Annotated in this window: 41 protein-coding genes and 2 pseudogenes (1 of these 43 running past the window's edge); 29 read left to right on the top strand and 14 right to left on the bottom strand. The window is 41.4% G+C overall.

Translation table 11 applies throughout. The features are described from left to right. From FW759_RS09070 to FW759_RS09055, 4 genes are all read right to left on the bottom strand, one after another. Positions 1-1868, bottom strand: partial view of an esterase/lipase family protein gene (locus FW759_RS09070; RefSeq protein WP_446442789.1) — the 5' portion only. Its footprint begins 598 nt before the window's first position; only the first 1868 of its 2466 coding nucleotides appear in the window; its start codon is at positions 1866-1868; its stop codon lies off the left edge, out of view. Between the two features lie 324 nt (positions 1869-2192). Continuing rightward, positions 2193-3362: a tetratricopeptide repeat protein gene (locus tag FW759_RS09065; protein WP_446442788.1), complete on the bottom strand. Its 1170-nt coding sequence runs from the start codon at positions 3360-3362 to the stop codon at positions 2193-2195. 224 nt (positions 3363-3586) lie between these two features. Further along, the gene (gene coq7 / locus FW759_RS09060; protein ID WP_446442787.1) at positions 3587-4231 is read right to left on the bottom strand and encodes a 2-polyprenyl-3-methyl-6-methoxy-1,4-benzoquinone monooxygenase; all 645 of its coding nucleotides are present in this window, start codon (positions 4229-4231) and stop codon (positions 3587-3589) included. Between the two features lie 258 nt (positions 4232-4489). Beyond that, complete coding sequence (locus FW759_RS09055) at positions 4490-5821, bottom strand: MFS transporter (protein WP_446442786.1); 1332 nt, start codon at positions 5819-5821, stop codon at positions 4490-4492. 442 nt (positions 5822-6263) lie between these two features. On the opposite strand from FW759_RS09055, the gene FW759_RS09050 reads away from it, so the two are divergent. Beyond that, positions 6264-9788 carry a BamA/TamA family outer membrane protein gene (locus FW759_RS09050; protein WP_446442785.1) on the top strand — a complete coding sequence of 1175 codons (3525 nt, stop codon included), beginning with the start codon at positions 6264-6266 and terminating at the stop codon, positions 9786-9788. 69 nt (positions 9789-9857) lie between these two features. Next, positions 9858-14852: a translocation/assembly module TamB domain-containing protein gene (locus FW759_RS09045; RefSeq protein WP_446442784.1), complete on the top strand. Its 4995-nt coding sequence runs from the start codon at positions 9858-9860 to the stop codon at positions 14850-14852. A gap of 110 nt (positions 14853-14962) precedes the next feature. Here FW759_RS09045 and hemP read toward each other — a convergent pair whose 3' ends face one another. Continuing rightward, the gene (gene hemP, locus FW759_RS09040) at positions 14963-15121 is read right to left on the bottom strand and encodes a hemin uptake protein HemP (protein ID WP_227672156.1); all 159 of its coding nucleotides are present in this window, start codon (positions 15119-15121) and stop codon (positions 14963-14965) included. Between the two features lie 307 nt (positions 15122-15428). On the opposite strand from hemP, the gene FW759_RS09035 reads away from it, so the two are divergent. The 20 genes and pseudogenes from FW759_RS09035 (at position 15429) to FW759_RS08940 (ending at position 38563) form a co-directional block, all read left to right on the top strand. Beyond that, the gene (locus FW759_RS09035; RefSeq protein WP_446442783.1) at positions 15429-16526 is read left to right on the top strand and encodes an NUDIX domain-containing protein; all 1098 of its coding nucleotides are present in this window, start codon (positions 15429-15431) and stop codon (positions 16524-16526) included. Positions 16527-16979: 453 nt separating this feature from the next. Beyond that, a complete protein-coding gene (locus FW759_RS09030; protein ID WP_446442782.1) occupies positions 16980-18140 on the top strand; it encodes a lipocalin family protein in 1161 nt (386 codons plus the stop codon). 331 nt (positions 18141-18471) lie between these two features. After that, positions 18472-19917 carry a glyceraldehyde-3-phosphate dehydrogenase gene (locus FW759_RS09025; RefSeq protein WP_446442781.1) on the top strand — a complete coding sequence of 482 codons (1446 nt, stop codon included), beginning with the start codon at positions 18472-18474 and terminating at the stop codon, positions 19915-19917. A 311-nt stretch (positions 19918-20228) separates the two neighbouring features. Beyond that, positions 20229-21434: an Obg family GTPase CgtA gene (cgtA, locus tag FW759_RS09020; protein WP_446442780.1), complete on the top strand. Its 1206-nt coding sequence runs from the start codon at positions 20229-20231 to the stop codon at positions 21432-21434. Positions 21435-21512: 78 nt separating this feature from the next. Continuing rightward, positions 21513-22685 carry a glutamate 5-kinase gene (proB, locus tag FW759_RS09015; protein ID WP_062844140.1) on the top strand — a complete coding sequence of 391 codons (1173 nt, stop codon included), beginning with the start codon at positions 21513-21515 and terminating at the stop codon, positions 22683-22685. A 254-nt stretch (positions 22686-22939) separates the two neighbouring features. After that, the gene (gene hemE / locus FW759_RS09010) at positions 22940-24076 is read left to right on the top strand and encodes a uroporphyrinogen decarboxylase (protein WP_446442779.1); all 1137 of its coding nucleotides are present in this window, start codon (positions 22940-22942) and stop codon (positions 24074-24076) included. 129 nt (positions 24077-24205) lie between these two features. Continuing rightward, positions 24206-25273: an N-acetyl-gamma-glutamyl-phosphate reductase gene (argC, locus tag FW759_RS09005; protein WP_446442778.1), complete on the top strand. Its 1068-nt coding sequence runs from the start codon at positions 24206-24208 to the stop codon at positions 25271-25273. 204 nt (positions 25274-25477) lie between these two features. Continuing rightward, positions 25478-26242: a hypothetical protein gene (locus FW759_RS09000; RefSeq protein ID WP_443529366.1), complete on the top strand. Its 765-nt coding sequence runs from the start codon at positions 25478-25480 to the stop codon at positions 26240-26242. A gap of 261 nt (positions 26243-26503) precedes the next feature. Beyond that, complete coding sequence (locus FW759_RS08995; RefSeq protein ID WP_062845859.1) at positions 26504-26899, top strand: ATP-dependent Clp protease adaptor ClpS; 396 nt, start codon at positions 26504-26506, stop codon at positions 26897-26899. Between the two features lie 730 nt (positions 26900-27629). Beyond that, positions 27630-27755 (top strand): annotated as a pseudogene (locus tag FW759_RS08990) (Clp protease N-terminal domain-containing protein); the annotation flags it as partial. A gap of 396 nt (positions 27756-28151) precedes the next feature. Next, positions 28152-30179: pseudogene (locus FW759_RS08985) on the top strand (AAA family ATPase); the annotation flags it as partial. A 163-nt stretch (positions 30180-30342) separates the two neighbouring features. After that, the gene (locus FW759_RS08980; RefSeq protein WP_095568843.1) at positions 30343-31080 is read left to right on the top strand and encodes a uracil-DNA glycosylase; all 738 of its coding nucleotides are present in this window, start codon (positions 30343-30345) and stop codon (positions 31078-31080) included. Continuing rightward, entirely contained in the window at positions 31081-31650 is a 570-nt protein-coding gene (tadA, locus tag FW759_RS08975) for a tRNA adenosine(34) deaminase TadA (protein WP_099046691.1), read from the top strand. Between the two features lie 190 nt (positions 31651-31840). Then, positions 31841-32584 carry a (d)CMP kinase gene (gene cmk / locus FW759_RS08970; protein ID WP_443530406.1) on the top strand — a complete coding sequence of 248 codons (744 nt, stop codon included), beginning with the start codon at positions 31841-31843 and terminating at the stop codon, positions 32582-32584. Positions 32585-32878: 294 nt separating this feature from the next. Then, positions 32879-34567 (top strand): 30S ribosomal protein S1, encoded by a 1689-nt coding sequence (rpsA, locus tag FW759_RS08965; protein ID WP_062844147.1) that lies wholly within the window; start codon positions 32879-32881, stop codon positions 34565-34567. 343 nt (positions 34568-34910) lie between these two features. Further along, positions 34911-35216, top strand: coding sequence for an integration host factor subunit beta (locus tag FW759_RS08960; RefSeq protein WP_062844148.1), 306 nt, complete (start codon positions 34911-34913; stop codon positions 35214-35216). A 113-nt stretch (positions 35217-35329) separates the two neighbouring features. Further along, positions 35330-35737 carry a lipopolysaccharide assembly protein LapA domain-containing protein gene (locus FW759_RS08955; protein WP_062844149.1) on the top strand — a complete coding sequence of 136 codons (408 nt, stop codon included), beginning with the start codon at positions 35330-35332 and terminating at the stop codon, positions 35735-35737. A 74-nt stretch (positions 35738-35811) separates the two neighbouring features. Continuing rightward, the gene (gene pyrF, locus FW759_RS08950) at positions 35812-36510 is read left to right on the top strand and encodes an orotidine-5'-phosphate decarboxylase (protein ID WP_446442777.1); all 699 of its coding nucleotides are present in this window, start codon (positions 35812-35814) and stop codon (positions 36508-36510) included. A gap of 268 nt (positions 36511-36778) precedes the next feature. Then, the gene (locus FW759_RS08945) at positions 36779-37576 is read left to right on the top strand and encodes a metallophosphoesterase (RefSeq protein ID WP_095568838.1); all 798 of its coding nucleotides are present in this window, start codon (positions 36779-36781) and stop codon (positions 37574-37576) included. A 150-nt stretch (positions 37577-37726) separates the two neighbouring features. Next, on the top strand, positions 37727-38563 hold the full coding sequence (locus FW759_RS08940) for a histidine phosphatase family protein (protein ID WP_446442776.1): 837 nt from the start codon (positions 37727-37729) through the stop codon (positions 38561-38563). Positions 38564-38705: 142 nt separating this feature from the next. Here FW759_RS08940 and rpsT read toward each other — a convergent pair whose 3' ends face one another. After that, complete coding sequence (gene rpsT, locus FW759_RS08935; protein WP_010200097.1) at positions 38706-38972, bottom strand: 30S ribosomal protein S20; 267 nt, start codon at positions 38970-38972, stop codon at positions 38706-38708. A 612-nt stretch (positions 38973-39584) separates the two neighbouring features. On the opposite strand from rpsT, the gene FW759_RS08930 reads away from it, so the two are divergent. From FW759_RS08930 to FW759_RS08910, 5 genes are all read left to right on the top strand, one after another. Then, positions 39585-40286: an NAD-dependent epimerase/dehydratase family protein gene (locus FW759_RS08930; protein ID WP_446442775.1), complete on the top strand. Its 702-nt coding sequence runs from the start codon at positions 39585-39587 to the stop codon at positions 40284-40286. Positions 40287-40425: 139 nt separating this feature from the next. Then, entirely contained in the window at positions 40426-40941 is a 516-nt protein-coding gene (gene rraA / locus FW759_RS08925; RefSeq protein ID WP_446442885.1) for a ribonuclease E activity regulator RraA, read from the top strand. 305 nt (positions 40942-41246) lie between these two features. After that, positions 41247-44951: a transcription-repair coupling factor gene (gene mfd / locus FW759_RS08920; protein ID WP_446442774.1), complete on the top strand. Its 3705-nt coding sequence runs from the start codon at positions 41247-41249 to the stop codon at positions 44949-44951. 187 nt (positions 44952-45138) lie between these two features. Further along, entirely contained in the window at positions 45139-45570 is a 432-nt protein-coding gene (locus FW759_RS08915) for an HIT domain-containing protein (protein WP_446442773.1), read from the top strand. A gap of 306 nt (positions 45571-45876) precedes the next feature. After that, entirely contained in the window at positions 45877-47298 is a 1422-nt protein-coding gene (locus FW759_RS08910) for an adenylate/guanylate cyclase domain-containing protein (RefSeq protein ID WP_446442772.1), read from the top strand. A 103-nt stretch (positions 47299-47401) separates the two neighbouring features. On the opposite strand, the gene fdx is transcribed toward FW759_RS08910, so the two are convergent. From fdx to FW759_RS08870, 8 genes are all read right to left on the bottom strand, one after another. Beyond that, positions 47402-47740, bottom strand: a complete 339-nt coding sequence (gene fdx / locus FW759_RS08905; protein WP_062844157.1) for an ISC system 2Fe-2S type ferredoxin — start codon at positions 47738-47740, stop codon at positions 47402-47404. 86 nt (positions 47741-47826) lie between these two features. Next, the gene (gene hscA / locus FW759_RS08900) at positions 47827-49707 is read right to left on the bottom strand and encodes a Fe-S protein assembly chaperone HscA (RefSeq protein ID WP_446442771.1); all 1881 of its coding nucleotides are present in this window, start codon (positions 49705-49707) and stop codon (positions 47827-47829) included. A gap of 291 nt (positions 49708-49998) precedes the next feature. Next, complete coding sequence (gene hscB, locus FW759_RS08895) at positions 49999-50580, bottom strand: Fe-S protein assembly co-chaperone HscB (protein ID WP_446442770.1); 582 nt, start codon at positions 50578-50580, stop codon at positions 49999-50001. A gap of 63 nt (positions 50581-50643) precedes the next feature. Beyond that, the gene (gene iscA / locus FW759_RS08890) at positions 50644-50964 is read right to left on the bottom strand and encodes an iron-sulfur cluster assembly protein IscA (RefSeq protein ID WP_021814983.1); all 321 of its coding nucleotides are present in this window, start codon (positions 50962-50964) and stop codon (positions 50644-50646) included. Positions 50965-51181: 217 nt separating this feature from the next. Continuing rightward, entirely contained in the window at positions 51182-51583 is a 402-nt protein-coding gene (iscU, locus tag FW759_RS08885; RefSeq protein ID WP_353671164.1) for a Fe-S cluster assembly scaffold IscU, read from the bottom strand. Positions 51584-51768: 185 nt separating this feature from the next. Further along, the gene (locus tag FW759_RS08880) at positions 51769-52995 is read right to left on the bottom strand and encodes an IscS subfamily cysteine desulfurase (protein WP_353671165.1); all 1227 of its coding nucleotides are present in this window, start codon (positions 52993-52995) and stop codon (positions 51769-51771) included. Beyond that, the gene (locus tag FW759_RS08875) at positions 52992-53501 is read right to left on the bottom strand and encodes an Rrf2 family transcriptional regulator (RefSeq protein ID WP_062844161.1); all 510 of its coding nucleotides are present in this window, start codon (positions 53499-53501) and stop codon (positions 52992-52994) included. Before FW759_RS08875 ends, FW759_RS08880 begins: the two co-directional genes overlap by 4 nt. A gap of 443 nt (positions 53502-53944) precedes the next feature. Then, the gene (locus FW759_RS08870; RefSeq protein WP_443530384.1) at positions 53945-54589 is read right to left on the bottom strand and encodes a hypothetical protein; all 645 of its coding nucleotides are present in this window, start codon (positions 54587-54589) and stop codon (positions 53945-53947) included. Between the two features lie 494 nt (positions 54590-55083). On the opposite strand from FW759_RS08870, the gene FW759_RS08865 reads away from it, so the two are divergent. Both FW759_RS08865 and FW759_RS08860 read left to right on the top strand, forming a co-directional pair. Next, positions 55084-55356, top strand: a complete 273-nt coding sequence (locus FW759_RS08865; RefSeq protein ID WP_045445077.1) for an HU family DNA-binding protein — start codon at positions 55084-55086, stop codon at positions 55354-55356. A gap of 399 nt (positions 55357-55755) precedes the next feature. Then, on the top strand, positions 55756-57630 hold the full coding sequence (locus tag FW759_RS08860) for a SurA N-terminal domain-containing protein (RefSeq protein ID WP_446442769.1): 1875 nt from the start codon (positions 55756-55758) through the stop codon (positions 57628-57630). The last annotated feature ends 41 nt before the right edge of the window (positions 57631-57671 follow it).

The following is a 57671-nucleotide window of genomic DNA, read 5'->3' as shown; positions in this document are numbered from 1 at the left end:
GGCGCGGATAAAAAGACGGCTGTGTCCACTTGCGGTAATGCTTTAAGCTCAAACCGCTCTTGTAGCTTGTTTTCTGTAAAGGACGCTTTGAGAGCATCGCGAATTCTACGTTTTTCGCTACCAGACAGTAGGTTTTCGTCATCCAATTTATCTAAGTTATTGGCCAAGTTGTCATCGGAGAGCATCATACGAGCGATAAGAGCACCCATACTATGACTGATGATGACGCTATTTTCGCTAGCACGATTTTGGCCTTTAGGGTCAGTTTGCTGATAAGTAGTTTCAATCAAACGCTGAATTTGATAACGATTTTCCAAAATAGGTAGATTGGTTGGATAAAATATCTGCCAAACTTGGTAGTTATCACGCAGTTTGTCATCATTCAGAATATCGTTGGTCAGGTTCACCCATGTCGCCGGACTAGAGGCCAAGCCATGTAGCATAATCAAGACACGCTTATCAGGATCATAAGGCTCAAGCATGAAGAGTTTAGGCAGCCTTTCTTCGGGTTGACGCGTTATCAAGTTTAAATAGCCAACGCCATCTAGCTGATTTTCTGACAGCCACAAGCCATAGCCAGCAGAGAAGTTAGCCGCTAGAGGATAGTCATTGTTTAAAAGATTAACGCTTTCGCTTCGGTACGGGTTATATAAGTGTATATCAAGCTTGCGACTGCTCAACACCTCCAGCACGCTATCACCACTTGGCTGAATCAATCCAGTTAATAATAAGTGTCCTGTAGGATAGATGCGTGTGCTTGGGTCAGCGTTGTCTACGCTGTTATCACTCTTTTCATTCGCCAATCGACCTGATAATGAAGATACCAATAATTGACGGATCGTCGTGGTATAGCGATCGTCTAATGACGCCACTAAGCTGATACCCAATCCTGGACGCTTGCTAATGGAGTTAAGGCCTGAGAGGCGTAGCTCATAAGTGGATACTAGGTCTGCTAAAGCAGAGGTTTGCTTGTGTGCATTCTGTAGATAGTTATTTTCGTTTGGCAAATAGATACCAAGATCATAGTCATCAACTTGCACTTTCATGACTTTGACTTGATCAACCGTCTTTCCTTTTAGCGGAGAAGGATTGGCGATAGCGGCTTGTTTATCATCAATAAGATTGGTGGCGGTTGTTGGTAGGTAGTCTACCTTAACATCACCCATTCGCTTCTCTGAGCCGTTGGTCGATCGATAAAGCTGGGTAATAACATCGTTACTGGCAGCGTTATAGATATCTTGGGTTTGAATGTCGATATCACTTGGAATACGGTTTGGCGTATAGGCATTCTTTTCTTGGTCAGCGCCTTCAAAGTCATGTGCCAAACTGTCATAAAACAAATAGGTATAACTTGACTTAATGGCGTCAAATAGACGAGCTTGATAATCGACCACACAGCGACTGGTATTTTGTTCTTGGGTCTTAGTATCCGCTTCGCTCAAAGGGGCATTGGCATAATAGGGGTCGAGTGGCGGACGAGCAAGCGCATTGCGACAATCCTGAGAGTCAGCAAGCTGACGTGCTTTTGCATAATGTAATTCTGCAAAAATCGCTAGGGCAGAGCGGTAGTGTTGATTTAGAATACTATCGGTAAGCTGAGTCAAGCATAAGTCAAATTGCTGCATACAGGCTTGTTCATTAAGACCTGCTGATAATAATGCTGAGGCTGTGTCACTGCTTAGGTTTTTACCTGTGACGATATTGCCGCGCTGTGCGGTGATGGTCTTCGCTGATGTTTGTTTATTCACTGACACCGTGCTACAGGCAGGCAAAAGCGCAACCACGGCTATCAAAGCGACTGACGTGATGGTTAAAGGCTGCTTATTAGTGTGCGCCACCATATTTTTGATAGAGCGAACGAAAGTCATAGGTCAGTCCAATAAACGTCAGTCATGAGGATGCGATTACTTCACAAGATAATGATAAGAATGAGTGTAGCGTAACTTCTAGAATTAAACTATTTTATTTAAGCTTGATAACTTAATTCTATTTTTTAGAGTAGACAGTCAAATTATTGTTATTATTTGAATTTAGATAATCAAATATAATATGTATAGAAATAAAGGAATAAGTAAAGAAAATATAGACGAAAGGGGATTTTACAGTCATAAAAAAGCACCATCGTTTTATATCAACTTACTATCGACATAAAATAATGGCGCTCAATATCAAGCCTAGATTATATAGGGTTATCAGACATTTGGTTTAACATTGATGTCAGGAGCAGGAATATCCCAAATATAGAACTTACCTTCCTCTACCAGCTTAATTTGTTGAGGAATGATGGTATTGTTTGGATTTTCTCCAGCAAGACGACGCAAACGCTGCAATGCATTATCACGACGATCACTTAGTACATCTGACTGTGCCAAGCTTTGCTCTGCTTCTGTGTACCCCAAAGACACCGCTTTATCCAGATATTTTTGACCTTCTTTGAATCCACCGCCTTCTGACAACATCATGCCGTATAAAAAGTTAGCTTCACCACTATCAGGTTGAATTTTGATAGCGCGATCAACATATTTTCCGCCACGTATGGTGTAATCCGAGCCTAAATCTAGGTTACGTCCCATACCGTTTAGTTTGGCAGCACGAAGCAAGACATCGTAAGAAGCATTTGGCGATTGGGCATAAGGCTCGATCCATTCAGTCAATACTTTAATTTTTTCACGAGTATTATAGCGCTGGGTGCGATTAGGAAAGTTTGGTGGGTAATGACGCGCATTGGGTGATGCTTCTGCAATGAAAGCATCAAGCAGACTCACATCTAGTTTATCTGTACCAAGACCCTTTTGTTGAGGAATCAGTACAGTAGTGACAAAGCTGACGTCAGACAGTTGTACTTGTGGTGTTGGAATATTAGGAAGCTGACCGCCACGAAGGTCAATACCCGCTGCGACCATTGGACTTGGCGTGTATACGCGAGTAGTAGTATTACCTGTCAATTCAGAGTCGGCAACTCCTGCAGCCGTCGCTGGTCTTGGTGTAGTGCCGCTACTCATTGGTGCATTATTTTGTTGGACAGTATTTTGTTGATTACTATTTTGCTGAGCAGTATTCAGCGGCATGGTAGTAGCTACAGCGTCCATTGATGTGTCTGGTTGAGGGGCTGTTTGTGTGTTAGGTGCCGTAGCACTGACAGTAGCGTTGGGCCGTGCAAGACGAATGACTCGTTTGCTTGAGTCCATAGCACTAGGTACAGAGGTACTGGTCGCAGACGCAGCAGCGGTATCCGTTTCAGCAGCATTAACAGGTGCTGATAGCATCATTGCACAAGCAGCCGCTAGTGCTGTCAAGGTAGCAAGCTTAGGTGACTTGGCTGGCAAGCGGCTAGATAGAGTCGATTGGTGGTTGGCTTTCATAAAAATCGTTACCTTAATTATTCATGGTTGAGCAAATGGATGGCAATTGGGTTATGTCTGTGAGGCAAAATCGTACAAATTTTTAATACCCTACCAAATTAGACTCAACGCTATCAGTAGTAGGATTGTTAATGGTGAGAATTAACCAAGTTGGGGTTTATCGCTAACACTATACATCACTAATCGTGCTTACTATATTAACGACGATAAAAGCTATCTGAACGTTACAAATGATAAGCAGTGGCTTTCATGCGATTCGCCATCCAGCGCATGGTCTGACGAACGGGTGGTGATAATGCTGCACCGCCACTTGTCAGTGCTAACTCACGATGGTGCAACTCTTCAAGGTCCATCTGGGCCAGTATCTCTTTTGAGCGCTGATCGTGTTCAGGCAACTGCTTGATATGATCTTGCAGGTGTTCACTCACTTGTGCTTCCGTTTCAGCGACAAACCCCAAACTGAACTCATTAGAGATGGCGCCTGCCACCGCTCCAAGACCAAAGGACATGCCATACCATAATGGCGTAAAGACACTGGGATGACTGCCCAATTCATTTAGACGAGTCTCACACCAAACCAGATGATCGACTTCTTCTTCGGCTGAGTGTTGCATGGCTTGTTTGACGCCTTCGTCTTTAGCAGTAAACGCTTGCCCATGATATAGCCCTTGCGCACAGACTTCGCCTGTATGATTGATACGCATCAAACCTGCGACATGGCGTGCTTCTGTGATCGTAAGCTCAGGAATATCATCACTGCTTACAGGTAACGGACGGGTACTAGGATTGGAATTGGGCACGACAGCTCGTAATGCCTTGTCGACCCCAAGTAATAAATGATCGATTTTGGATAAGGGACGCGGGGCCATAATTCACTCCTGATGGCTTAAAGTACTGTAAGGCTTAAGGTAGTATAAATACATTCTATCGATAAGGTGTCACCAATAAAATAGAATTATCTGCTTCTTTTTTGGGATGATTCTAATCATGATGGCATGTTTTTTACTATAGCAAATAATCCAAATTATCAGCACAAATATTAGTGCCTTCACAATTTACTCATGCAACAGAAATGATGCTTATTTGTATGTCTCAGGGATACAAGCTTTTCATCTCTCACTTTAATATTATAAGCTGACCACATCATTTGTTTGAATAACGGCATCTTTGATGTGTTTGTTGAGCTTGACATACAAAAACGCACCAAAGGCAATGTTCAGTAAGCCTGTCACTAAGAAGAGCTGTGGTAATGTTAAGCCCAAGGCGTTCAAAATAACAATCGCAAAAATGGCTGAGGTCACCATAAAGATGGCATTAAATATGTTATTTGCACCTACAATACGAGCACGATGGCTTTTAGGGGCATATGCTTGCATAGAAGCATATAAAGGTACGATATACAAACCACCACTAAACCCTAAAAAGAACAGGTCTGCAAACACACGCCAGCTACCATTGAGTCCAAATAAATCGCGAATACTGAGTAAAGCGCTATTATTAACATCAATATTCAGGCTTGAAAGCGAAAAATACAAATCAATGGCGAAAATACTGAGACCTGCAATGCCAAAAGGCAGTAGACGTAGACTGACCTGATTTTTGGTCAATGATTTACACAATAGTGAACCAATTGAAACGCCGACAGAAAACAGGGTTAATAAGAAAATAACCACTGACTCATCGCCTTGCAAAATGACCTTGCTAAACTCTGGGGTTTGCGTCAAAAATGTGGCTCCATAAAACCAAAACCAGCTATTACCAAGGATGACAAAGAATAAAAAAGGCAATGAGTATAAGTAGCGAATCGTTGATAAGCTGGTGGTGATGATGTTCCAGTTGATGTTTAGATTGGGCTGCATCGCAGGCATAGTAGGAATATATCGCGCAGCCAAATAACCCAGAACAGCGACAATCAATACAGTGACGCTAATCCAGTATAGCGATTGTGATAGCTGAGTTAACACACCCGCGATAATCATGCCCAAAAGAATGGCAAGCGATGTACCCATTTGAAACAGCCCATTGGCGCCAACTAACTCATCTTCTTTCATCGCTTGTGGCAAATAGGCGTACTTAATTGGTCCAAAAAAAGTCGAATGTGTACCCATTAAAAACAGCGCCACAAATAACAGCGCATACCACTCAAAAACGAAGCCAACCGCAGCAATTGCCATAATCACTAATTCCAACAATTTAATAAATTGCGTGAGTTTTGACTTTTCGAACTTATCGGCAATTTGTCCCGCCAGTGCTGAAAATAAAAAATAGGGCAAAATAAATAACATAGCGGCCAAGTTATTTAAAATGCTTACTTCCATTCCTAACTGACTAGCAGCGGTATAGGTCAGAACCAGTATGAGTGCTTGTTTAAAAATGTTGTCATTAAACGCGCCCAAAAATTGGGTAAAAAACATAGCGTTAAAACGGCGATGCTTAAACAGTTGAAACTGATTTGCCATGGAGGTTCCTGCAGATAGGTCGCGGCTGATTGAGTGAAAAAACGTCAAACATAATTTTTGAGATAAAGTTAATTGTCAATATTATCAAAAACTTATTTGAATGTAGCATAGGTTTTGTCAATATTAGGAAGTATAATAGCAAGGCTTTAGAAAAAATACATGCAGCCTATGCTATGATTTCATAATTAACTAAGTTATGATTTGTAAATTTCGCATCGTTGCATTATAAAGTGTGAGTGATGCTAAAGGTTCACTATTACCCAATTTTAACTCTTAGTAAGTACAAAACAAGACTAAAGTCTGTCTTTTAGGCTATCATTATCCAAGTTAGGTAAGATAGTCACCATCATTTTCATCAACTGCTTGACGTTTATCCACCGGTAAGACTTGGCGATTATTATCGCTAATAATATTGTGCCGCGTGAGGTGATAGGAACCGAACATGAAACATCAGCCTTCAACGCCATCGCGCAACGTATCAATCATGCAGCGTGTTACTGTCAACACACAGGATGATATTAGCAACCACAGCCATCAAGAGAATTTTCAAAAGACGATGAACGATACGCATAATAATGTCCCACGTATTTATTTTAGACGTTCCGCACTTTTTACAGCATTAGCAACCAGCCTAGTCGGTTTTGGAATTGTGCCTATAGCATTTGCTGATACCACAGATAGTACAACAATTGATAATCAATCTATTACTGATCAAGCCATGGCTGATAAAGCATCCAGCTTAGTAGAAGGCAACACTGAGCAAGAGGATGATCAGCTTAATATGGCTTTAGATGCATTACGCCTAAAGAAGGCAGTAGAACAAGGCATCATCGAGCAATCTGTATTGGATGATTACGCCGAACAAAGTCTCGGTGCCAAAAAATCAGATTCAAAAACTGAAACCACGCAAAACCCAAATACTCAGTCTCCAAACACGTCTAACTCTCAGACGAATATGAATTATGCAGAAAATGTGGATAGCAATCTTGATCTGTCTGACAATGCCAATGACGATTTAGCACAACAAGCCGCAACGATACAACAACAGGGTTATCAGATGATGACACCTGAGCAGATTGATCGTGAGCTGGCTGCGATGGATCTACAAAATACACAAGACGTTGATGATATAAACAATAGTAATAGCCTTAACAATAACAGCAATACTATCAGCAGCAATGACAGTGATTTTGATGGACCAATTGCAACGTTGGCAGATACTACTCCACCAATTGGCTTAGATGCGGAACTGGATGCGAACAGTCTGCCCATACCTAATAACCTCGATACGTTAGGTCGAAATGAGACAGCAGCTGAGCAAGCCGAAACGTCTGAGGTTATGTCACGCCCGATCGATGTAAGCGATGCTGTCAGTAGTAGAGATGAGGAAGGAACGAGTGAAGGTATCGTTGCAGCAGGTGGTGTCACTGGTGCAGAGAGCACCTCATCATCAGATATTATAAATCCTGATGATTACTTGCCAGATTATCAAACAGAAGATCAGGCGATTAGCCAAAGCATCGAGCAAGCGGACAAACCCAAGCCTTTAGCTCGTAACAGAGGAAATATCGTCAAACGCCTTTATAACCGTTTGTTTAATAGTGGTGCCATAACATTACCACACGTAGACACCACGATTTATATGAGTCAAGCAGCGCCTGATGGTACGGTGGATAACACATCGAAAGTAGTCAAGGCAGATAATGATATTCAGCCTATGAAAAACATCAAAGCAGCGCTTGATGATACAACAGTACAATCAGTGGTCGACTTTACAGCCGCCTTGCCTCGGTTACGTGAAACAGCGTTAGATGCTGCCAAAGCTGTTGGATATTATGATGTTACCTTGCGTTTACGCCAGCCCAATGCCGATACGATAGATGTCATTATCGATGAATTGGGCGAACCTGTGCGCGTGGATAGTCGCATTGTTGAGATTCGCGGTGAAGGCCGTGAACAAAAAGAGTTTATTGAGTTTGAAAAAGAGCTGCCCCCACAAGAAGGCGATATTTTTAATCATCGTGTGTATCAAAACAGCAAAGCTGCGCTTGAGTCGCTGAGCAATACCTATGGGTATTTTGATCAATATTGGTTAAACAAGTCTGTCGATATTATCTTGCCTGATAATACAGCAGATATCTCTTTAATCTACAATACTGGCGATCGTTATGAGTTTGATGATGTGGTGTTCTTTACCTATGATGCAGAAACGAACACGCTGACTCAAGATCCAGATAAGCTACCTGTCGAATTGTCATTATTACAGCAGCTGTTTGAATTCAAGCCTGGCGATCCGTTTTATCGTCCAGATGTGACTAAGTTCAGCAACGATTTGTCAGCCACACGTTACTTTAATACGGTCAACGTCGAATCAATACTGCCGCCAAATGAACGCAGTGAAGCCAGCACATTGGCATTTAGCAATGCGCCAAACACCGATAATGAAGCACTAGATGGTGATATCAATAGTGATGGGACAACAAGCGCTGTCGCTATAAATGCTGATAATACCAATGGTACAGAAACCTTAGCAGCAGCCAATAATTCGCGTAATATCAGTCAAGACAATGCCAGCACTTCTGTTGATTCGGATGAGGTTGGCACAGCAAGCCAAAGCGATACTAGTGCCAACAGTGGCGATACAGTGAACCCAGCTGATATTGCTACCCTCGAGTTTGAGGCGGATGAAGAAACACTAGACAAACTGCAAGCCATTAGACGAAAAGCAGAACGCTTGAGCAACTTACCAGATGATCGTGTATTAGATGAAAAAGATCAAGAAGCGCAGAATCTGTTAGGCAAAATCAGTGATTCAATCAGTAATGTGGCTCAAAAAATATTCCCTGATGAAAAAAGTATTCTTGCAGATGAAAATTTTGTGCCACCAACACTAGCAGGACGCAAAACCCCGCAAGATGTTTTAGAAAGCAAAAAAGTACCGCTGTATGTTTTCGTATCTTCCAGTAAGCCTCGGGATGCTCAAGTTGGTCTTGGTTATGGCACAGATACAGGCGTACGAGCAACGGCAAAAATAGATTACAACTTATTGAACCGTCAAGGTTATCAGGCGGGAGCAGAAACTGAAGTCTCAAGAATTAATAAAAATATAGGCGTTTACGCCAGTCGACCTTGGAAGCATCCACTCAATGACAAGTTGGAAGGACGCCTCACGTATGAAGAAGAGGTAATCGATCAAGGCGAAGGTAACTTTGATCTATCTACTCGCACACTAAAAGCAGCATTGAACCGCAATATCCGTCGTGAAGAAGGCTGGAATAGTAGCTACTCTGTGCGCTATCGTTTGGATGAGCTTGAAACAGGCGTTGATGATACTAAGTTGGACGATCTTCCCATACGTTTTACTTCTTCTAGCCCTAAGCAAAAAGCATTGCTATTTGGCTATGGTATTAATAAAACCAGTGTTGATAATGCGACCAATCCAACGCGTGGTATACGCCAGTATTACTCACTTGAAGCTGGAACAGAGAGCGCCTTTAGTGATACTGATTTGGCAATCGCGCGTGCAGGGGTCAGTGGTATTTATAGCTTTGGCGAAGACAAAAAGCATCAGGTACTAGGTAGTCTAAACACAGGCTACATTTGGGCGGATGATTTTTATGATGTGCCTTATAAACTTCGCTTCTTTGCAGGTGGCGATCAGAGTATCCGAGGCTACGACTATGAAAGTTTATCTCCGATTGATAAAGGCTATCTAACGGGGGGACAGATTCTCGCAGTGGGTAGTGCAGAGTACAATTATGAATTCAGACCTGGCTTTCGTGGTGCATTTTTCACTGATGTAGGTAATGCCTATGATAAGAATTTTGATACTGAGACAAAAGTTGGTGTTGGTGTTGGGGTTCGCTGGGCATCACCCATTGGCGTGGTCAGAGTCGATGTGGCAGCTGGGGTGACAGAAGATAGCATCCCAGTCAGGCTGCATTTCTTTATTGGCTCGCCCTTATAATTGGATTTAGTGGTTTTTTTATTTATCGTGCCAATTGCTGGTAATCATTCTTTAACGTAGTTGAGTGTCATGCTGACAAATAATACCCCGCCTAATAACTCACCAGATGAAGATCCAGCACAGCGCGATGCTCGTGCAGTCAAACGTTGGTATCCGCTGTCTTTTTTACTCAAGCTACTGGTGCTGATCTTAATCGTATTAGTGATTATGTTTGCGGTCTTCTTCTATGCGGTAGGCACCGATTCAGGTACCAAATTTGTATTAGACAAAATCAGTGCCGAGACAGGAATCAAGTTTAAGTACGGGCGCGGTAACTTACGTGATGGTATTTGGATTACGGACATCGATATCGACGCGACTGAAGATCTTGAAATACTGATCGATAAAGCCTATGTCAAGATTGGTTGGCGTGCTGTGTTTGCCAAAGAAGTGCATTTGCGTGATGCAGACATACAAACCATTGAGATTCTCAATAATAAGCCGCCAACAGGCGAGCCGTTCGACTATAAGACCTTGCAGTTGCCAGTGAACTTGCGTTTTGATCAAGCTAACATTAAAAAAGTTATCTATAAGCAAGTGACTAAAGACCCCATTATTGTTCATGATATTGCTGCCCGTGATTTGACATGGGTGGGTAGTAAGGTGACGGTTGGACGTGGTGATTTACGCTATGGCGATATAGTTAAAATCAGTGCATTGCAAGGTGATATTGATTTACAAGGTGATTATCCGCTGGACTTGAGTGCCATTGCAGAAGTCAGTGCCTTAGAAAAAGCCTATATCGACCCGCTCAATATTACGGCAACAGGAACGCTAAAACGTACAGTCGGTAAAGTACGTAGCCGCTATAATGATAGTGATGTTAGCGGTAATTTTGTTGTGCAAGGACTGGATACTGATTCGCCGTTTCAGGCAAAATTGCAGTGGGATGATATTTTAATTCCCTATGCCGAAGATCAGAACATTCGTCTAAAAAATGGTAGAGCAACTGCAACAGGGGTTGTCTCAGAAATACGCTTGCGAATCAATACTGAGCTAACAGCAAAAGACATTCCGTCTGGTCACTATCAAGGTCGCGGTATTATCGCAAACAGTCAGTTACGTATTGATCGCTTGGATGCTGAAGTTCCTGCTGGTCATTTGATATTGCAGGGTATTTTAGATTGGCAGAACAGCTTTGATGCAAAACTGCGAGCGACTGGTAGCAATTTCGATATTCGTAAAGCCATTCCGAATGAATATGCTGACTTTAAAGCGTATGCACCGCAAAAGCTTAACGGTAGACTATCATTGCATTATCAGCTTCAGAATACCTCTGGTAATACACAGATTGATGCAGATTTGCGTCAACGAGATGGTGAGCACCTTAATGCCAATATAGTCGCTGGTAAGACATCAGCGAAATCTAAACAAGCTGCGCCTTGGTACATTGATGCAAGATGGGAGAACCTCATCCGTCGAAATGTGCCCAATATCGGCAACATTGACAGTCCAAGCGGACAAGCAAATGTCATTGTTCAGGGGTCACGACTCTCCGTCGATGGCAAGGCAGTTATCAATGAATTGAACGCTGCACCCAAAGGAAACTATGATGTTCGCCTGCGTAAAGCTGGGGATGTTATTGATATCAACCGTCTTAACTATACAGGTATAGTGGGCGATTTATCAGGTACTGGACAAATTCAGCTGGCAAACAAACGCCGTCCATTATCATGGCAAGTTGATGCGCGTACTAATGGCCTATTGCCCAAACAGTATCGCAGTGATTTACCGCTTGAGCGTTTGACTGGTAACATCAGTGCGCGTGGTCGTCTATTGAATATTACTAAAGGCGGCGTAAGTGGTCAGCGCCATATTGTTACTTTAAACAATACGGATTTGCAGGCACAGCTTGATGCCACGCAAGATAGCCGTACTATTGGCATAACAGGTGGCGGTGATGCCAGTGTCGATATCGTTAATGGTGAGCTATCTGTCTTTGATGCAAGATTTAATGGACAGATTGATACGGCAGATGTACCGAAAGGACGCCTTGTTATCGATGTGGCAGGTACACCAAATCTTATCAGCATCCGCAAAGTCAATTACAATGGTGAAGCAGGGTCTGTGAATGCCAAAGGCGTTATCGATTTGCGCAAAAATATTGGCTGGACCATTGATGGACGCTTCGATCAGTTTAACTTGGGCTATTTCTTACCTAATAACCCAGCAATCATTACGGGTGATCTAAAAACCAGTGGTGAATGGCAAACTGCGCCCAAAAACAAAGCAAATGCGGTGGGCAAGTTGCAGCGCTTTGCAGTCAATTTCGATGGCATACTAGATGCAGAGCAACTACCAGCAGGCAAGTTGACCATTGATGCTAGCGGTGATGCGCAATTGATTCGTATCAAACGTCTGCGTCATGTGGGCGCAGCAGGCAGTATTGATGCCAAAGGCACCGTAGATGTGCGTCAAGGTATTGCTTGGGATATTGATGCGGTAATGGATCGCTTTAACCTAGGATATTTCTTAAAAGACACGCCAAGTCTTATCACGGGTACCATTAATACTGACGGTCGTTGGAGTGATACGCAGCAAACCATCAATGTTGATCAGATTGATCTTAGAGGTATGCTAAAAGGCCAGACGCTGAGTGCCAAAGGCAGCTTAGCAGCAAAAATGCGTCTGCCAAAAGACTTAGCAAGCTATTTCAAACGTCTTCAAACACAAGACGCCCAAGCACAATATAGACAAGTCAATGCCTTGATTGATAGTTTAAATGCTGACAATCTAGTACTGCGCTGGGGTGATAATTACATTACAGCAAATGGTAATGCCAAGCAGTTACAGGCAAAAATCAATATTACCAGTTTGCATCAGCTTTCAGATAAGCTGACAGGTAAAGTCACAGGCGGTGCGACTTTAGCGCAGCCAGCAGGACAGGCGTTACCAACCATCTATATTGATTTGGTAGGTGAGCGTCTTGCACTGCCAGGTTTTGTCTTACGTCAAGGACGCGTGCGCGGCAAGCTGGTCAACTTGGCAAATAGTCCAAGCCAATTGATTATCACGGCTGAAGGTTTAGATGCGGCTGGTCAAAGCTTTAAGCGCCTCAATGTTAACTTCAATGGTACTGAGCAGGCACATGTCGTCGATCTTGGCGTTGCCAATGAGCAACTTGATATCAATTCAAGGCTTAAGGGCGGTTTTGATCGTAATAACCTTAGCTGGTCTGGTGTGATTGGTCGAGGCCGTATCAAGTCCAAATACGCAACCTTAAACCAGTTACAGCCAGCACAACTGATTGCGAATTTACCTAATAACCAGAACGGTAAAAACAATGACCTAAAAGTGCAGCTGGCAGCCCATTGTTGGCAAGCTTCTGACCAAACGGGTAAGCTGTGCTTACGCGAAAACTTAGTGGCATCGCCAGATAAAGGTGAAGTCAATGTCGCTTTGCAAAATCTAGATACGTCATTGTTCTCTGTCTTTTTACCTAATGATATCGATTGGCAAGCCAAGATCAACGGTAAGGCTATTGTCGGCTGGCAAAAGGGTCGTCCGCCAACCATCAATACGACATTATACTCGGATAATGGCAAAATCGGCTTAATCCAAGATGGTGATAGCACACCTGTCTCCTTACCTTACAAGCGTGTGTCACTTATTGCTTTATCAGTCCCCGAGGGTATCAAGCTACGTACTGACATCAATACGGGCCGCGGTGCTCGCGGCTACGCTGAAGTCGTGGTTGACCCCTATAAAGCGCCTAAGCCAATCTCTGGTGCACTGGTGCTAAATGAGCTTAACTTAGCGATATTTAAACCTTTCTTACCAGGTATGCGAGTACTTGAGGGCAATATCACGATGGCAGGTGGGCTTGGCGGTACATTAGATACACCGCAGTTTTACGGTGATGTAAAGCTTGCTAATGGTCGTATCGCGATGCTCGATTTGCCAGTGAATTTGACTAATATAAATACTGAGGCCAAAATTCGCGGCACACAGGCAACCATTGATGGCTCGTTTAAAAGTGGTACTGGTAATGGCACCTTAACAGGCACAGTTAATTGGCAACAAAAACTACAAGCCAAATTGAGTGTCGTTGGAGAGCGTTTGGTAATCACGCAGCCACCGTTACTGGTCGCTGAGATTAATCCTGATATCGATATTATCGTACGTCCAACTGATCGTTATGTCGATATTAAAGGCGCTGTCACTGTGCCTTCAGCGACTATTCGTCCACCAGAAGCCAGTGAAGATATCATTACACAAACCGAAGATGCCGTTGTACTTGATCGTCGTTTGATTGGTAATATTAATGACGTATTGGCTGTCTCAAAACCTTGGTCCATCAATGCTGATGTTGGTGTTGATTTGGGCGATGACATCAACTTCCGTGGTTTTGGTGCCGTTATTCCATTGGCAGGCGCGATTAATATCACTCAATCTGGTACGGGTGTCATGCGTGCAAGGGGTGTGGTGCAAGTATCACGTCGTACTAGTGTTGGTATCTTTGGTCAGAATTTAGACCTTAACTATGGCCAAGTACGCTTCAATGGCGATGTCATGAAGCCAAATCTTAGTATTGAAGCCGTTAAAGAGATCAGTGGTAAGACTGTGGGTGTACGTGTCAAAGGCAGTACTGAAAGTCCAAATATTGTTGTCTTTAATAATGCAGGTTTAACCCAGCAGCAAGCGATGAATGCGCTAGTAACCGGTCGAATTGATAATAGAAGCGCCACACAGATCAGTGAGCAAGGATTTAAGTCGCAAGTTACCAACAATTTGGCAGCCGCTGGATTGAATTTTGGTTTGGGTGGTACGCGTAACTTAACCAATCAAATTGGACAAGCTTTTGGTTTCCAAAGCCTGACAGTCGATGCCTCAGGTAGCAGTGAGGATACCAATGTCAACGTAACAGGTTATGTGTCTCCCGATCTATATATTCGCTATGGTGTCGGTGTGTTCAATGCACAAAATAGCCTGTCGGTTCGTTACCAGCTGACTCGTCGTATCTATGTCGAAGCGACTTCAGCGGTAGAAAACGTAGTCGATGTGGTGTATAGCTGGCAGTTTTAGAGTCTGGGTTTAAAAGACTGTAATGATGACGATATAATTTAGAACCAACAAAAAACGCCTTTTAATGAAGGCGTTTTTTTATAATTAATCCGACGTTGAAACCAATAAATTTATTTGGTTAAAATAAGGCGGTTGTTGCGTGTTAGGCGCAAACGATACTCTTCACCTTCATGCTCGATTCTTACTTCTTTAGTTAAGGCAAAAAGGTGTTGTGATTGTAGCGTTGGTAGACGGTTTTCACGGCAATTTAAATAACGAGAGATGACCATACTCATGGCAAATTCCTTTTGATAAAAAGTGGCTGAATAAATTAATAGCTGAATAAATCAATAATAGTGTGACTGCCTTTTAACGATAATAATTATCATTTACATTCGGTTATTTTGCAAGTCAATTTATAAAATAAAATGCAGTTATTATGTAAACTTATCTTAACCGATACACATAAAGTATTTTTATCAAGCATTTTTTATAAAAATAATTATCATAATCAATAGTTTAACGACTAAAGAAACAGTTTTTACTTAGCTTAGTCAGAAAGCGCAAAAGTCACGATAACAGTAGAAATGGAATACTATGTCAAGTAAAGCAAATAAAAACCGAGAAAGTCAAAAAGCCATCGTAAACGTAGCAGTGGCAGTCATTCATCACAAAGACCAGTATTTACTAGGATTTAGAGATGCAGCTCAACACCAAGGCAACCGTTATGAGTTTGTAGGTGGCAAGATAGACAACAATGAAAGCGGAGAGCAAGCAGTTATTCGAGAGGTTGCTGAAGAGGCTGGTATCGCCGTCCAAGATAACACTATCGTCAAACTTGGCCGGCTGCATCACGACTATGGCGATAAGCAAGTGAGCTTGCAGGTTTATAAGATTGAACTAACCACGGCGCAGTATGAGCAGCACAAGCATTGTCAATATGGATTAGAAGGTCAGGCACTGGTATGGGTAAATAAACTTGATTTGTTAGCAGGGCTATACGCTTTACCAGCAGCCAATAAGACCATTCTTGGATGGTTAAGCGTGCCAACAACCATCGCAATTACCTATCCGTTAACACATTTCAAGACGCATTCTGATCCAAGATCAGCTTGGCTACAGTATCATCAAGAAAACCTAGTCTCAAAAAGCTGGGTATATATGCGAGTAAAAGACGCGATGTCAGAGGATATAGTCGGGCGCTTAATGCATCAGCGTCCAGATATCTCGGTAATTTTATCTCATGATTTTGATCATCCGTTTTTAGTGACTGAAGAGCTGATCGTTGAAAATAAACATACTTCTGAGCAAATAGTTGCTCATCACTTAACGCATACTACATTAATGCAATGGTTCGACAGTATTCAAGACAGTAGTGTATCTACTCAGCTTATTTCGCATATGCATCCATTGTTCGTCAGCTGTCATGATGCTGCTAGTATTAATGCAGCCAATCACCTTGCCAGCACCCGTCTACAGCAACAATTACCACCAGTAATTGGCGCTTTTTTATCACCTATATTGATGACTCAAACACACCCTCATGCTGAGCCGCTCGGTTGGGAGACATGGTCAAGTTTGGCACAATTGGCTGATATGCCTATCATCGGTCTAGGCGGTTTATCACCTGCAATGATTGATCAAGCTTTAACGTATGGTGGTATCAGTGTGGCTGGCATCCGGCAGTTCTACTAATTTCAAAGTCTAAAAAATATTTCATAATACTAACTTCTCATTTTTAATTAACTATTCAGATCTCAATATAACGTTGTTTAAGACTGTTGCTTATTAGAAAATCCTATTTTAAATAACGGATCTTTAACATATTTATCTGCTAAGTAACTATGTGTTTATTCCATAGCATAAACACATAGTTACTTACAAACCGTTGCTTTTTCCTACATTGCGACACTGTTTTAACTGCTCATCTGTCCTTAATATAAACTACCTAAACAAAGCGTCTTTGTGGTACTTCTACTAAGTCAAATGTTCACACAAACGTTTTATTACTATTTTGATGACCTGTAATTTTTATAATATTCATACGCTTACTGGATATATTTTCCAATATGAGCGACAAATAAGATACTAAATATAATTAACGACGTATAAGACACTTTAACTAACATTATTAACAATGGTACCCATATGAAAACCAATAAGTTACCTAAATCAGCATGGCCTGATTCACAGGAAGCTGGTTCTCAGTCTCCGCAGGCTAGCCAGTCGAGCCGCTATTATCAAAAAGATAATAACGCTCAGACCAGCTATGCGAGCAACGATTCTAGCTATAACCATGCTAGTTCGAACGATGATTATTCTCATCCTTTAGCTGACAATGTATCTGAGCAAGACGGCTATTTTGGATATAAAAGTGCTAAGCAGACGAAAGACCCCATTGCGACTAATCGTGGCAGTATAACGAATGATAAGATCAATGGAGATTTCGAGATGCTCAATAACTACAAGCAGCCGCAGAAGTTAAGTAAGCAGAAGTTAAGTAAAAAAGAACCATTGATGTCAAAGTTTGTAGAAGAGCAAGAGAACAACTTAACAGAAGATCTGGGACAAGATGTTGATTCATTATCCCCAAAAATTACTTCATATAAAGAAATACCGGAGCGCGTATTCATGAATGGATTGATCAAGCACACAGGTATTGCTTTAGCGATTATCATACCTTTAGCTGCGTTTTCAGCTTATGCTGCAACACCGCCAATAAATAATGCTACTAAAGCAAATGTAGCGGCAAATACAATGGCGAAAGAGAATATATCAATTAAGCCTGAGGCGATCATACACAAGTCTGCTAGTACGCCAACCACAGTCGATAGTGTGGATCTAAAAAAATACTCAGGTACTTGGTATGAAATAGGTCGTTTGCCTATGTATTTCCAGCGTAAGTGTGCTGGTAACGTTACAGCGAACTATACCGAAAAGACAGATGGCTCAGGCATTGTAGTTACTAATAAATGTATGGGTGAAGATGGCTCTGAGATCACAGCTGAAGGTTTAGCCAAACCAGCAGATGATACTGGTAGTAAATTAAAAGTGACCTTTTTGCCATCTTGGATTCGTTGGTTACCAGTTGGCCGTGCAGACTATTGGGTGTTAGCACGTGATCCTGATTATAAGACCGCATTGGTTGGGACACCTGATAAAGACTATTTGTGGCTGTTGGCTCGTTCGCCAAATATCAGTCAAGAAACTTATGCCAAGTATCGTCAAATTGCGCAGCAACAAGGTTATGATTTGAAAGAATTTAAATTAACACCGCAGACAAACCAAACCACTCGATTGGTGCCGTAATAGTTTAAATATAAAACTGAGATAGCTTTTTAATACTAAGAGGTTTTCATTGGTTAGTACAGTACATGTAAAGAATTGACGCAATTGATTTCTATTTTATTTTTTTGTGACCAATGAATCGTAATAAAACGCCTTATAACACTAGTAGATCGGTTATCACTGGCAAAATAAGGCGTTTTAGGCTAAAATATACGCGATCTAAATACTCTATTGTCAATAACTTACATTCATTATGTTTGCTTGATGGATTAGAGTGATTGCTTAGACTATCTATTATTACTTCTTATATTTTTCTTCATACGTTATTGATCACATACTACTGACCATAAGGATGTTTCTCGTGAGCAACGCTGATACCTTACGCCAACTACATCAAGACCATTTAAGCAACTATAATAATCAAGAACAAAAAGCAATTGAGCTTATTGGGTTACTGAATAAACTCTATAACGAGCAAGATGTGCAAGTGACCTTGTTCGGTGATACGCTTAATACGACTTCAACTGGTCAGATATTGGCATTGCATCAAAAAACAGCGTTACGTAACCAGACCGCTAAGGCTATCGATATTGCTGATACTCTAGCAATGGTAAAGGCATTAGCTGCTAATGATAGTCTTCAGTCAGCACAAGTGGATGTTGGTCAATTAATTGCTAATGACAGCGATCTACAGACTGCGCTTCAAGCAGTAAACACCGATAGTAATACCGTCAATGCTGCAGCTGATACTGTATTATATGGTTTTGGCCGTATTGGACGTATCCTGACGCGCTTATTATTGTCACAAGCGTCAAGCGCTAAAGGTCTACAGTTAAAAGCCATTGTTGTACGTCCTGCTGCTGCTGGTGATTTGGCAAAACGCGCGTCATTATTAGAGCGTGATTCGATTCATGGTAGCTTTGCTGGCGGTGTTGTGGTTGATGAGCAAAACAATGGTTTAATCATTAATGGCCGTTTTGTACAAGTTATTTATGCCAATGACCCAAGTGATATCGACTATACGGCATACGGTATCGACAATGCCTTGGTTATCGATAATACAGGTATTTGGAAAGATGAAGCAGGTCTTGGTAAGCACCTACAGTCTACTGGTGTGAAAAAGGTTCTGCTAACTGCCCCTGCTGGTGGTAATATCAAAAACGTCGTTTACAACGTCAATAATGACACGGTTGGCGAAGATACGATTGTCAGTGCTGCTAGCTGTACCACCAATGCGATTACACCTACGCTAAAAGTATTAAATGATAAGTATGGTATCGAAAATGGTCATGTTGAAACGATTCATTCATTTACTAACGATCAAAACCTAATCGATAATTATCATAAGGCTGACCGACGTGGTCGCAGTGCTGTACTTAATATGGTCATTACCAGTACAGGCGCAGCAAAAGCGGTTGGCAAAGCACTACCAGAGTTGAGCGGTAAATTAACAGGCAATGCGATTCGTGTGCCAACGCCAAACGTTAGCTTAGCAATTTTAAACCTAAATCTAAAAACTGCACCAAAAAGCGTAGAAGCGTTAAATGAGTTCTTACGCAATATCTCTAACAGCAGCACTTGGCAGACTCAGATTGCTTATACAGATTCTACAGAAGCTGTTTCGACTGACTTTGTTGGTGATACTCATGTAGGCATTGTTGATGCACAAGCCACTATCTTGACGGACAATCATGCCATCGTTTACATTTGGTATGATAACGAAGTAGGGTATAGCACCCAAGTACTACGTTTGGCAACGCAAATGGCAGGCATCAGTTATACTCAGATTCCAGCATAAATTGTCAATATGTTAAAATTCAGATGCGGTAAAATGATATAGTAAGCATAATGCTAAAGCTGCGCTTATTGTTATTGTTAGCAGTAATGTGAGGCAGCATCTGAAATGTCATACCCAAACACCCGATAGTCCGATTGATTATCGGGTGTTATTGTCATAACGGATGGCATATACAAATTTAATGTATGTTGTCGATAGTATATGAAAGTGACAGCATTCATTTAGAACAATATAGAATATAGTGAAAACCTAAAAATACAGCCGTGGGTTGTACCAGTACATAAACTGGATTGTGAATTAAGGAACGTAAGATGCGATTTATTGATGAAGCCGTCGTAACGGTAAAAGCAGGTGACGGTGGTAATGGAATCGCCAGTTTTCGCCGAGAAAAATATGTGCCGCGCGGTGGACCTGATGGTGGTGATGGCGGTAAAGGCGGAGATGTTTACGTCATTGCAGAAGACAACACAAACACGCTAGTTGACTATCGTTATACACGTCGTCACGATGCGATGCGCGCTGAAAATGGTCATAGTAGAAACTGTTCAGGTAAGGGGTCGGATGATCTTTATTTACCCGTACCAGTGGGTACAACTGTGGTTGATACTGAAACTGATGAAGTGTTAGGTGATTTGATTGAAATTGGTCAAACCTTACTGATCGCAAAAGGCGGCGATGGTGGTTTGGGTAATACTCATTTTAAAAGCTCTACTAACCAAGCACCGCGTAAAGCGACGTCTGGTTTTGAAGGTGAGTTAAAAGTCCTTAAGTTTGAGCTAAAAGTGGTGGCTGACGTTGGATTAATTGGCTTGCCCAATGCAGGAAAATCTACTTTTATTCGACAGGTTTCTGCTGCGCGACCGAAAGTAGCAGATTATCCATTTACCACGCTTGTACCAAATTTGGGTGTGGTTGATATTGGTCGTCATCGCTCGTTTGTAATGGCAGATATCCCTGGTCTGATTGAAGGCGCGTCAGAAGGTGCAGGACTTGGTATTCGCTTCTTGAAGCACGTTGCGCGTACGCGTCGTTTGCTACACTTGGTTGATGTCAAGCCTGTTGATGGCAGTGACCCTGTACAGAATGCTCGCGTTATCTTAAATGAGCTTGAGCGTTTTTCTCCAGAATTGGCTAACTTGCCGCAGATTTTGGTATTAAATAAAATCGATCAGGTCAATGAAGAGGACTTAAACGAGCTGTGCACACATATCGTGGCTGAACTTGGTTGGACAGGTATGGTCTTTCGCACTGCAACCTTGACTGGTGAAGGTGTGGATGCCGTTAAATATCATTTGATGAATGATATTGAGCTTGAGCGCGAGCGTGAGATAGAAGATCCTATCTTTGCTGAAGCACAAAAAGAACGTTTCGAGCGTTTAGAAGCTGAAGTACGCTTAAATACCGAAGCACAGCGTGAAGCGTATCGTGCAGCACGCAGGGCGGCGCGCGAAGGTTTAGACTTGTCTGATTTTAATGGCGATGACGACGATGGAGTTGAGGTGGTGTACGTTCCTTAAACCAATACGCTTGAGTAAGTATATTTGAATTTTTTAAATAACCCCCGTAATCAATTCGTATAATAAATAGGAGTTTATATGGCAGTTGACATAGCAAATACGACCGAAGAAGCAAGATTTATTAAGCAAAATCGTAACTTCGACATTCAGCGCGTTATTGTCAAGATTGGCTCATCATTATTGACAAATAATGGTCGAGGGCTAGATCGTACTGCCATATATGAATGGGCAAAGCAAATCGCAAAACTGCATAAACAAGGGGTGGAAGTATTACTGGTATCTTCGGGTGCTGTTGCCGAAGGCGTGGTACGTATGAACCTTGAGGAACGACCCAAAAAACTAGCAGCGCTACAAGCCTGTGCTTCTATTGGACAGATGGGATTGATTGAAACCTGGTGGTCAGCATTGATCCAGCATGGTATTCAAAGCTCGCAATTATTATTGACTCATGATGATTTGTCTAATCGTAGCCGTTATCTTAATACAACAGGGGCGCTGACGCAGTTATTGGACTGGCGCGTATTACCTGTTATTAATGAAAATGATACCATCACGATTGATGAGATTAAATTTGGCGATAATGATACATTGGGTGCGATGGCGGCTGCCATGGTTAATGCCGATTTATATATTATTTTAACTGATCAAGAAGGTGTCTTCACAGATAACCCGCGTGACAATCCTGATGCTAAAATGATTCGTCAAGAGCGTGCAATGGCTGATTATTTATTTGATATCGCAGGTGACGGCGGTAAGCTTGGACGCGGTGGTATGTTGACCAAAATTCGTGCCGGTCGCCTTGCAGCGATGGGTGGTTGCCCAACAGTTATTGTGAGCGGTGCTATTGACGATGTCATTACTCGTGTGGTCTCAGGCGAAGCAGTTGGTACATTACTGACGACTAACGAAGAGGACAAAATCATTGCTCGCAAACAATGGCTTGCAGCGCATCTACGTATGTCAGGCAGCTTGGTTGTTGATGCTGGTGCTGCAAGAGCATTAACTGAACACAATAGAAGCTTGCTACCGGTTGGTGTTGTAGAAGTTCGTGGTGGTTTTGATGAAGGCGATGTCGTAGAAATTGTCCATCAGGATACGGGCGAACGTATTGCAGTTGGGCAGGTCAACTTCTCATCACATGATGCACGCCGTGTGGCTCGTGAACGTACTGAGCAATTTGACAAGATTTTTGGCAGTAGCGAAGAGCGGGTCGTTATGGTGCATCGTGATAATTTGGCGTTGACAGTGTAGCGTATTAGAAGTACAGAGCATTGGCTATGTGGTACGTTTCGTTGGTAAGTTATTGCTAGTCGTTAATGTTGCATTTTTTGTTTGGGCAATTTTAAAAAGTCTAGAAAATCATACTGTACGTATTATCAAGTGATTCTAGATTGGCCAATCTAATCTATATGTAATGATCGTCTATAATTCTTTTATCTAACTTTTTTATTCATCATTGTATTCTTTATTTAGGATGAATACAGTGATGATTTGGGGATTTGTACATGAGTGCTTCAGACAATAGTAGCTCGATCCAGCAAGAGTTTGCACCTTTAAAAAACGACAGACTGTTACGAGCGCTACGTTTTGAGTCGATAGATACCACACCAGTTTGGATGATGCGTCAAGCGGGTCGGTATCTGCCTGAATATAAAGCGACTCGTGCAGAAGCGGGTGATTTTATGAGTTTGTGCAAAGATACTGCTCGCGCTACTGAAGTGACTTTACAACCGTTACGCCGTTATGATTTGGACGCGGCTATTTTGTTTAGTGACATCTTGACTATTCCTGATGCTATGGGGCTGGGGCTGTATTTTGAGACTGGAGAAGGTCCTAAATTCAAATACCCTATCCGCCAGCAGGCAGATCTTGATAGATTGCCAGTACTGGATGCTAATGATTCTTTAGATTACGTTATGCGCGCTGTGACAAGTATTCGTAAAGCGCTTAATGGTCAAGTGCCTTTGTTTGGTTTTTCTGGTAGTCCATGGACGCTAGCCACTTACATGATTGAAGGCGGGAGCTCAAAGGATTATCGTTATACCAAAGGTTTCTTATATAGTAATCCTGAGTTTTTACATCAATTATTAGATAAGCTTGCGACAGCCGTTATTGATTATTTGGATGCACAGGTTGTTGCTGGTGCGCAAGTATTACAAATATTCGATAGCTGGGGCGGAGCACTTGGTCATCGTCAGTTTATCGAGTTTTCTCATGCATACAACAAACGCATTGTCGCTGAATTAAAAGTACGTCACCCACAAATTCCTGTGGTTTTATTTACCAAAGGTGGTGGATTGTGGCTTGATGTCCAAGCAGACAGCGAGGCTGATGCATTAGGTTTAGACTGGACGATGCCAATTGATCGTGCAAGACAGGTATTGACTGAAAGTCAGCGCCAGTTAACCAAGCAGCATAAAAAACTACAAAGTAGCAAAGCCATTCAAGGTAATTTAGACCCCGCCACATTGTATGGTTCACCTACAACTATCCGCAGCGAAGTAAAAGCGATGCTAGATAGTGCTTATGCTAGCGGCGAAAAAACAGGTTATATAGCAAACTTAGGCCATGGTATTACCCAGTGGGTCAACCCAGATAATGCCAAAGTATTTATCGATGCTGTACATGAGTATCAAATTTAAAGAATCTGAATACTAGTAGCCATATTATAGCTCTAGTGATTATCGTTTTTGTGACCACAAAGTTAATTTTAAGCTCAAAAATAGAGGTCACACTCTAGTATTTACTGCGTAATAGAAAAAGGACATCTTATGATTTCGGCAGCGATTATTGGTGGTACAGGTTATACAGGTATTGAACTGATTCGTTTATTATCTGCACATCCTGAAGTGTCTATTGATCTGCTTACCTCACGTAGTGAAGCAGGTACAAGAGCTGACGAGATATTTCCAAGCTTGCGCGGTGTGTCAGACATTGTCTTTAGTGACTTAGGAGACAATACACTTGCAACATTACAACAGTGCGATGTGGTTTTCTTTGCCACGCCCCATGGTGTTGCAATGCAGCAGGCGGAAGCGTTGACACAAGCTGGTGTCAAGGTGATTGATTTGGCTGCTGATTTTCGCTTGCAGTCATTGGCAGATTTCGAACATTGGTATCAACAGTCGCACGCTTGTCCTGATTTATTAAAAACAGCAGTATATGGCTTACCTGAAGTCAATCGAGAAAAGCTTGCGAGCGCTTTGGTAGTGGGAAATCCAGGTTGTTATCCGACCACTGCTATTTTGGGTTTGAAACCGATAATTGAAACTCAAAATCAGCAAGTAGAAAGGTTGGTTGAGTCACGTATTGTTATTGATGCAAAATCTGGCGTTTCAGGCGCCGGTCGTCAGGCAAAGCTTGCTTTAAACTATGCTGAAACGACAGATAATTTTAAGGCATATAGTGTTGAAGGGCATCGTCATCTGCCAGAGATCGAGCAAGGCGTTGCACAATTACTAGACAGTCAGTTTACGCATCGTATCCGCTTTTTGCCTCACCTTGTACCAATGATTCGTGGCATGCTGAGCTCTATCCATATGGAGTTGACTGAGGCAGGTGCGGCTATTGATTGGCAGCAAGCATTTGAAAATACCTATGCGTCAGAGCCGTTTGTCGACGTTATGCCAAAGGGTATTTATCCTGACACGCGTAGCGTTCGCGCTAGTAATCGCTTACGTATTGCTGTACATCAAGACAATGAACGTGCTGAGCTGACCATTATCGTAGTACAAGATAACTTAGTGAAAGGTGCGGCTGGGCAAGCGGTGCAAAATATGAATGTTATGTTCGGTTTTGATGAGTCTATGGGGTTAAATTTTGCGCCTATTGTCCCTTAATAAAGACATGTTACTCGCACGTTGTTCATATTTATGATGCTAGGTATTGATTATAAATTCCGCTATAATGGCTTGCCTTTTCTGTTAAGAGATATTGTCTAAATGCGTGTTAAGTTCGTACAACGCTTTTGCTCACAACCAACACGTTTATCGTGCCAAAACTCTGCTTTGCGTTATGGAGAACATAGATTATATTCTCTTGATATGAGCAATGAACCAATAATTGCGGCAGGTAAAGGGCAGCGAGGGGCGTCCACATTGTTGTTGGCGTTATTCGTGGTAGTGGTTTTGGTAACGGCTACGGTTGGATTGTTATTTGGACACAAACTGGGCTATCAACGCGGTTTTCATTCTATGCAGACGGAAACCAAACAGGCGATGATTAACAGCAGTGAAGCGACCAAAGAGCTTGAAAAACTGCGCCTGAGTAACAAAATAGCGACTAAGCAATCAGCTACTGCTAAGCAAGAATTGGCAATAAGTTTGGCCAATATCAAAGAGTTGCGTGAAAACCAAAAAGAATTAACGGTCGAAAATAGACAACTTGCACAACTCAATGAAGCATATGCCGAGATTGTTGTTGATCAAGGCGGTATGCCATTGAAGATACTTGGTGCAAAAATCAAACCCCTACCTGAGAACTCGTTTGAGTATGGTTTTGATGTTGGGATGCTGAGTAGTGATGGTCAAGCCAAACGCTTACAGCCAACATTGACACTGCTTAATGATAACTCTTTAGTTGAAGTGCCATTAGATCCAGCTGTTTATACCATTGACGGTATTACTCGTATTCGTGGTCGTTTTACGATGCCAACAGGCTTTAGACCTTTACAGGTTAAACTCAATCTGCAAGCAGGTGGACAAAAGGTAGAGCAATTATACAACTGGTCGCTAGGAGCCAGCGTTGATAACATGCCTCTCTCACTTCTCGACTTATCAGAAGTCGATGAAAGCCCTATTGAGCCTTAATTGTATATTGATTGATGAAAGCATCAGTTAAACGACGCTACAAACCTCAGTAAAGATAGGGGTTGTATAAAATGACTTTAAGTTGTTTTCTATCTCACTCTTGATAAGATTGATGCGGGCAAAATCTGTATACTTGATAAGTGAATATAACAAGTACTTTATTGGCTCTTTGATGGGCAGATATGGTATGCGACTCTCTAACTTTTTACTCTTTTCTACCCAAACTTACCTTATAATTTTATTGCTACTATTATGAAACAAATGATACTTGAAGCAACGCCCACTGTTTTAGATTGGCACTTTCCCAATATGCCAGCTCATCGTGCGCAAGAAGGCGATACAGATAACGAAACCTCACCGCAAGCTGATGTACTCGTCGCGGAGCCAGAGGTGGCTAAGCCGCCAATGTATGCAGTCGTAATGTACAATGACAACTATACTCCTATGGAGTTTGTGGTCTATGTTTTACAGTCGGAATTCCGTCATAGTATGGATTCGGCAGTTGAAATTATGCTGACGATACACAATAGTAGTAAAGGAATTGCTGGTATTTATCCTAAGGACATTGCCGAGACCAAGGCTAAAAAGGTCAACAGTCTTGCACATCGTGAAGGCTATCCTTTATTAACTCAAATAGAGCCACATCAAGGCGAATAACTATTGTTTTGAAATCTTCTTCTACGAGATTTTTTACGTCACTACAAATTGCTTCATCTCTTGTGTTACTTGCAACATCATATGATTCTCAAAGCTCTTTAAACAGCTGACATTATTGATAAGTGTGATAGGGGCTTTGAAGCATGCTTTTGTCTTCAAAAATTCTTTCTTATAAAAATTTTTCTGTTAATGCTTATCTCATCATTGTCTTGATTTTTCTTTAATATAACCTCATATAATCTATTGAACCACCAAATAATGGTTTATATAGTCATGATTTCATCCTCATTGTTTTTTAACAGTATCTAGAGTCTTTCTATATTTATTAAGCATTTTGCTTAAACAAAGCTCCTTCAAATTCTCTATATTCTCATTTTGTATTTCTGTCATTTTTTAAGCTTTTTAAGTCATCTAACGTTTTATTTACTTATCTATGCTGACAGGCGTAACGAGCCGTATGCTTCGATACATTTTAGTCTGCGTTAATAGATTGACTCTGCTTGAGTATCGTGTTGAGATAAAGACAAAGCGGATAGCAATTATCAAGAAGCGTTATCTATGATAGGTAATCAGAAAATATCAAAATGAGGGATGAGTCATCTTATTTATCGCTACCTATTTAATAATATATATATTGCCCTTGAACAATCCATCTATTGCCCTGATTTACTTACTAACTCATTAATAAAGCTATCAATTATAAAGATAGGTATAACCGTAGGAAGCCGTTATGTTAAGTCGTCATCTTGAAGTTTCTTTGCGTTTAGCAATGACACTTGCGCGCCAAAAATCGCATGAGTATCTTACTGTTGAACATTTACTATTAGCGTTATTAGAAAATACTCATGCTGCCAATACATTGACGGCATGTAATGCTAACGTTTCAACGCTGCGTACTGAGCTTGAAGCTTATATTAATAAGCACACGCCAACCGTCGATGCAGATACTGAACAGTCACCACAACCAACACAAAGCTTTGATCGTATCTTACAACGTGCCATTTTTCATGTGCAGTCTATTGGTGGTGGCCGTCTTGTTGAAGGTTCGGATATCTTGGTGTCTATGTTCTCAGAGCATGATACCTATGCAGTTTATTTGCTTAAAAAGCAGGGCATCAGTCGTCTTGAGCTGACTCAATATCTCTCACACGGTCAAGACAAAGATGAGCCATCTGAGCCACGTGCTTCTATGACGGGTGAGCGCCGAAGTGCCTCTGAAAAAACCAGTAAAGATCCGTTGGTTGAGTTTGCTACCAATCTGAACCAGCGTGCTGCTGAAGGTAAAACAGATCCATTGATTGGTCGTGCTTCTGAAATTGAGCGTGCCGCCCAAGTCCTATGCCGTCGCCGTAAAAACAACCCATTGCTAGTTGGTGAACCAGGCGTTGGTAAAACCTCCATTGCTGAAGGTTTGGCGTGGTTAATTATCAATGACAGAGCACCAAAACCACTTAATGGTTGTGTCATTTATAGTTTAGATATTGGTTCTTTAATCGCTGGTACTAAATATCGTGGTGATTTTGAAAAACGTATGAAATCGCTGCTTGATGCACTTAAGAAAAAACCAAATGCCATCTTGTTCATTGATGAGATACATATGATTATTGGCGCAGGGTCGTCAATGAGCAGTAATATGGATGTGTCAAATCTGATCAAACCAGCACTTGCAAATGGTGAGCTGCGTTGTATTGGTTCAACAACCTTTACCGAATATCGTCAAGTGTTTGAAAAAGATCATGCATTGTCACGTCGTTTCCAAAAAATTGATGTGAAAGAACCAAGTGTTGATGACAGTATCGACATTTTGCGAGGTCTCAAACCGCGTTATGAAGAATTTCACAACGTTGAGTATACGGATGAAGCCTTAGTGTCTGCGGTACAGTTATCTGCTAAGCATATTCATGAGCGTTTTTTACCGGATAAAGCGATTGATGTGATTGATGAGGCAGGTGCTTATAAGCGTTTGGGTGTGATTCCTGATGCTGCTGATATCGATGCCGAAGAAAGCTTCATTGCTGATATAGAGCAAGACTTTGACTCGCAAATAGATAGTGATGAAGGTTTTGACACCGATAACGAGGGTGTTGACAACGAAATGAAGAGTGAGGCCGATACGGCAAAAGCCAATGATCGTGCTCAATCGTCTGATAAAATTAAAACGTCTAAAAGCAAGAAGAAGCCACCAATAAAGATCGATGTGGCAGACATTGAGGCCATTATCGCAAAACTTGCGCGTATTCCGCCCAAATCCGTGTCGAGCGATGACAAGAGTATTCTTGAGCACTTAGATCGTGATCTTAAGCATTTGGTATTTGGTCAAGATGAAGCCATCGAGACCTTGGCTGACGCGATCAAGTTATCACGCGCTGGTCTTAAAGCGCCAGATAAGCCTATTGGTTCGTTTATGTTCGCTGGCCCAACCGGGGTTGGTAAGACAGAAGTGTCACGTCAATTGGCAAGCTTATTAGGGGTAGAGCTGGTACGCTTTGATATGTCAGAGTATATGGAAGCCCACACAGCGTCACGCTTGATTGGTGCGCCTCCAGGTTATGTCGGTTATGATCAAGGTGGTTTGCTGACCGAAAAAATCAATCAGTATCCACATTGCGTATTGTTGCTTGATGAGATTGAAAAGGCGCACCCTGATGTCTTCAACTTACTATTGCAGGTTATGGATCATGGTACGTTGACGGATAACAATGGTCGTGTTGCCATCTTTAAGCAGGTCATTGTGATTATGACCACAAACGTTGGCGCCGATAGTATTAGTCGCTCTTCTATGGGCTTTACCCAGCAAGATCATAGTCGCGATAATACCGAAGCTCTTAAACGTGTCTTCACACCTGAGTTCCGCAACCGATTGGATGCGATTATTCAATTTAATCCATTGAATACCTCAGTCGTGGTTTCAGTGGTTGATAAGTTCTTGGTTGAGCTACAAGTACAGCTTGATGATAAACAAGTAACGCTAGAGATTGATGATGAGGTACGCGACTATTTGGCGAACAAAGGTTATGATCGCTTGATGGGTGCCCGTCCAATGCAGCGCTTGATTCAAGACGAGATCAAAAAGCCATTGGCCAGTATGATTTTGTTTGGTGATTTGGTCAACGGCGGGGTAGTACATCTTACTTTAGAACCTGAAGCGACCGATTCAAAAGATGAGGCAGCAGTGAAGTTGAGTAAAAATTCAGATAAGGGTTCAGCAAGTAGTCGTATTGTCTTAACAGTCGTAGAGACTCATGAGCCACATCCAGACTCTGAATCACTAGCCAGTTAAATCATTCGTACCAATATTATAAGAACGGTTACCATGTTAGTGGGGTAGCCGTTTTTTTATTGTTATAATTTATGATTACGCCAATAGGTTATTTTTTGGCTATAGCTTAAAAAGTATTCACGTGCTTCTTTTCTCTATTTATAACAAATATAAAGGATATATTATGGAACTGTTTGATGAGCCGAAGACAAAAACAGCCGAACAAAAGCAAGCCATTTTAGACAACGTGCGTTTGCCAGAAGACTGGAAAAAGGCATTAGCAGAAGAACTCACGTCTGATAATATGGATAATTTACGAGCCTTTTTAAAGAGTGCCTATCAATCAAACGAAAGTATTTACCCACCAGCTCCTTTGATATTTAATGCTTTTAATTTGACACCTTTGTCACAAGTAAAAGTCGTGATTTTGGGGCAAGATCCTTATCATGGTCCAGGTCAAGCAATGGGGTTATCTTTTTCGGTACCTAAAGCCATACCAAAGCCACCTTCACTGAATAACTTATTAAAAGAGATGGCAGATGATATTGGTATTCGTCCCTCGAATCACGGGGATTTGACCTATTGGGCGGAGCAAGGTGTGCTGCTTTTGAATAGCTCATTGACTGTGAAAGAAAGTGAGCCGAATAGCCACCAAAATCAGGGTTGGGAGCAGTTTACAGATGCCGTTATTGACGTGATTAACGAGCAAACCGAACACACTGTCTTTATATTATGGGGTAGTAAAGCTCAAAAAAAGGGCAAATATATTAACACAGACAAACACCTGATTTTAACGGCTGTCCACCCTTCGCCCCTTGCTGCGAATCGTGGGGGATTTTTTGGAACTAAGCCATTTTCTAAGACCAATGATTATTTAAAACAGTATGGTCAAACACCAATCGATTGGCAGTTACCACAGTAAATGATGAATACTTTTGATTTTCAACAATCTGTATTATTAGCGACTCAGCTGGCAAGTATAGATCTCAAAACCTATATGTTTTGGCAGATTCAAGACGTCCAGTGGATGCAAAAAGCACTAACGCTTGCCAGACAAGGTGCAGTGCTTGGAGAAGTGCCAGTAGGAGCCATACTGGTACATAATCAACAGATTATTGGTCAAGGGTTCAATGAACCAATTGGGCGTCATGATGCAACTGCTCACGCTGAGATTGTGGCGTTGAGAGATGCCTGTGCCCGTCTAAAAAATTACCGCTTGCCATTGCAGACGACTCTGTATGTGACGCTAGAGCCTTGTACTATGTGCGTTGGTGCCATGATTCATGCACGTGTCAGTAGAGTGATATATGCAGCAAATGAGCCAAGAGCAGGCATGGTTGGTAGTCAGATGGACTTGCCCAACCAGCCTTTTTATAATCATCGTATGCAAGTAAGCAGTGGGCTATGTAGCCATCATAGCAGTCAAATGCTAAAGGCATTTTTTCGTGCCCGTCGTAAAGCCGCGAAAATCGAAGACAATGTAAGCAATTAACAAGATATTAGTCTTGCCGCTAGTGATAGTTGGCTTTCTTTGCTATAATATTGCCCTATTTGACTGCGGAATCATAAAAGCGCAGTCAAAAATTTGATAAACAAGTAAGTACGGCGAGATTGTAAAAGATCATACAGGTATCATCTATCACTAAGTGAGTATTATGACTGTTTCTACACCTGATAGCCCCATGCCCAGTAATAGGGAAAATGGTTCAGCGCAACCATTGCGTTTTCCGGTCATTTGTATTGACGGGCCAAGTGGTGCAGGTAAAGGTACAGTAACGTGGCGTTTGGCTCAAGCTTTGAATTATCAGTTGCTCGATTCAGGTGCTTTATATCGTATTGTAGGTCTTAAAGCATTTGAGGCAGGTTTGATTACCGAAGATACCAGCAATGCGATTGATGAGCAGGCGGTATTAGCGTTAACACAAAATTTAGAGATATCTTTTGTACCGAACAATGACTCAGGCCGTGTCGATATTATTGTGAATGGTGAGGCAGTTGGTGAACAAGTTCGTAACGAAACAATTGGCGGCTACGCCTCACAGATAGCAGTATTTCCAGAAGTTCGACAAGCATTGCTTAAACTCCAAAAAGACATGGCAACCCGTTCAGGATTGGTTGCTGATGGTCGTGACATGGGAACAGTGGTATTCCCAGACGCTGATGTGAAAGTGTTTTTGACCGCAAGTGCTGAAGCGCGTGCTGATCGCCGTGTGACGCAGCTATTGACAGCTGGTCAGGAAGCGGATTTTGAAGCCATTTTAGCGACGATTAAAGCCCGGGATGACCGTGATGAAAATCGTGCAACTGCACCGTCTAAGCCTGCAGAAGATGCCTTGTTACTTGATAGCTCAACCTTAGATGCCAATGCTGTATATGAGCAAGTGAAACAACATTGTCGAGATAAGGGTATTTGTTTTAATAGTTAATAAAAACAACATATTAAGTACTAAAAATTTCACTATAAGCTTTAACTTTAGTATAAAATTGTATGAACATTAATCTTGGCAGATTGACTAAACTATCGGACTGCTGAGTAAGCTCTAAAGGGCAAGTATTTAAGACAGTTGTTGTTAATGAGTACTTTAAGCTATTTGCTTATTATCAACAAACGTTTTTTTATATGACTATATAAGATATAAAACCAGTATTCTCGTTTTATGCAGTCATAAATTTGATCCGTACTGTGCTGGACAGGATACGGCTATACAAAGGTAGAAATAATGGAATCATTTGCTGAACTATTTGAAGCGAGCATTGAAGAACAGGGTCTGGATATCGAGCGTGGCTCGGTTATTACAGGTACTGTTGTGGCCATCGACAGTGATTGGATCACAGTAGATACTGGTCTTAAGTCTGAAGGTATCGTCGCTCGTGAAGAGTTTTTAAGCGAAGAAGGCGAACTTGAAGTTGAAGTTGGCGATAGCGTTGATGTTGTGGTTGAAGCGGTTGATAACGGTATGGGTCAAACCTTACTGTCACGCGAAAAAGCCAAACGCGTTGAAACGTGGAATGTCCTTGAAAAAATCTATGACAACGATGAGATCGTAAAAGGTATCATTTCTAGCAAAGTAAAAGGCGGTTTTACTGTAGACGTGGGTTCAGTACGCGCGTTCTTACCAGGCTCGTTAGTAGATGTACGTCCTATTCGTGATACGACGCATCTCGAAGGCAAAGAGCTAGAGTTTAAAGTTATCAAACTTGATCAAAAACGCAACAACGTTGTTGTTAGCCGTCGCGCAGTTATGGAAGCTGAGAATTCAGCTGAGCGTGAAGAGCTATTGAACAAGCTTGAAGAAGGTATTGAGATCGAAGGTATCGTTAAGAACCTAACTGATTACGGTGCATTCGTTGATCTTGGTGGTATCGATGGTCTATTGCACATCACTGATATGGCATGGCGCCGTATCAAGCATCCATCTGAAGTTGTAGAAGTTGGTCAAGACCTAAAAGTTAAAGTATTGAAGTTTGACCGTGAGCGCAATCGCGTAAGCCTAGGTCTAAAACAACTTGGTACTGATCCTTGGGATAACGTTGGCGGTACATACCCAGTTGGTAGTGTTGTAAAAGCTCGCGTAACCAACTTGACTGATTATGGTTGTTTTGCTGAAATTTCTGAAGGTATTGAAGGTCTAGTACACGTATCAGAAATGGATCATACCAACAAAAACATCCACCCATCTAAAGTAGTACAAGTGGGCGATGAAGTTGAAGTAATGATTCTTGATATCGATGAAGAACGTCGTCGCATCAGCCTAGGTATCAAACAAACTCTAGCCAACCCATGGGATGAGTTTGATAAGAAACATGAGCGCGGTGATAAAATCACTGGTACGATCAAATCAATCACTGATTTCGGTATCTTTATCGGTCTAGACGGTGGTATTGATGGTCTTGTTCATCTATCTGATATCTCTTGGAACGAAACTGGCGAAGACGCTATCCGTAACTACAACAAAGGCGACACTGTAGAAGCGATGGTATTGTCTGTAGATGCAGAAGCGAACCGTATCAGCCTAGGCGTGAAGCAGTTAAGCTCTGATCCATTCAACGAATACCTAGTCAACAATGACCGTGGTGCTATCGTTAATGGTAAAGTAAAAGAAGTAGATGCTAAAGGCGCAACTATTGAGCTTGCTGATGAAGTCGAAGCTTACTTACGTGCTTCTGAAATCCAGCGTGACCGCGTTGAAGATGCGACTAAGCATTTGAGCGTTGGTGATGACGTTGAAGCGAAAATCATCAGTGTTGATCGTAAAACACGCAATATCAACTTGTCTATCAAAGCGAAAGACGAAGCTGAAGAGCGTCAAGCGATCAAAGATCTTGGTAGCACTAGCACGGCTGCTGCTCCAGGTTCTGAAGCACAACCAAAAACTATTGGTGATTTGATCAAAGAGCAAATGCAGTAAACTGCAAATTGCTAATATAAAAGTATGATAAAAAAAGCGACTCCGGTCGCTTTTTTTTATAAGTAAACTTTGGGTTTATTAGCTCTTAATAAGGTTTTTGCTCAAAGAGGCAAACTCTTGTTTTCATTTACTATAATATCCGCTATCATTTGCAATATTGAATAACGATATTAAAATCATGGCTTATTTTGGATCATAGTATTGACATGATCGAGAGATTTTTACCGTAATCGATGCGATTATAAGAGTGATATTTTCAACATGGTTGTTATAAAATACTACTCGATAGCAGCGGTCTAACCTAAAATCATCTTATCCATTAATTAACAAGGCAAGCGTAATAATGCAGCAAGCAATCAACAAGTCCGAATTTATTAGTAATTTGAGTGCAAACTGTGACACGATGACTGATACAGTGGTCGATGACGCAGTACGCGAAATATTGAATCTGATGACCCATACTTTGTCAAATGACGGTCGGGTAGAAGTTCGTGGATTTGGCAGTTTTTGTCTTCATCATCGTCGCGCTCGTATGGGTCGTAATCCTAAGACAGGAGAAAGTGTACCAGTACCAGCCAAAGCTATTCCACACTTTAAGCCAGGCAAAGCATTACGTGAAGCAGTCAATGATAAAGTTGCAAATGGTTAATTATTATAAAGTCTGATTGGATGAAAATTCTTAAAGAGATAGTATGCTAGGAATTTTTACTAGTATATTATTTTCAGAATATTAACGATATTCCAAATCGAGGTACATGTCTCATGCGATTTTTACTTTTTGTCCTATTATTTTTAAGCTTTGCTTATGCACTTGGTTTGGTATTGGCAAATAATACCGAAATTGGCGTAAACTTACTATTTTCGCAAGCGCCTACAATGAATCTAGGGTTGTTATTAATCCTTTGCCTCATACTTGGTGTTTTTATAGGTATCTTGCTGGCCTTACTGATCTTCCGTGTATTACAAAACAAATGGGAGATCTCACGTTTGCAGAAAGCAAATACTAACTTACAAGAGCAATTGACCCAAGCGAATATTGTGATTGATCGTCAAGCAAATTCACCAACGGTAGAAGATGCTGTATATGGTTCTACTACGACTGGCATGCAAGACACTACAACAATAAATGCAGCTAAAGAGCCTATTCTTACCAAGCATAAACGAGATTAGCTTGGTAAGTAAGAGGTTTGCGATTAAACCCTATATGTGGTGTTTTAATAATTTAATATAAATATGGCAAAACCATGAATAATGTAACTAAGTCTCCCATCATAGTCGCTTTAGACAACATGAGTATGGAGGCATCTTTAACGTTAGCTGACCAGTTAGATCCAGCATTGTGTCGATTAAAAGTAGGTAAAGAGCTTTTTACTCGCTGTGGTCCGACCATCGTTCAGGCATTACATCAGCGTGACTTTGATGTGTTTTTAGATTTAAAATTTCATGATATTCCAAATACGACAGCACAGGCTGTCCTAGCTGCTGCCGATCTTGGTGTCTGGATGGTGAATGTGCATGCAAGTGCAGGGCTAGAGGCAATGTCGTTATCCAAACAGCGCTTGCTTGACGGTAGTTTTGAGACATTACTTATTGCCGTTACGGTTCTAACATCAATGGACAAAGCAGCGCTGGCACAGACAGGCATCACTGTGGCATTGGATGAACAGGTCAGTCGATTAGCACAACTGACTAAACAAGCGGGTCTTGACGGTGTGGTTTGTTCAGCACAGGAAGCTAAGGTACTTAAAGCGCTATGCGGCCATGATTTTAAATTAGTGACTCCTGGTATTCGTTTGCCAGAAGACAGTTCTGATGATCAAAAACGTATTTGTACGCCAAAACAAGCACTCGATGATGGTTCTGATTATTTGGTTATTGGTCGTTCAATCACGCAGGCATTAGACCCTGCTGCTAAGCTACAAAAGATACTACAAAGTATCTAAGACCATGCCTGAAAGTCTAACGAAACAATTAGAAACGAATATATCTAAAATTGCTTCTCGAGAAAATCATAAAAAAGACAGCCTAATATGCTGTCTTTTTTACTTTTTGTAGGTATTAGAAAAGGTGCTACACTGTTTGAGACTGTGCTCATATCATACCTAAAATTGTGTTTGAGCGTATGACAATGACTCAATTTGTTTCCAGCAACTTTGATTTTGCTTATCACTCGAGTTTTTAAAATAGCATCATAAAATAATATTGGAAAATATGAAATTACAGATACTAAGCGACTTACATATCGATAGTTATGCCCGCCAGTCGCACCCTATAGGACATATCCCTAAGACAGATGCAGACGTGGTACTAGTAGCAGGAGATACTGCCAATAGTGACAGCGGAATGCCTTGGCTACAAGAGCAGGCAGCGCGTCTACAAGTACCTTTGATTACCATTGCAGGTAATCATGAATACTTTAATGAGGATGTGCTAGGTTTTGATAAGAAACTGGCCACTTGGGACAACTATAATAATGAGTCAATGCAAGGTGTAAAAATATTACAGTGCCAACACATTGATATTGGTGATGTACGAATTCTAGGATGTACGTTGTGGACCGATTATCAGTACAAAGCCAATGATGAGACCATGGCAGCGGCTAAACATTTTATGCGTGATTACAAGCAAATATATGCAGGCAATGAGCTATTTTCACCTGAGGTGTCGATACAAATTCATGCTAAGCAGCGCCAATGGCTTCAGCAAGCTTTGATCACAGCAAAAGAGCTGGGTAAAAAGACCATTGTGATGAGCCATCATAGTGTGAGTCCTCTATCAGTCTCAGAGAAATACGCTAGCTTGCCGAGTAATGCTGCTTTTGTTAGTGATTTTTCTGAGTGGATGCACGAGGATTGGGCACCAACACTTTGGGTACATGGTCATACTCACGAAGCATTTGACTATCGTATCGGTAATACGCGTGTGATCGTCAATCCGCGTGCCTATCCCAACGAAGTCAGCAGTACGACTTTGGCATTTTCGTGGGATAAAGTGATCCATATTGATTAGTTTGAATTCATGAGTTTTAAATATCTTGACTAACAATACAATAAAACTTTTCTTCTTATTAGAAGGTTTTATTCTTACATGGATTGCTTATATTGCAACTGATCGTATATTTCATTCATTCTTATCCAAAAATCTGCTACGCTTATTAATATGAGTATAAATCAGAATAATCTCTTATCCAAACTATCCGCTGAGAAGCTTGCGAATCACATTCCAAGTGCGCCAGCACCTTCGCATCTGCCTGATAGCATGATCTCATCCGTCCGTCTGTTGCCTGAAGGTGAGCGCTTAATTTTATTTACTAGACATTCGCTACGAGAGCGCTCTGATGGTAATGGTTTTGCCAGTTATCAATTGCCACTGACCCCGAAAGGGCGCGTACTAGCAAAGTCTTGGGGGCGATGGTTGTCAGGGCATTTGCCGTATTCACTTGATGTCGACAGTATTTCAAGTCCGATCGGTCGTTGTATTGATACTGCGCAGTTAATGCAAGAAGGGGCAGGGCTTAGACGTGATATTGCGCATCAGTCCTTACTGGTAGAGCCGGGTAGCTTGGTCACTGAACCTGATATTGCCACGCCCATATTTAAAGAAATTGGCGTTCTTAATTTTATCAACCGATTCTTGCAAGGAAATCTTGAAGGCACCAAAAATGCCTATCAAGGCGGTCTTGATATTCTATCGCTTTTTTATCAAAATCAGCCGCAACATGGTCATTTAATGTTGGCAGTCAGTCATGATACTTTGCTGTCGGCGTTTTTAGCGGTTATGTTTGATGTGGTTGAGATTGACTGGAATGATTGGCCAAAGATGATGGAAGGGGTGTTTTTGTGGTTTGATGATAAGCCTTTTGAACAAGCAAATGCTCATTTTGTCTGGCGAGGTGAGGTATACGTTCGTCCGATAAGCTCTTTGTTGGACAGTTACCGTGCAGCGGGTTTCCATGCCAGCACCTTGTTGTTACCGCCAATTGCAAAATTAAAATAATCCTACTTCCGAAGATAAAACTTTCGATACTAAAGTCGTATTTTACACAAACATAAAAAAACCTTGCCCCAGTATTAGAACCAGTAACAAGGTTTTAGTCAATGCGCTATGATCACGCAATGCGGTCTAAACAGTACAAATCTTAAGCTTGTAAGCCTTTGATTGTTTTGTTTAGGCGGCTCTTACGACGAGCAGCTTTATTCTTATGAATAATACCTTTGTCAGCCATACGATCAAGAACTGGTACCGCTTTTTTGTAAGCTTCGGTAGCCGCGTCATAATCTTTAGCTGCGATAGCCGCATCAACACGTTTTAAGTAAGTACGAACCATAGAGCGTTGTGACGCAGAGTTCTGACGACGTTTGGTGTTTTGACGGGCGCGTTTACGAGCTTGTGCAGTATTAGCCACGCGTATCTCCTTGATAAAGACAGATAAAATATGAATGTTGATTGCAATAATGGGTTTAACAATCATTGGTGACGAGCAGCCGTCTCGTCAAACATGATGTCGATGTCTGATATCAAAGTATCTAATATCAATAGATCATCGCAAGCGCCAGAACTGTTTGGAATAATTAAACAGCGTTGACGTGTAAAGCCGGTTATCTTATCAAATTATTGTGCTTAGGACAATATATTTGATGATTAATGCTTAAAGAAGTTGCGATAACACTTGGACTGCCGGCTTTTTCACGTTCCTATGAATGGATATAGTAAGTTTATCCATCTAAAAGAATTATCATTGATTAAGATAAAAGAGTGAAGACTATCCATTTAGGCTGTTAGTATAAGTTATTTTTATTTGTTGAAGAGTATGCTGTATATAGATGGCAAAAAATGACTCAAAATCGCTAAGGGTTTGATGAGTGAATCAGCTATAGCAGACAAAATCTCTTACAATAAACTCTACAGAATAACGTCAATGGTTGCGTAATTTAGGTATGATACTAAAAAGAAGCGCTTTTAAAAATTGCGCTTTTCATTATAAGAAATTTTCCAACCGTATATAAGTGGATAGGATATGCAGCGAAAAGCAATTGTAATTGGTGCGACGGGATTGGTAGGTCAACATCTTGTTAAGCAACTGAGTGAGCTTTATGACACATTGATTGTGATTGCAAGGCGTCCGCCACGCTATATTAATGTCAGTATGCGTTTTTATCAGGTCAATGATTTTGATAATTTGGCTGAAATATTTTCAAGCGTTGGTGTAGATAAGAAAACAGATGCGTTTAGCTGCCTTGGTACGACAAAGAAACAAGCTGGTAGCAGTGAGGCTTTTCGAAAAATTGATCATGATTACAATGTGAATTTCGCCAAACTTTGTCAAGATAAGGGCGTTGAAAACTTTTTTTTACTGTCTTCAATGAATGCAGATATTAACAGTCGTTTTTTATATAACCGAGTAAAGGCTGAGACCGAACAGTCCATTATGGCATTGGATTTTGCGCAAATTGTCATTTTTCGTCCCTCGTTGTTGCTTGGCAAACATAAAGGTCGTCCTCTTGAAAGCATGGGTCAAAAAGCTTTTAAGCTCATTTCACCTTTGGTATCAGAATCTATGCCATTGCATCCTATCTCCGCTAAGCGCGTTGCTAGTGCCATGGCAATGAGTGCGCATGATATTTATGAGCGCAGTAAATATCGCTCAGAGCCTAGGACGAATACAACCCGTATTATTGAAAATAAGCAGATGTTGTCGATGACAAGAGTGAAACAATAGATCATCAATCACTGTCGGCATGTAAGTAGCTTTAATGTGTTAAATAGCCTAAGTGAATATAAATAATCTAAGATTTATCAAAATCAATATTTTTGTTTGAGCGTTAAAAAAGAGTTTGATCGTGTCAGAATCAGCGAAGATGAGTGACGAAAACTTTGTGACTTGTGATCTATTAGATGCCAATCCCGAATCACAAGTCTGTCTGCCCAATATTGAAGGCAAATCGTTTCATACATTTGGCGGCAAGGACAGGTTTTGCGGTGAAATTGTGACGGTAAAGTGCTTTGAAGACAACAGTTATGTTAAATCATTGTTGAACAGTAATGGGAAAGATAAAGACGGTAATGGAAAGGTGTTGGTTGTTGATGGCGGCGGCTCTATGCGTTGTGCACTCTTAGGTGACATGATTGCTCAAGCGGCAGTCGATAACGGCTGGGCCGGAGTGATTGTGTATGGATGTGTCCGTGATGTCGATGATATGGCGAAAATGGACATCGGTGTGATGGCACTTGGCTGTATCCCGCGCAAATCGACCCGCCGTGATGAAGGTCAGACTGATATCGAAATCAGCTTTGGTGATTTAACACTGAATTCAGGTATGTTTGTTTACGCTGACAATAACGGTATTATTGCAAGTGATAAGCCTCTCATTTAAAAACCAACCAATCAGCAAAAATGTATTTGGCAGTTGGCAATCAATTATTAGTCAATCATAAAAACCTCAGTTCTTGTACGGACTGAGGTTTTTTGGTATGCGTAATGCTGTTTTTGAACCGATATATATTGTTCCTTTACTCTTTGGCTTCTTTCAAAAACGTACTGATTAATAAGTTAGAGGTGGTATATCTTGATAATGCCGAATAAAATGACTAAGTGACAAACCGTTACGGCATAAGTTTTGGCAATTGCTTAAATATTCGTATAATAGCTATCTGACTCTTAACTTCGATCCTATCTTTTATGCCTATCACTGCTTTGACTGACGCATTTGACCCTATTAATCAGCAGCTTTTTCCTATCCAAAATACCGAGCGACGTTGGCTTGCGCCTGTGCATGGTGCTGTCAGTAGTTTGTGGCTGGCAAGTTTGGTACAAGCGCCAATATGGGAGGTTGCTGACCGTCTCAAGATCGTGGTGACACGTGATCAAAACCAGCTCAATCAGATAGAGACAGAATTGGCATTTTGTGGCGTCGATGCTTATGTGTTTCCTGATTGGGAAACGCTGACGTACGATGAGCTATCACCGCATCAAGACATCGTCAGTGAGCGTATTAATCTTCTGACAGATATGCCAACCTCAGGCGTACTTTTAATCTCCGTACAGGCATTGATGCACCGTGTGGCACCGCCAAGCTGGCTGATTGGTCAGCACTTTGATTTGAGCGTTGGTGATCGGTTTGATATCAATACGCAGCGTGAGTTGCTGGCAAAAGCAGGTTATCGAGCGGTTGAAAATGTTTTCGAGCCAGGCGAATTTGCTGTGCGTGGTAGTATCATTGATATCTTTGCGATGGGTCAACCATTTCCGCTGCGTCTTGATTTGTTTGATGACGAGATTGAGACGATTCGATTCTTCAATCCTCAAACCCAGCGTACGTTGACCACTGAAGATCTCAATGCCATGATGACGGGCAATGACAGCAGTATGGCCAAAGAATCACTGTCTCTATTGCATAAATTACCTGATATCTCAAAACCTATCAAACAATTTCAAATCCTACCAGCAAAAGAGTTTCCACTCGATGAAGGGCGCGAAACTTTCCGTACAAATTTTGCCGCGATGTTTCCGAACACTAGTAGCCGTAAATTTGAACTACATAAAGATGTGATGGCAGGTATTGCCAGTAGCGGTCTTGAGTATTATCAGCCTTTATTTTTTGATGCAAAAGACTGGGAAGCAGAGAGTAGTTTGTTTGCCTATTTGCCAAGCGACGCACTATTCATTACTGATGAATTGATTCATGAGAAACAGGCAGATTACTGGTCACAAATCCAGCGCCGCTATGAAGAGCGCCGCCACGATATTGACAAGCCCATTGTCGCCCCTGAGCTGTTATATCTATTATCAAATACCTTTAATGAGCATCTGAATCATTATCCCCGTGTGATATTGAGCGCACGTGATGAGCTGATTACCATGAATGATGGTGACGTTATAGACAAAGAGAATGGATCATTAGCGTTTACGGCCTCGACTCAAAAACAAGGGCTAGTCACGCTAAGCGCTCAGAAGCCACCACAACTGGCAGTAAATCATCAAAAAGCTGAACCTTTAAGCGAATTATTGGACTTTTTGAGTATACAGGCGCAAACCTCGACACCCGTCTTGGTGGTTGCTGAAACTGCGGGACGTCGTGAGATTCTGATTGAGCTGTTCAAGGGTAAAGTCAATGTTAAGGCGTATGACAGCTTTGAAGCGTTTTTAGCGGCGGATAAAACAAAGAGAGTCGCTGATAATAACTTACCACAAGTCGGCTTGACGGTTGCACCCATTGAGCGCGGCGTTTATGTGCCTGAGCGTTTGGTACTGATTAGTGAGACACAATTATTTGGTCGGCAGGTGCTGCAAACACGTCGTCATCGTCAAAGCGGTGTATCAGAAGAGTTTTTGGTAAAAAGCGTTACGGAGATAACGGAAGGCAGCCCAGTTGTTCACATCGAGCATGGAATTGGTCGCTATAATGGTCTGATTACTTTGGACGTTGGTGACGGTGAGCAAGAGTTTATTCATTTAAAGTATGCTGATGACGCCAGTATTTATGTCCCAGTCGCTAATCTACAAATGATTAATCGCTATAGTGGTGGAGATCCGGCGTTAGCCCCGCTGCACAAAATTGGTAGTGGTAAATGGGATAAAGCAAAACAAAAAGCGCTAGAACAAATTCATGACGTGGCCGCTGAGCTCTTAAATATGCAAGCGCGGCGCGAAGCCAAGGTCGGTATTCATTTTAAAATAGACAGCTCACAATATGAGCTGTTTGCTAGCCAGTTTGCTTTTGAAGAAACGCCTGACCAAGCGAATGCCATTCATGCCGTGATGGAAGATATGAGACAAAATCAGCCAATGGATCGTCTCATTTGTGGAGATGTAGGTTTTGGTAAAACTGAGGTTGCCATGCGTGCCGCTTTTATTGCGGTTAGTGCAGGCTACCAAGTTGCCGTTTTGGTTCCAACCACGCTGCTGGCAGGTCAGCATGAAGACAACTTCCGCGATCGTTTTGCTGATTGGCCAGTAAGAATTGAAACGTTATCGCGCTTTGGTGGTAAAAAACATCAAGATACCGTATTGGCTGATTTGGCGGCTGGTAAAGTCGATATCGTCATTGGTACTCATAAACTGCTACAACCGGATGTGAAGTTTTCCAATCTGGGCCTCATGATTGTCGATGAAGAGCATCGTTTTGGTGTGCGTCACAAGGAGCGTATCAAAGCTATTCAAACAGACGTTGATAGTATGTCAATGACGGCTACGCCAATTCCTAGAACGCTTAACATGGCACTGTCAGGTATGCGAGATATGTCAATTATCGCCACCCCGCCAGCACGTCGTCTAGCGATTAAAACCTTTGTGATGCAAAAGACAGAGGCATTGCTAAAAGAAGCCATCTTACGTGAGCTTTTGCGCGGTGGACAGGTGTATTTACTTCACAATGACGTTGCCAGTATCGAGCGTATGGCGGAAACCATCCGTGAGCTTGTTCCTGAAGCTCGCGTGGGTGTCGCTCATGGTCAAATGCAAGAACGTCAACTTGAACAAGTGATGCAGCAGTTTTATCATAAAAAGTTTAACGTATTGATCTGTTCGACCATTATCGAAACGGGTATTGATGTCCCCAACGCCAATACCATTATCATTGAGCGTGCTGATGAGTTTGGTCTTGCGCAGCTACATCAATTACGTGGTCGCGTAGGTCGTAGTCATCATCAAGCCTATTGTTATTTATTGGTGCCCTCTATCAAAGGACTTAAAGGTGATGCTAAGCGTCGTCTGCATGCGATTGAACATGCCAATACCTTGGGCGCAGGCTTTATGCTGGCAAGTGAGGATTTGGAAATTCGCGGTGCTGGCGAGATATTAGGAAAACAGCAAAGTGGTAATATGCAGGCGATTGGTTTTAGCTTGTATATGGATATGCTGGAACGTGCCACCAAAGCCATTAAAGCAGGTAAAGAGCCTGATTTGAGTACACCATTGTCGCTGACCAGTGAGATTAATTTGCATAGCTCTGCTTTGATACCAGAAGAGTATTTGCATGATGTGCATCAGCGTTTGCTATTTTATAAGCGCATTAGCAATGCCGATGATAAAGAAGCGCTAACAGATATCCGTACCGAAATGATTGACCGTTTTGGTACATTGCCGGATCAGACTAAGCAACTTTTTGCGGTTCATGGATTGCGCTTACAGGCCGAGCCACTCAAGATTAATAAAATTGATGCCAATAGCAATAGTATGACGCTTGAGTTTGCCCCAGATACCCCAGTCGAAGCATTGGCAATTATCAAACTGATTCAAACCGATGGGCAGCGATATCGAATGAATGGTGCCTCTGGTATTCGTTATCAGGATGCTGATAAATTGGCAACGCTGCAACAGCGAGTTACTGTCATCCAAGACTTGCTTCGCTATTTTAGTGAACATATGGTTGATGAGTCCAACTAGTCTAATTGGAGGATGGCGATAGGCGTGTTAGAGTATTGCGATGGGTAGCACCAGTTCAAAAAACGCAGTCAATAAGTAATGGTGCTATTTTATCGGTTAGATACCTGATAAAATAACGGGATTATTTTGTATTTTTACCTATTTTTATCTTCGTTTATTTAAGTGCCATAACAAGAGAACCGTCATTATGTTCCAACTTCATCATAAACTTGCTGCTGACAGCTTTTTAGTGGGTGATTTTCCACTATCGACTTGTCGTTTAATCAATGACTGCCAGTTTCCGTGGTTGATCTTAGTGCCGCGTGTATCGGGCATTAAAGAGTTGTACGAATTGTCTGAGTCAGACCAAGCGCAGTTTTTGCGTGAATCGAGTTGGTTATCAAGCCAGCTTGCTAAGACTTTTCAAGCAGATAAAATGAATGTAGCAGCACTTGGCAATCAAGTACCTCAGCTGCATTTTCATCATATTGTTCGTTATCAAAACGACATGCAGTGGCCGAATCCAGTATGGGGCGCGGCCGCTGTTCCTTATACCAAAGACGTATTGGCGCAGATGCAGCAGACCTTAATGATGGCACTACGTGGACATCATCAAATGCCGTTTGATTGGCAGATGTAGGGTAATACTGCCAATAATTGGCTGACCATTATTGATTATAAAAGAAAGCCAGATAATTGTATTATCTGGCTTTCTTTATGATGTTATATCTAAAATATATCGATCAATAAAACGATAGAATAAATAAGTCATTAACGGACGAAGGGAGTTTCTTTAGTTATCGGTGGCATAGGCTTTATTACAGTTAGAAAGTATAATATATTGTTGGGTAAACTTATAAATAAGCTATTATGAAAATTAAAAGTATTTAGATATTTTTATAACACTTAATTTTTTCGTTGCCTGTTAGATAAAGTGATCATTTTTATGGCTTTCTTAGACATACTAAAATTAAAATCTCCGTCGAAGGACAAAGAGATTTGCCGATTTGATTACCCAGAAGTGTTTGTATTGGTTCTTACCGTAGTATTACTCGCCCTACATTATAATTTTCGTCCTACTTCAATGGCACTATTGGTTGTCATTCTTTTACCTAGCCTCATGATCCTTATTTATAACTACCGTCGCCCAACCAGCTTTTGGACGTCCAACATGGTTGTTATATTATTCTCAGTAGTGATTGGTTCAATACAGTTTTGTACAGTGATATCGCTGAGCTTGGTAGCCTTGATCGGCGTGCGTATGATCATAAGCGGAGTCGAAAACCGTCTAAGATTGTTTACCGTGGCATTCGTGACCTCTATTGTCTTTTATTACGTCAGCACTATTTTGGATAATGAAGGGTTGAATTGTAATGAGGGATGGGTTCCTTCCGTCGTATTGTTAGCCAGCATGATGGTTATTCTGTCTCAATTTCGCGGTATTCACCAAGAGTATATTGGTTATAAAGAAAGTGCACGTCAAGCAAGTGGGCGCTTGAATACGATGGTGTCGGTCATAAATAAGCTGACCCGGTTTGTACCGCCGCAAATTTGGGAGCCAATTGTCAGAGCAGATAGTCCTGTTAGCGTATCCAACAAACGAGCAAAGCTGACCATTATGTTCTCAGACATCGTAGGTTTCACTGAGCTTTCTGATAGCCTAAGTGCTGATAATTTGGCTGATATTTTGAATACTTACATGGAGCGTATGACCTTAATTGCCAATAAGCATGGGGCAGTACTCGATAAGTTCATTGGCGATGGTATGGTGTGTTTCTTTGGTGAGCCAAATAGCCGTGGTCCGCGACAAGATGCTTTGGACTGTGTGGCCATGGCGATAGACATGCGCCGTGAAATGCGTACTTTAAGACAAAAGTGGCGACTGATGGGTTTTGAAGGATTATACATTCGTATCGGTATCACGACAGGATATTGCCACGTGGGTAACTTTGGTAGTAATAATCGATTGAGCTATACTTTGATTGGTAAAGAGGCCAATCTGGCAGCCAGACTTGAGTCTAGCGCTGGAAAAGGCATGATACTGGTTAGTGAGAGCACGTATGATTATATTTGTCATAATTACGAGTGCGAGCATGCTGGAGCGTTTCAACTAAAGGGTTTTGACAATAAAGTAAATGCATGGCAAATATTGGATCCTGATTCTAATGTCACTCATCAATCAAAATGGCTGGATCACACCTTACCCGGTTTTAATTTGCATCTGAATTTTAAAGATATAAAAGATTATGATTATCAAGACATCATGACTCGTTTGAATTTTGCACTTGAACGTATCGAGCAGGAAAAAGAAAAAGTAGTCACAAATATTGAGGTGGAAGATAATCGTAATACCACCTCTCGTAAATAAAAATGTGAAGAATAAATCCCTATACCGTTAAACATAAAAAAGCCAGCTATGATAAAGATAGCTGGCTTTTTTATTATCTATAAATCTAATTCACTACAGTTAATCAATGATTCTCTTTTGCATGATTGAGTGTATATTTTGGAATCTCAATAGTCAGATCGGTTTCTTCAAGCATCACTTGACAAGATAAACGCGAATCAGGCTCTAGTCCCCAAGCACGGTCTAGTAAGTCAGCTTCGACATCGTCCATCTCATCTAAACTATTAAAACCTTTACGAACGACCACATGACAAGTAGTACAAGCTTTCGACATCTCACAAGCATGCTCAATTTTAATACCTTTTTCTAACAGTGCTTTACATAGGTTTTTGCCAGCTTCTAGTTCGACTTCAGTGCCTTCAGGGCAAATCTCATGATGGGGTAGTACAGTAATTTTTGGCATAAATTGTCTTTCCAATGCTAATCAATTTAAAAAATATAGGAGGTAAACTTAAGACAGCTTCTAAGTCACAATGCTAGAGGTATCTACTACCAATCTTGTGCACTGGTTCCAGCCATACTGGCTTTGACGCTCTGATTCATGATACGGGCAGCAAAAGCATCACTGTGCGGTTTGAGCTGAGCTTGCTTGGTTTCGATTACAGACAAGTCATCAGTGCTAAGCGCTGTCTGTAATGCTTGTATCTGCTCAGCTAAAGCATGCTGCTCCTCAGAAGTCAATAATGGGGCAAACTCCTTCAAAGCCGACTGTAGAGCCAATACTTCTCGCTCAGCTTCCACTTTGGTTTCAATCAAAGAGCGTGTGTTTTTATCTTCTTCTGCGTACTTAAAGCCTGAAACAAGTAACTGCTCTTTTTGTTCATCTGATAAACCGTAAGAAGGCACAATCTCAATCTTACTCTCGGTTTTAGTGGTGGTTTCTTGTGCACTCACAGTTAACTGTCCATTAGCGTCAACACTAAACGTGACCTCAATTCGAGCAAATCCTGCTTTCATTGATGGAATACCATACAACTCAAAACGACCTAGCGAACGGCAGTTTTCTACGGTTTCGCGCTCACCTTGTACGACATGAATCACCATGCCTGTTTGACCGTCTTGATAAGTGGTAAATATTTGACGTTTTTTAACAGGAATTGGCGTATTACGAGGAATAAGCACTTCCACCAGACCACCCATAGTCTCAAGACCAAGCGACAAGGGTGTTACATCCAACAATAATAAATTATTATTAGCATCGCCATTGACCAGTTGATGGGCCGTTTGCGCCGCGCCCAAGGCAACGACTTCATCTGGATTCAGACGACAAAGAGGTTGTTTTTCAAAAAAGTTAGTAACTACTTTCTGTATTGCAGGCATACGGGTAGAGCCACCGACTAAGATGATTTCATCCAAATCTGCACTCGATAATTTAGCATCACGCAGCACTTGCTCACAGACGCTCAACGTGCGGCGGCTTACGGGTTCTATAATAACAAGTAAGTCTTCACGGCTTAATACACCTTGATAAAACTGATTGTTCACAGTGATATCAATATTCACTTGTTCAGCATCGGTCAATGCTTGCTTATAAGTTTTGGCTTGCTGGGCGAGGATTGATTTATCATGACGACTTACATCTTTTGGGTCGATATCCAACTGTTTGATGAGCCAATTGGTCAGCAAACGGTCGATATCGTCACCACCAAGTGCACTATTGCCACCCGTTGCCAATACTTCAAAGACCCCATCTGTCAGCTTTAAAATAGAGACGTCAAAGGTGCCGCCACCAAGATCATAAATCAAATAATAGCTTTCTTTAGCATCGGCCTGAGTTGGTTGATCTAAACCATAGGCTACTGCCGCAGCAGTTGGTTCGTTTAATAAACGCAAGACATTGATACCAGCGGCTTGGGCGGCATCTTTTGTGGCTTGGCGCTGTGCTTCATCAAAATAAGCAGGAACCGTAATCACGGCGCCTTCAATACTGTCAGCAGGTAATGCACTCGCTGCTCGTTGCTTGAGCGTTGCTAAAATTCGTGCTGAGACTTCAACTGGCGATACCTCACCTTGAGCAGTCACAAATGTCGGCATATCATCTTTATTACCGCTTAGCTCATAAGGATGAGAAAATTTGATATCCGATTGACTACGGCCCATAAAGCGCTTGGCTGAGACAATGGTATTTTTTGGATCATCTGCCAAGTGAGAGAAGGCGTCGTTACCAACCAAAGGATTACCTGAGCTTGGATAATAGACAATGGACGGCAATAAAGTGTCATTGCTTGAATCAGCTTCTAAGACTTGCGCCTTGCCTGACCGTACTACAGCGACCAATGAGCGTGTGGTACCAAGGTCAATTCCTAGGCCAAAACGATGCTGATGAGGTTGAGCGCTTTGATTGGGTTCGGCAATTTGCAATAAAGACATAAGATAACTCAGAGATAAAATAAATAAGTGAAATGAAGCAAATACAACACACGCACGGTGATACATTAAAGGCGTCTATTTTGCTCTCAATGCAGCGAAGCGAAGCAATCAGGCGTGCTGAAAATAAAAAAATAGATTATACGATATAGCGGATATTACTTTAACCATAATGTCCAAATAAGCACCATAAGTTCAAAGTATTTCTGTGCAAAAGCCAATAGGCTGCACAAGAATCAATAAACCAAATAGTTCGTACAAATTTAACAATCGGATATCGAGACTATCAAAACGTTAGACATATAGATCGTCATCATCTGATTGATGAGCGGTCGCGACTTCATCAAGACCTGTGGTAACATCAGCATTCAACTTCACTAAAAACTTTAGTTTTTGCGTAGCATCGATGGCTGTTTGCCAATCTTTACTTTTATACGCATTGCTGAAGCGGTCAGATTGTTTGGTCAAGCGTTCTACGATTTGCGGATGCAGTTGCTGTAATATCAGACGGTCTTTATCGGTGATAGCATCATCCAAATCCATGCGCATTTGCATCGCATCTTCTAAAAACTCCAAATCTGCAATTGAGTGCTCTACATTTTGCGCTTGACCTGCTATTTCTAAAAGGTAGCTAGCACGGCTATCAGGCGCGCTTAATGTCTGATACGCTTGATTGATCAGTGCGGATGCTTGCTCAGAATGCTGCTGAGCTTGTGCGGTATCAGCTAGATTTTTTGCAACATTGTCAGGATGATACTGCTTTTGAAGCAGACGTAGATGTTGATCGAGAAGTTCTTGATGGATCTCAAATTGTACTGGTTGCTCAAATAGAGCAAAGAAGTTATCAAACTGAGCTTCTGGAGTCATATCGGTCATGTCATACGCCTTACTTTTTTTATTTGTTTTTAACGTTTTTATCAGCAATTAAATTACAAAAACTTAGACGGTAAATGACTCACCGCAACCACATTCACCTTTTTGATTGGGATTGGTAAATTTAAAGCCTTCGTTTAAACCTTCTTTTTCATAGTCCATTAACAAGCCATCCAAATAAACCAAGCTTTTAGGATCAATAAAAATACTGACGCCACGGCTTTCATAGCGCGTGTCATTTTCGTCAGGTGTATCAACAAACTCTAAAACATAAGCCAAACCCGAGCAACCTGCTGTACGTATGCCGACTCTAATGCCTTCACCTTTACCGCGATTGTCCAAAAAATCTCGAACATGCTGAGCGGCGCGTTCTGTCATTTCAATCATGCCAACTCCCATTGACTATCAATAAGAAATATCTATAAAACATTATACAAACTGGCAATCAAAATGACGAATTTGCCAAAGTAATGTGCCAACAACGTTTAGAAAATAAAAGGTGACAATTGCGTAAGCGTTATTGTCACCTCTTTAGCGTTAGTCGCTGTTCAACGTACTGCTACTAAAGCATTGCTAATAAAATAACAACTTATGCACGAACAAGTTAGCTGGCTGCTTCTTCTACTGCGCTGTGCTTACCTTTATAGTCGCTAATAGCGGCTTTAATGGCATCTTCAGCAAGAACAGAGCAATGCACTTTTACTGGTGGTAATGCCAGTTCTTGTGCGATATCGTTATTTTTGATTTCGCTAGCTTGATCCAAGCTTTTGCCTTTAAGCCACTCAGTAACAAGCGAGCTTGATGCAATCGCTGAGCCACAGCCATACGTTTTAAAGCGTGCGTCTTCGATGATACCATTGTCATCAACTTGAATTTGTAGGCGCATTACATCGCCACAAGCTGGGGCACCAACCATACCAGTACCAACGTTTTTGGCATTTTTATCAAGATTGCCAACGTTGCGTGGGTTTTCGTAATGATCAATAACTTGGTCACTATAGGCCATGGGGTTTTCTCCTAGTTAGATGATGAGCAGTAGCTTAAGTGTTTAAAATGCTACTAACTCATCGATAATTGGGGTCAAACTGGTCATTTATAGAAACAGTGTTTGTAGAAACTGAATTTATAATTGTCTGATTAATTATTTAATGGTTATATTTTATAACCATATTAGTATTTTGGTACAAATTTTTAATGCTCAGACCATTCGACTGAGTTTAAATCAACACCTTCTTGATACATGTCCCAAAGTGGTGATAGGGCACGCAATTTATCAACTGCCTCATGCATTTGTTTAATAACCGTATCGATGTCTTCTTCGGTGGTATAACGTCCAAAGCTAAAACGGATTGAGCTATGAGCTAATTCGTCTGGGCGACCAATAGCGCGTAATACATATGATGGCTCAAGTGTCGCTGACGTACAGGCTGAACCTGATGAGACAGCTAGATCTTTTAGAGACATCATGAGTGATTCACCTTCAACAAAGTTAAAGCTGATATTCACAATGTTAGGTACGCTGTGCTCAAGATCACCATTGAGATAGATCTCTTCAATATCTTGTAGACCGTTCCATAATTTTTGACGCAATTTCGCGGCATGAGCATGGTCTTCTTCATAACGCTCATTAGCTAGAGCAAATGCTGCACCCAAACCAACGATTTGATGTGTTGGCAATGTACCTGAACGCATACCACGCTCATGACCACCGCCGTGCTGTTCTGCTTTTAGACGAATACGAGGTTTACGACGAACAAATAATGCACCGATACCTTTAGGACCGTATGCTTTGTGACCTGAGAAACTCATCAAATCAATTTTCATCTCTTCAAGATTGATCAACACTTTACCGACAGACTGAGCACCATCAACATGGAACACGACGCCAGCTTCACGAGTCAACTCACCAATAGCAGCAACATCAGTTACTGTACCAAGCTCATTGTTTACCATCATCAATGACACTAAAATCGTATCATCACGTAGCGCTTCTTTAACTTGCTCAGGCAAAATAAGACCAGTACTTGGCTGCGGCTCAAGATAAGTAATCTCAAAGCCTTCTTGCTCAAGCTCACGGCACGTATCAAGTACCGCTTTATGCTCAATTTTACTGGTGATAATGTGCTTACCGCGAGACTGGTAAAAATGTGCCGCACCTTTAATAGCTAAGTTATCAGACTCAGTTGCACCAGAAGTGAAAACAATTTCGCGTGGGTCAGCGTTGATGACTTCAGCAACTTGCTGACGAGCCGTTTCTACCGCTTCTTCTGCTTGCCAGCCGTAACCGTGCGAACGCGAGGCTGGGTTACCAAAGATGCCATCTACAGTCAGATACTCGCTCATCTTAGCAGCTACTGACTTAGCAACTGGTGTGGTGGCGGCATAATCTAAATATATAAGGTTGTTATGTTGGCTCATGCTGGGTTTGCCTCGCTGTTCGATAAAGTAATAGTGTTGATGTCTTTTATGGAAATATCTTTAGTAGATATGTGCTGACGCTCTGAAACCGACTGCACGTTTTCCATATCTAATAATTGCGCTAAAGTTATATTTTTCAAGTACTGTTCGATATGGTTGGATAACGCAGACCATAAGTCGTGAGTTAAACACATTGTACCATCTTGACAGTCGCCACGTCCTTCACATTGCATCGCATTCACTGATTCGTCAACCGCCGATATGATGGTCATCACATCTATTTCATGTAATGGTTTGGCTAAAAGATAACCACCAGCGGCACCTCGAATACTAGTAACAAGACCACGTTTGCGAAGCTTTGAAAATAGCTGTTCAAGATAAGAGATAGAAATCGATTGTCTTTTGGCAATGTCCGATAAAGAAACTGCAGTATCCTGCTGACTGGTTTGTAATGCCAAATCTAATAATGCAGTAACGGCGTACCTGCCTCGAGTAGTCAAACGCATATGTTATCTCCAAACTTTTATGTCATTTTTATTTAACAACGGTCTTAGCGAGATGAGCATGACAGTAGCCCATAATATGAGCACTACTTGTAAAATGTGATACTGGCTAAGATTTGTCTTATCGTTATTAAACAACAGATGATCGACCCGATGTGTGCAACGATTGAACCCATTATACTTAATCCTGAGTAATTTAGTCAAGATTAAAGTATGGTTGAATGGTTAATCTAGCTCATCATGATGATTGATAAAAACAATGACATTAAAAAGAGAAGGAACCACACAGATGATGAGAGGACGTCAAGCTTTTGTTTTAAAAATAAAAATCTATGCACAACATTAACAAGTACATAAAAACAAAAAAGCGTTTAATGCCCATCAGATAGCAGGCATCAAACGCTTATACAGACGGCACCGCGCTGTCTGTTAATACTTAATTAAAACTAATTCATCAATAGCGCTATGATAGAGCCAATCATAGCAACGATGGCAATGACCGTTACGATCATCAGGGTTTTTTGCTTACTTTGTAACTCTTTTAGCGTCGTTTCAAGTTCGCGATTTTTAATGGTTAAGGTATTGATTTGGGTTTGCTGCTCTTTAATACGGAGTTGATAGCTCTCTTTTTTATCCGCCATTTCAGCGTCAGTAGGATGGCTTTTATCCTTTCCACCCTTAAACTTCTGAATCACGCCTCGAATCAAATTACCAACACCAAGCTGCATAATAAATTGCTTGACCAGTTGTACTTGGACAGACTCACCGCGCATTTGTAGCTTCTCAGTTGCCTCGCTATCGTGAGTGCTGATAGCGTTGATAATTTGAACACTATAAGCATTAATGATGACATCAGGCTCACTACGACCAATTGGTAGTTCAGCATCTAGCAATACACCCTTAGTGCTAAAGGTAGCAAAAACCTCGACATGGGGTAAATACAAACGTAGTGCTACAACAGTACCTTGTTTGGCTAGCGGATAAGCGGCTTTACGCAGTTCGGGATCCAAACGTAACAATAGTGTTAGCGCCGACTCGATGAATACCAAAATAATATTAAGAAGAGAGTGGGACAACGTAGAACGCTTCATGTAAATAATCCGTTTTTTATTTGACAAATCTGAGGCAGAAGATAAACAAGGTTTAAATTCTGCCTCAATAGATGCAATGTTATTTTCTTATAGTAACGTCTTTATAATAAAAAGTAACGCTAGTTTCTGCTGGTTAATAAATTATTACCTGATTACTTGGCAGTCAATAAAAAAGCTGGTACTCATAATTATCAATGTAGTAGAAGGTAACACATATCGTTTTGCTAACAGAACTATCGATATTTTAGCTAAAATAAACATCTATGTGGAGAGTTGCAAAGGCTTTGCGTAACATTGAGTGTCAAATACGTAGTTCAGAGGACGAAAATATGTAAAATCACTTGCGCTCCTTATGCTGCCTTGATATAAAGACGATAACAAAGCGACACCTGTTAATATGCCAGTCAGGCAGTTCTTATTGCTTAAATGCTATGAGAACGTTACAATGCTTGGCGTGAGCGTTTATTATCCCCCTTAAACTTGAAGGAAATTTTATGAATAAGTCAGAATTAATTGATAGCATCGCAGACAAAAGTGGTCTAAACAAAACTCAGGCTGGTGATGCCCTAAACGCTGTTATGGAAAGTGTTGGCGAAGCATTAGAAGCTGGCGATAGCATCTCACTAGTTGGCTTTGGTACTTTTAGCGTAAAAGACCGTAAAGCACGCACTGGTCGTAACCCTAAGACTGGTGAAGAGCTTAGCATTCCAGCAAGTAAGGTACCAAGCTTTAAAGCTGGTAAAAACCTAAAAGAGCGCTTAAACTAAGCCGTTCTTTTAAGCGATAAGCTGCATGCGCTGTATGATGAAAGCAGATAAATAAAGACAGCGCTTGCTGGCCGTGATACAGATATATCATCGTTCATGACTTGGGTTTTACTCTAAGTAAAGATTTGAACGAAAAAAAGCACCTAATAACTGGGTGCTTTTTTTATTGGGATAGTTTGTATCAGACAACGTGAATATTTTGAGTATATATCAAAAATCACGTATCATAGGGCGCGCGATAGATGCGTTGTTTAAACAAGGCTGCTTTATACGGCCTTATTATTTTTCAGTAAATGCATATGTTCTTATTCTTACCATTGCCTGCTTAGATAGCATTGATATTAATAATAATATTACAATGGTTTTTCATCAATATAGGTTAATAAAGCAGAGATAATTATGGATAAATTGCGCGATTTTTTAAAAAGCTGGCCAGGTCGCATTTTATTGATTTTATGCCTATCGCCGCTCGCTCTACTGGGTGTCGAAAGCTATTTTGGCGGCGGGGTTGATCCCAACCAGATCGCTCAGGTGGGTGATGCTAGCGTAGGATTGTCAGAGTATCAGACTGCCGTAAATAACCGTCGCACTGAGATATTAGAGCAAGTTGATGATGCCAGTCTATTGAATGAAGATGTATTGCATGAACAGGTACTAAAAGGTCTTGTTGATCGTACGTTGTTAGAGCAGCAAGCTGGCAAGCTTGGCATGACAGTCTCTGACGACACCATTAATCGTTTATTGCGTGAAGAAGAAATATTTAAGGATGCAGAGGGTAATTTCTCTAACGATCAATTTGCAAACTTTTTGCGTCAGCGTGGTATGACTAAAAACCAGTTATTTGCAGAATTTCGCAATCAGCTTAGTCTCGATCAGCTTAATGCCAGTATCGTAGGTACGGCAGTATATCCAATGAAAGCCGTTAGTCAACTGATTGATTTGCAGCTTGAGTCACGTAATATCTGGCTGTATCGTTTCAAATGGCAAGATTATGCAGAGCAGGTTAAAGTAAGTAAAAGCGACATACAAGCTTATTACGATGCCAATAAAAACACACTAAAAAGTGCAGCGATGGTGGATTTGGCTTATTTGCAACTGACCCCTCAATCTATTCAAGTTAATGATGTCACTAAAGAAGACTTGCAGCAGCAATATGACGCTTATAAGCAAAGTCAGGCAATAAATGATGAGCGTCAAATTAGTCAAATCTTATTGACAGGTGATGATGCCAAAGCAAGAGCAGATAAGATAAAAGCTCGTCTAAATAAAGGTGAGTCTTTTGCAGCATTGGCAAAAGCAGAATCTGATGATCCATCAGGAGAGACAGGTGGCGATATCGGTCGATTCAACCCAACGGTCTTCGGTAATGACGCAGAAGCAGTTGAAAAAGCTTTAGAAGGGCTGAGTGTTGGTGGCGTGACCGCACCAGTTAAGACCAGCTTTGGCTATCAGATATTTACTGTAACAGAAGACAATGGCAGTAAGATGCCAACGCTAGAGAGCATGCGTGACGAGTTAACCGCTAAAGCAAAAGAATACAAACGCCAAGAGATGTATGCCGATAAAGTGACCGCAATTAATGACTTGGCAGCAGATGGATTTAGTATTGAAGATATTGCTCAGCAAGAGAACGTACCCCTCAAACGTATTAAAGACTATACTAAAGAAAACAATCAATCGGTACTGTCTCAGCCAGCGGTTATCAAACAGGCCTTTGATGAATTCACTATTCAAGATCAGGCAGTAACAGCTGGTATCGAAGTTGGAAATGGTAATGTTTGGGTGCAACCAAGTAACTATCGTCCTACTAAGACCCTTACTTTAGCAGCGGCAACCCCGAAAATTACTCAAATATTACGCCAGCAAAAAGCCACAGCATTGGCATTGAAGCAAGCCAAAACGTTGGCTGCTGGTATTAAGACGCCAGCTGATATCGGTAAACAACCAGTACGTCTTCAATCACTAGGCAGTGTCAACCGTCAGACAACTCGATTGACAGAAAAAGAGCGTGGATTGGCATTCAGTCAGCAAGCTGCTGATAATGGTGTCGTTGCTGTCGCTAGTGAAACTGAGACAGGTGCCACGTTATTGGTGGGTGATCGTATTAAGACAGAACAACAGTCACCATTGTCTGAGATGCAAAGAGCGCAAACCGCTACTATCATTCGTGATAATTTGGGACAAGATCAACTACAGGACTATCTAGATTATCTGCGCTTGGTATATAAAGTTGAAATCAATGAAGCCAACATGAAAAACGCACAGGGGCGTTAATCGATTGACTGATTATTGAAACTGACCAATTATGAAAATGG

This window comes from Psychrobacter sp. 1176_08, assembly GCF_052850615.1.
This window is presented reverse-complemented; position numbering and strand designations above follow the sequence as displayed.

Excerpts from the sequence above, each read along its gene's own strand:
- FW759_RS08955 (WP_062844149.1), top strand. The coding sequence starts at position 35,330 with ATGCGATTTTTACTTTTTGTCCTATTATTTTTAAGCTTTGCTTATGCA.
- fdx (WP_062844157.1), bottom strand. The coding sequence starts at position 47,740 with ATGCCAAAAATTACTGTACTACCCCATCATGAGATTTGCCCTGAAGGC.
- FW759_RS08960 (WP_062844148.1), top strand. The coding sequence starts at position 34,911 with ATGCAGCAAGCAATCAACAAGTCCGAATTTATTAGTAATTTGAGTGCA.
- FW759_RS08875 (WP_062844161.1), bottom strand. The coding sequence starts at position 53,501 with ATGCGTTTGACTACTCGAGGCAGGTACGCCGTTACTGCATTATTAGAT.
- FW759_RS09030 (WP_446442782.1), top strand. The coding sequence starts at position 16,980 with ATGAAAACCAATAAGTTACCTAAATCAGCATGGCCTGATTCACAGGAA.
- rraA (WP_446442885.1), top strand. The coding sequence starts at position 40,426 with ATGAGTGACGAAAACTTTGTGACTTGTGATCTATTAGATGCCAATCCC.
- proB (WP_062844140.1), top strand. The coding sequence starts at position 21,513 with ATGGCAGTTGACATAGCAAATACGACCGAAGAAGCAAGATTTATTAAG.
- FW759_RS08880 (WP_353671165.1), bottom strand. The coding sequence starts at position 52,995 with ATGAGCCAACATAACAACCTTATATATTTAGATTATGCCGCCACCACA.
- FW759_RS08870 (WP_443530384.1), bottom strand. The coding sequence starts at position 54,589 with ATGAAGCGTTCTACGTTGTCCCACTCTCTTCTTAATATTATTTTGGTA.
- FW759_RS09025 (WP_446442781.1), top strand. The coding sequence starts at position 18,472 with ATGTTTCTCGTGAGCAACGCTGATACCTTACGCCAACTACATCAAGAC.
- coq7 (WP_446442787.1), bottom strand. The coding sequence starts at position 4,231 with ATGGCCCCGCGTCCCTTATCCAAAATCGATCATTTATTACTTGGGGTC.
- hscA (WP_446442771.1), bottom strand. The coding sequence starts at position 49,707 with ATGTCTTTATTGCAAATTGCCGAACCCAATCAAAGCGCTCAACCTCAT.
- FW759_RS09050 (WP_446442785.1), top strand. The coding sequence starts at position 6,264 with ATGAAACATCAGCCTTCAACGCCATCGCGCAACGTATCAATCATGCAG.
- argC (WP_446442778.1), top strand. The coding sequence starts at position 24,206 with ATGATTTCGGCAGCGATTATTGGTGGTACAGGTTATACAGGTATTGAA.
- FW759_RS08945 (WP_095568838.1), top strand. The coding sequence starts at position 36,779 with ATGAAATTACAGATACTAAGCGACTTACATATCGATAGTTATGCCCGC.
- pyrF (WP_446442777.1), top strand. The coding sequence starts at position 35,812 with ATGAATAATGTAACTAAGTCTCCCATCATAGTCGCTTTAGACAACATG.
- cgtA (WP_446442780.1), top strand. The coding sequence starts at position 20,229 with ATGCGATTTATTGATGAAGCCGTCGTAACGGTAAAAGCAGGTGACGGT.
- FW759_RS08910 (WP_446442772.1), top strand. The coding sequence starts at position 45,877 with ATGGCTTTCTTAGACATACTAAAATTAAAATCTCCGTCGAAGGACAAA.
- hscB (WP_446442770.1), bottom strand. The coding sequence starts at position 50,580 with ATGACCGATATGACTCCAGAAGCTCAGTTTGATAACTTCTTTGCTCTA.
- FW759_RS08995 (WP_062845859.1), top strand. The coding sequence starts at position 26,504 with ATGATACTTGAAGCAACGCCCACTGTTTTAGATTGGCACTTTCCCAAT.
- FW759_RS09035 (WP_446442783.1), top strand. The coding sequence starts at position 15,429 with ATGTCAAGTAAAGCAAATAAAAACCGAGAAAGTCAAAAAGCCATCGTA.
- hemE (WP_446442779.1), top strand. The coding sequence starts at position 22,940 with ATGAGTGCTTCAGACAATAGTAGCTCGATCCAGCAAGAGTTTGCACCT.
- cmk (WP_443530406.1), top strand. The coding sequence starts at position 31,841 with ATGCCCAGTAATAGGGAAAATGGTTCAGCGCAACCATTGCGTTTTCCG.
- rpsA (WP_062844147.1), top strand. The coding sequence starts at position 32,879 with ATGGAATCATTTGCTGAACTATTTGAAGCGAGCATTGAAGAACAGGGT.
- hemP (WP_227672156.1), bottom strand. The coding sequence starts at position 15,121 with ATGGTCATCTCTCGTTATTTAAATTGCCGTGAAAACCGTCTACCAACG.
- iscA (WP_021814983.1), bottom strand. The coding sequence starts at position 50,964 with ATGATTGAAATGACAGAACGCGCCGCTCAGCATGTTCGAGATTTTTTG.
- tadA (WP_099046691.1), top strand. The coding sequence starts at position 31,081 with ATGATGAATACTTTTGATTTTCAACAATCTGTATTATTAGCGACTCAG.
- FW759_RS08940 (WP_446442776.1), top strand. The coding sequence starts at position 37,727 with ATGAGTATAAATCAGAATAATCTCTTATCCAAACTATCCGCTGAGAAG.
- mfd (WP_446442774.1), top strand. The coding sequence starts at position 41,247 with ATGCCTATCACTGCTTTGACTGACGCATTTGACCCTATTAATCAGCAG.
- iscU (WP_353671164.1), bottom strand. The coding sequence starts at position 51,583 with ATGGCCTATAGTGACCAAGTTATTGATCATTACGAAAACCCACGCAAC.
- FW759_RS09000 (WP_443529366.1), top strand. The coding sequence starts at position 25,478 with ATGAGCAATGAACCAATAATTGCGGCAGGTAAAGGGCAGCGAGGGGCG.
- FW759_RS08980 (WP_095568843.1), top strand. The coding sequence starts at position 30,343 with ATGGAACTGTTTGATGAGCCGAAGACAAAAACAGCCGAACAAAAGCAA.
- FW759_RS09045 (WP_446442784.1), top strand. The coding sequence starts at position 9,858 with ATGCTGACAAATAATACCCCGCCTAATAACTCACCAGATGAAGATCCA.
- FW759_RS08860 (WP_446442769.1), top strand. The coding sequence starts at position 55,756 with ATGGATAAATTGCGCGATTTTTTAAAAAGCTGGCCAGGTCGCATTTTA.
- FW759_RS09055 (WP_446442786.1), bottom strand. The coding sequence starts at position 5,821 with ATGGCAAATCAGTTTCAACTGTTTAAGCATCGCCGTTTTAACGCTATG.
- FW759_RS08915 (WP_446442773.1), top strand. The coding sequence starts at position 45,139 with ATGTTCCAACTTCATCATAAACTTGCTGCTGACAGCTTTTTAGTGGGT.
- FW759_RS08865 (WP_045445077.1), top strand. The coding sequence starts at position 55,084 with ATGAATAAGTCAGAATTAATTGATAGCATCGCAGACAAAAGTGGTCTA.
- FW759_RS09065 (WP_446442788.1), bottom strand. The coding sequence starts at position 3,362 with ATGAAAGCCAACCACCAATCGACTCTATCTAGCCGCTTGCCAGCCAAG.
- FW759_RS08930 (WP_446442775.1), top strand. The coding sequence starts at position 39,585 with ATGCAGCGAAAAGCAATTGTAATTGGTGCGACGGGATTGGTAGGTCAA.